Annotated in this window: 45 protein-coding genes (2 of these 45 running past the window's edge); 20 read left to right on the forward strand and 25 right to left on the reverse strand. The window is 48.7% G+C overall.

Features of this window, described 5'->3' with window-relative positions:
* Positions 1–829: the 5' portion of a MerR family transcriptional regulator gene (locus tag G3352_RS16580; RefSeq protein WP_205524903.1), read on the reverse strand. 236 nt of this gene lie to the left of the window's left edge; only the first 829 of its 1065 coding nucleotides appear in the window; the start codon lies at positions 827–829; its stop codon lies beyond the left edge, outside the window.
* Between the two features lie 239 nt (positions 830–1068).
* Here G3352_RS16580 and G3352_RS16585 point away from each other — a divergent pair, with 239 nt between their 5' ends.
* The 8 genes from G3352_RS16585 to G3352_RS16615 all read left to right on the forward strand — a co-directional run bounded on the left by G3352_RS16585 (position 1069) and on the right by G3352_RS16615 (position 10652).
* Positions 1069–2439: a phospholipase D family protein gene (locus tag G3352_RS16585; protein ID WP_240343115.1), complete on the forward strand. Its 1371-nt coding sequence runs from the start codon at positions 1069–1071 to the stop codon at positions 2437–2439.
* Between the two features lie 124 nt (positions 2440–2563).
* The gene (locus G3352_RS16590; RefSeq protein ID WP_163758101.1) at positions 2564–3187 is read left to right on the forward strand and encodes a TetR/AcrR family transcriptional regulator; all 624 of its coding nucleotides are present in this window, start codon (positions 2564–2566) and stop codon (positions 3185–3187) included.
* Positions 3184–3525, forward strand: a complete 342-nt coding sequence (locus G3352_RS16595; RefSeq protein WP_024632750.1) for a DMT family transporter — start codon at positions 3184–3186, stop codon at positions 3523–3525. Before G3352_RS16590 ends, G3352_RS16595 begins: the two co-directional genes overlap by 4 nt.
* Positions 3525–3839, forward strand: a complete 315-nt coding sequence (locus tag G3352_RS16600) for a DMT family transporter (protein ID WP_099857480.1) — start codon at positions 3525–3527, stop codon at positions 3837–3839. Before G3352_RS16595 ends, G3352_RS16600 begins: the two co-directional genes overlap by 1 nt.
* Positions 3840–3968: 129 nt before the next feature.
* A complete protein-coding gene (locus tag G3352_RS31435; RefSeq protein ID WP_275898433.1) occupies positions 3969–4103 on the forward strand; it encodes a hypothetical protein in 135 nt (44 codons plus the stop codon).
* A 299-nt stretch (positions 4104–4402) separates the two neighbouring features.
* Positions 4403–5332: a TetR/AcrR family transcriptional regulator gene (locus G3352_RS16605; RefSeq protein WP_163758102.1), complete on the forward strand. Its 930-nt coding sequence runs from the start codon at positions 4403–4405 to the stop codon at positions 5330–5332.
* A gap of 40 nt (positions 5333–5372) precedes the next feature.
* Positions 5373–8591, forward strand: coding sequence for an efflux RND transporter permease subunit (locus G3352_RS16610; RefSeq protein ID WP_163758104.1), 3219 nt, complete (start codon positions 5373–5375; stop codon positions 8589–8591).
* Between the two features lie 372 nt (positions 8592–8963).
* Complete coding sequence (locus G3352_RS16615; protein WP_345940769.1) at positions 8964–10652, forward strand: PucR family transcriptional regulator; 1689 nt, start codon at positions 8964–8966, stop codon at positions 10650–10652.
* Positions 10653–10656: 4 nt separating this feature from the next.
* Here G3352_RS16615 and G3352_RS16620 read toward each other — a convergent pair whose 3' ends face one another.
* From G3352_RS16620 to G3352_RS16670, 11 genes are all read right to left on the reverse strand, one after another.
* Positions 10657–10884, reverse strand: a complete 228-nt coding sequence (locus G3352_RS16620) for a hypothetical protein (protein WP_163758106.1) — start codon at positions 10882–10884, stop codon at positions 10657–10659.
* A 5-nt stretch (positions 10885–10889) separates the two neighbouring features.
* Positions 10890–12329 (reverse strand): dihydropyrimidinase, encoded by a 1440-nt coding sequence (gene hydA, locus G3352_RS16625; RefSeq protein ID WP_163758108.1) that lies wholly within the window; start codon positions 12327–12329, stop codon positions 10890–10892.
* Positions 12326–13621 (reverse strand): NAD-dependent dihydropyrimidine dehydrogenase subunit PreA, encoded by a 1296-nt coding sequence (gene preA / locus G3352_RS16630; RefSeq protein ID WP_163758110.1) that lies wholly within the window; start codon positions 13619–13621, stop codon positions 12326–12328. Before preA ends, hydA begins: the two co-directional genes overlap by 4 nt.
* Before the next feature lie 182 nt (positions 13622–13803).
* A complete protein-coding gene (locus G3352_RS16635; RefSeq protein WP_163758266.1) occupies positions 13804–15171 on the reverse strand; it encodes an NAD(P)-dependent oxidoreductase in 1368 nt (455 codons plus the stop codon).
* A 60-nt stretch (positions 15172–15231) separates the two neighbouring features.
* On the reverse strand, positions 15232–16113 hold the full coding sequence (locus G3352_RS16640) for a nitrilase-related carbon-nitrogen hydrolase (RefSeq protein WP_163758112.1): 882 nt from the start codon (positions 16111–16113) through the stop codon (positions 15232–15234).
* A 45-nt stretch (positions 16114–16158) separates the two neighbouring features.
* Positions 16159–17439 carry a hydantoinase/carbamoylase family amidase gene (locus tag G3352_RS16645; protein ID WP_163758114.1) on the reverse strand — a complete coding sequence of 427 codons (1281 nt, stop codon included), beginning with the start codon at positions 17437–17439 and terminating at the stop codon, positions 16159–16161.
* Positions 17440–17519: 80 nt separating this feature from the next.
* On the reverse strand, positions 17520–18893 hold the full coding sequence (locus G3352_RS16650; protein ID WP_163758115.1) for an aspartate aminotransferase family protein: 1374 nt from the start codon (positions 18891–18893) through the stop codon (positions 17520–17522).
* 88 nt (positions 18894–18981) lie between these two features.
* Positions 18982–20058, reverse strand: coding sequence for an ABC transporter substrate-binding protein (locus tag G3352_RS16655; RefSeq protein ID WP_163758118.1), 1077 nt, complete (start codon positions 20056–20058; stop codon positions 18982–18984).
* A gap of 102 nt (positions 20059–20160) precedes the next feature.
* On the reverse strand, positions 20161–21111 hold the full coding sequence (locus G3352_RS16660) for an ABC transporter permease (RefSeq protein ID WP_240343105.1): 951 nt from the start codon (positions 21109–21111) through the stop codon (positions 20161–20163).
* On the reverse strand, positions 21108–21932 hold the full coding sequence (locus G3352_RS16665) for an ABC transporter permease (RefSeq protein ID WP_345940770.1): 825 nt from the start codon (positions 21930–21932) through the stop codon (positions 21108–21110). The genes G3352_RS16660 and G3352_RS16665 overlap by 4 nt, the downstream gene beginning before the upstream one ends.
* A complete protein-coding gene (locus G3352_RS16670; RefSeq protein WP_240343106.1) occupies positions 21901–22716 on the reverse strand; it encodes an ABC transporter ATP-binding protein in 816 nt (271 codons plus the stop codon). Before G3352_RS16670 ends, G3352_RS16665 begins: the two co-directional genes overlap by 32 nt.
* A gap of 544 nt (positions 22717–23260) precedes the next feature.
* Here G3352_RS16670 and G3352_RS16675 point away from each other — a divergent pair.
* The 3 genes from G3352_RS16675 to G3352_RS31440 all read left to right on the forward strand — a co-directional run bounded on the left by G3352_RS16675 (position 23261) and on the right by G3352_RS31440 (position 27986).
* Positions 23261–25483 (forward strand): methyl-accepting chemotaxis protein, encoded by a 2223-nt coding sequence (locus G3352_RS16675; protein WP_163758122.1) that lies wholly within the window; start codon positions 23261–23263, stop codon positions 25481–25483.
* A gap of 119 nt (positions 25484–25602) precedes the next feature.
* The gene (gene moaA, locus G3352_RS16680) at positions 25603–26604 is read left to right on the forward strand and encodes a GTP 3',8-cyclase MoaA (RefSeq protein WP_072733651.1); all 1002 of its coding nucleotides are present in this window, start codon (positions 25603–25605) and stop codon (positions 26602–26604) included.
* A gap of 545 nt (positions 26605–27149) precedes the next feature.
* Positions 27150–27986 (forward strand): methyl-accepting chemotaxis protein, encoded by an 837-nt coding sequence (locus G3352_RS31440; protein ID WP_163758124.1) that lies wholly within the window; start codon positions 27150–27152, stop codon positions 27984–27986.
* Positions 27987–28073: 87 nt separating this feature from the next.
* On the opposite strand, the gene G3352_RS16690 is transcribed toward G3352_RS31440, so the two are convergent.
* Positions 28074–28682, reverse strand: coding sequence for a LysE/ArgO family amino acid transporter (locus G3352_RS16690; RefSeq protein WP_163758126.1), 609 nt, complete (start codon positions 28680–28682; stop codon positions 28074–28076).
* 157 nt (positions 28683–28839) lie between these two features.
* On the opposite strand from G3352_RS16690, the gene G3352_RS16695 reads away from it, so the two are divergent.
* Positions 28840–30333: an aminotransferase-like domain-containing protein gene (locus tag G3352_RS16695; RefSeq protein ID WP_163758128.1), complete on the forward strand. Its 1494-nt coding sequence runs from the start codon at positions 28840–28842 to the stop codon at positions 30331–30333.
* Positions 30334–30437: 104 nt separating this feature from the next.
* Here the strand turns inward: G3352_RS16695 and G3352_RS16700 are convergent, their stop codons facing one another.
* From G3352_RS16700 to G3352_RS16725, 6 genes are all read right to left on the reverse strand, one after another.
* Complete coding sequence (locus G3352_RS16700) at positions 30438–31265, reverse strand: carbohydrate ABC transporter permease (protein WP_076287550.1); 828 nt, start codon at positions 31263–31265, stop codon at positions 30438–30440.
* Complete coding sequence (locus G3352_RS16705) at positions 31262–32146, reverse strand: carbohydrate ABC transporter permease (RefSeq protein WP_163758130.1); 885 nt, start codon at positions 32144–32146, stop codon at positions 31262–31264. Before G3352_RS16705 ends, G3352_RS16700 begins: the two co-directional genes overlap by 4 nt.
* A 78-nt stretch (positions 32147–32224) precedes the next feature.
* On the reverse strand, positions 32225–33505 hold the full coding sequence (locus G3352_RS16710; protein WP_163758131.1) for an ABC transporter substrate-binding protein: 1281 nt from the start codon (positions 33503–33505) through the stop codon (positions 32225–32227).
* A gap of 144 nt (positions 33506–33649) precedes the next feature.
* Positions 33650–34750, reverse strand: coding sequence for a response regulator (locus tag G3352_RS16715; protein ID WP_163758133.1), 1101 nt, complete (start codon positions 34748–34750; stop codon positions 33650–33652).
* Positions 34747–36537 carry a histidine kinase gene (locus G3352_RS16720; protein WP_163758135.1) on the reverse strand — a complete coding sequence of 597 codons (1791 nt, stop codon included), beginning with the start codon at positions 36535–36537 and terminating at the stop codon, positions 34747–34749. The genes G3352_RS16715 and G3352_RS16720 overlap by 4 nt, the downstream gene beginning before the upstream one ends.
* A gap of 130 nt (positions 36538–36667) precedes the next feature.
* Positions 36668–38671 carry a beta-galactosidase gene (locus G3352_RS16725; protein ID WP_163758137.1) on the reverse strand — a complete coding sequence of 668 codons (2004 nt, stop codon included), beginning with the start codon at positions 38669–38671 and terminating at the stop codon, positions 36668–36670.
* Between the two features lie 273 nt (positions 38672–38944).
* Here G3352_RS16725 and G3352_RS16730 point away from each other — a divergent pair, with 273 nt between their 5' ends.
* Entirely contained in the window at positions 38945–39883 is a 939-nt protein-coding gene (locus G3352_RS16730; RefSeq protein WP_240343107.1) for an AraC family transcriptional regulator, read from the forward strand.
* A gap of 40 nt (positions 39884–39923) precedes the next feature.
* On the opposite strand, the gene mobA is transcribed toward G3352_RS16730, so the two are convergent.
* Positions 39924–40532, reverse strand: a complete 609-nt coding sequence (gene mobA, locus G3352_RS16735) for a molybdenum cofactor guanylyltransferase (protein ID WP_240343119.1) — start codon at positions 40530–40532, stop codon at positions 39924–39926.
* Positions 40533–40674: 142 nt separating this feature from the next.
* Here mobA and G3352_RS16740 point away from each other — a divergent pair, with 142 nt between their 5' ends.
* Complete coding sequence (locus tag G3352_RS16740; RefSeq protein WP_163758143.1) at positions 40675–41856, forward strand: MFS transporter; 1182 nt, start codon at positions 40675–40677, stop codon at positions 41854–41856.
* Between the two features lie 391 nt (positions 41857–42247).
* Here G3352_RS16740 and G3352_RS16745 read toward each other — a convergent pair whose 3' ends face one another.
* Entirely contained in the window at positions 42248–43987 is a 1740-nt protein-coding gene (locus G3352_RS16745; RefSeq protein ID WP_163758145.1) for a glutamine--tRNA ligase/YqeY domain fusion protein, read from the reverse strand.
* A gap of 260 nt (positions 43988–44247) precedes the next feature.
* Between G3352_RS16745 and G3352_RS16750 the strand changes: the two genes are divergently transcribed.
* Complete coding sequence (locus G3352_RS16750) at positions 44248–44505, forward strand: DUF2164 domain-containing protein (RefSeq protein ID WP_090808970.1); 258 nt, start codon at positions 44248–44250, stop codon at positions 44503–44505.
* A gap of 31 nt (positions 44506–44536) precedes the next feature.
* The gene (locus G3352_RS16755; protein WP_076287542.1) at positions 44537–45085 is read left to right on the forward strand and encodes a GNAT family N-acetyltransferase; all 549 of its coding nucleotides are present in this window, start codon (positions 44537–44539) and stop codon (positions 45083–45085) included.
* 185 nt (positions 45086–45270) lie between these two features.
* On the opposite strand, the gene G3352_RS16760 is transcribed toward G3352_RS16755, so the two are convergent.
* Positions 45271–46059, reverse strand: coding sequence for an SDR family oxidoreductase (locus tag G3352_RS16760; RefSeq protein ID WP_163758146.1), 789 nt, complete (start codon positions 46057–46059; stop codon positions 45271–45273).
* A gap of 24 nt (positions 46060–46083) precedes the next feature.
* The gene (locus G3352_RS16765) at positions 46084–46587 is read right to left on the reverse strand and encodes a GNAT family N-acetyltransferase (protein WP_163758148.1); all 504 of its coding nucleotides are present in this window, start codon (positions 46585–46587) and stop codon (positions 46084–46086) included.
* A 236-nt stretch (positions 46588–46823) separates the two neighbouring features.
* Here G3352_RS16765 and G3352_RS16770 point away from each other — a divergent pair, with 236 nt between their 5' ends.
* Positions 46824–48095, forward strand: coding sequence for a methyltransferase domain-containing protein (locus G3352_RS16770; RefSeq protein WP_163758150.1), 1272 nt, complete (start codon positions 46824–46826; stop codon positions 48093–48095).
* Positions 48096–48221: 126 nt separating this feature from the next.
* Here G3352_RS16770 and G3352_RS16775 read toward each other — a convergent pair whose 3' ends face one another.
* Together G3352_RS16775 and G3352_RS16780 are read right to left on the reverse strand one after the other, a co-directional pair.
* Complete coding sequence (locus tag G3352_RS16775) at positions 48222–51623, reverse strand: GH36-type glycosyl hydrolase domain-containing protein (protein ID WP_163758152.1); 3402 nt, start codon at positions 51621–51623, stop codon at positions 48222–48224.
* A gap of 256 nt (positions 51624–51879) precedes the next feature.
* Positions 51880–52896, reverse strand: coding sequence for a LacI family DNA-binding transcriptional regulator (locus G3352_RS16780; RefSeq protein ID WP_163758154.1), 1017 nt, complete (start codon positions 52894–52896; stop codon positions 51880–51882).
* Positions 52897–53352: 456 nt separating this feature from the next.
* Between G3352_RS16780 and G3352_RS16785 the strand changes: the two genes are divergently transcribed.
* The 3 genes from G3352_RS16785 to G3352_RS16795 form a co-directional block, all read left to right on the forward strand.
* A complete protein-coding gene (locus G3352_RS16785; protein ID WP_163758156.1) occupies positions 53353–55002 on the forward strand; it encodes an AraC family transcriptional regulator in 1650 nt (549 codons plus the stop codon).
* A 97-nt stretch (positions 55003–55099) separates the two neighbouring features.
* Complete coding sequence (locus G3352_RS16790; protein ID WP_163758158.1) at positions 55100–56107, forward strand: ABC transporter substrate-binding protein; 1008 nt, start codon at positions 55100–55102, stop codon at positions 56105–56107.
* Between the two features lie 77 nt (positions 56108–56184).
* On the forward strand, positions 56185–57671 hold the 5' portion of the coding sequence (locus G3352_RS16795; protein WP_163758160.1) for an ABC transporter ATP-binding protein. 226 nt of this gene lie beyond the right edge of the window; the window shows 1487 of its 1713 coding nt (coding positions 1–1487); it begins with the start codon at positions 56185–56187; its stop codon lies beyond the right edge, outside the window.

Here is a 57671-nt window from a genome sequence, read left to right on the forward strand (position 1 = left end):
TCTGCTCCCGGATAATTGGGTATGTTCCTTCTTCGGGTGTGTCGGCTCCGAGATAGAGCACTTCAGCACCATTTTTACGCATAAACAGGGAGAACAACAATAAGCCTACCTGATGATGCTCCCCTTCCGGGCATAAAGCCAGAACTTTGGGCAGATGCGGATAGATCGGGAACAGATGGAAAAACTGATAAAAGCGCTGTGAAATCAATTGAGTCATAAAATGCTCTTGAGCGACCGAAGCCCTGCCCTGCTCCCATGCATCTCCAACACGAACCAGAATGGGCACCAGCACATGATAAAACATTGAATCATATCCGTACATGGTGAAGCCAAAATCAATCAAACCATTGGCCCGTTCGCCCTGAAAGTTGTATAACGAGTCGTAGATCTGATCGGCTATACGTACATATGCCTCTTCCATCGTGGGTACTGGTGGCGTAAATGACGTAGGCACTGCAACAGCTTCCTGTGAACTGGTTTTGTTCACCTTCAGCATGCGTACCGCTTCCGAAATATTTGTCTGGTGCTGCTCCACCTGCTCTTTCAACCAGCGCAGATCTGCAACATTCTCTTCCGTGTACAAGCGATAACCCGATTCCGTCCGCTCAGGGGTGACCGCACTGTACCGATTCTCCCAAGCCCGGAGCGTTACCGTCGGAATACCCAGCATGGCAGCGACTTGTTTGATGGAATACACCTTATTACCTACTTTCTTTCCTGAAATAGCCGGACTTTCATAGGTTAAACGAATCCTTATCCCGTCCTTGTCAGGTATATGAAAATCCGAACATTCCACAAAAATAATACACTCATTATACACAACGGTCATATGCATGTCGATTGAATCGATCGAATTGGTTTGCCTTTCCTGACTACTTAAATAATCCGTCAGTCACTCTGCTTCAATGTTGTCATCCGGGTGGTAATAGAAGTCAGCAAGTTCAGAAAGGGGAGTTATTGTTGTTTTCTTATTATCGCCGCCAGACATCAGGCCGCAAGTCTTCACGCGGCAAATTTCCATACATACGAACAGGTCTCGTACTACTGGTCCTATGGCTCATCGCCGTCATGCTCTACCAGACCTATAAACCTTTACCAGCCGGCGTTTCCTATGAAAGTCCTGAATACCGTGTGGATCAGGTGCAATTTCTGCATGATCTGACTTACCCCTCTGCTGACGGACAGATGGAGCATGAACAACAGATCTTCCAGCGCATGCAACAGATCGTTGAAGACGCGGAACAGTTCGTCGTCGTTGATATGTTTTTATTCAATAACTACCAGCACAAAGGTCAGCAATTCCCACCCATAAGTACAGAGTTCACAGAAACACTGGTTGCCAAAAAGCTTCAGAAACCGGATATGGATATGTGGTTCATTACGGATGAAGTAAACACCAACTACAACTCTGCACCCAACCCGTTACTGGAGCAGATGAAACAGGCCGGAATTCACGTGGTCATTACAGATGAGGACCCTTTACGTGACTCCACTCCAGTCTATTCTGCGGTCTGGCGCACCTTCTTCCAGTGGTTTGGTCAATCCGGGAAGGGATGGATTCCGAACCTGATGGCAACCGACGGACCGGATGTCACTGTACGTTCCTACCTTAAGTTGCTCAATGTGAAAGCCAATCATCGCAAAGTGGTGGTCAGTGAGAAGACGGCTATTGTGTCCTCAGGCAATGTTCATGATGCCAGTGCCTACCATTCAAACATCGCTTTTGAAATAACTGGACCGATCATCGGAGATATCCTTGAGTCGGAACAGGCTGTGCTGAATTTCTCAGGCGGGGGAAAACTTCCTTCATATACAGCTCCTTCTACAGATCCGAATAAGGGAGATTTGCGAATTCGTTATCTAACCGAGGGCAAAGTGAATGAGGCCGTGCTCCATGAGATCAATCAATCGGCAAAAGGTGACACCTTGTGGATGGGCATGTTCTACATCGCTTCCCCCAAAGTACTGAACGCCCTGCTCGAAGCCTCAAAACGGGGAACCGAGATACGGCTCGTACTCGACCCGAACGAAAATGCCTTTGGTCAGGAGAAGATTGGTATTCCCAATCGTCCTGTAGCTGCTGAGTTACATGATAAATCGGATGGCAAAATTCAAATTCGCTGGTATAACACTACCAAGGAGCAGTATCATACCAAGATGATGTACATTGCCAAAGCCACCGGGGATCATATCGTCCTTGGAGGATCGACCAACTTCACCCCCAGAAACATGAATGATTATAATCTGGAAAATGACCTCTGGGTTGCTGCCCCACCAGACAACTCATTCACTCATGATGTCGCGAATTATTTTGACCGGATATGGAATAATGAAGATGCAGAGTTCACCCTGGAGTTAGATGAATTTCAGGAGAAGACTACATTTTTGAAAGAAATCGTATATAAGCTGCAGCTGATTTTGGGTTTAACGACCTTCTAATTGAAATGAAATCTCAAACATAAACCCGCCTGTACACTATCGTGCAGGCGTTTTTTGTGCCTTGACAGGGAATGTGAAATGTGAAAATATAGTTTACCTAACGACCGTTAGGAAGGTGATAATAATGACTGCACATTTGATTCGGGATGCAGCCCTGTTCCATTTTGCAAGAGATGGATATGAAGGAGCCTCCTTAAGAGCAATCGCTGACGAAGTCGGGATTAAAAAACCGTCCATATATGCACATTTTAGCGGCAAGGATGACCTGTTTTTGCAAACCCTTGCGCATGCATTCAAAGATGTTCAGCGTCGAACGCTGGAATACTTCCGTGATCACGCCGATCTGCCACTGGAACAAAGGTTGAAGGGTTTGCTGATATGGTTTGAGCAGGAGTACAACTGTAATGCCTCTGCCCGCTTTATGCTGCGTATGTGTTATTTCCCGCCGCTTTCGCTATATAGCGAAGTAATGGATCTCGTTTATCCGTTCCTGGACGGTATGGAGCGGTCACTGACACGAATGCTGCAAAGGGCGACGCGCAAGGGGGAACTACAGGCTGTTCCAGCAGAACAAGCTGCGATTACTTATATGACTTTTCTCGATGGCATCACAGTTGAGATTATTTATGGAAGTTCACGTCGATACCGAAGACGGATTGAAGCTTCCTGGCCAGTCTACTGGCATGGCATTCATCATCTGAAACAAGAGGCACAGCCCGTTGTGCTGAAAGGAGATTCATCATCATGAACCGCAACTGGTTATATGTATTTATCGGGGGACTCATTGAGATTGTATGGGTAAGTGGGCTGAAACACGCCTCCAATGTTTGGGAGTGGGCTTTGACAGCCCTAGCCATCATTCTCAGTTTTGGATTAATCATTGCTGCTTCCAAAAGATTGCCTGTGGGTACGGTATATGCTGTATTTACGGGGATTGGTACCGCAGGTACGGTACTGACTGAAATGCTGCTATTTGGTGAAGCATTCTCACTCGCCAAAGTTTTGCTAATCGGTCTTTTGCTATGTGGTGTGGTCGGACTGAAATTGGTCACGGATCAACAATCGGCAAAAGGAGGTGAAGCTTAATGGCTTGGATGGCAATTGTAGGTGCAGGCATATGTGAAATTTTTGGCGTCATCGGCATTAATGGTGCTTCTTCCCGGAAGGGCTGGCCTTATATCGTGCTCATGCTTGTATCGTTCGTATTCAGCTTCTCCCTGTTATCCTATGCGATGATGTCTATTCCCATGGGTACCGCGTATGCCGTGTGGACTGGAATTGGTACGGTGGGCAGCACGCTAACAGGGATGTTCCTGTTCGGTGAGCGGAAGGAAGCCAAGCGGCTGCTGTTTATTGCCATGATTTTGGTGGCGGCGATCGGATTGAAACTGATAACGTAAATACCTTCATTATATTTTTTACAATATTTAATTATTAATAAAGACGACTTCGTTCAGGAAGTCGTCTTTTTGGGATATGATATAAAAGGAAACCTCCTCACACTCTGTTACGTAAGAAAGGATGTCGTGATGATAAAGAAATTGTTCGCGCGCATGGGTTCTTTTACCGGTTACATCTTTCTGATCGCTGTGGGAGCCTTTTATTTGTTTGCTCTTGTAGCCATCATCCTTCTAGCCATTTACGCCTTTAAGGGCGGAGCCTGAAATAGATTATTTTGAACTCCTCCTACTCAGCTTGCTCACCCTAACTAACATGAGTACTCATGATTATCATACATATCGCAATGAGCATTCGTCGCTCATTATATAGCCTTGATGGCGTCTACATGATATATGAAAAATGCTCCAACCCCCTTATATCACGCCTCTTGTTTTTCCATTTTTCTCCCATTTGAATTCCGTTATCTTTATCGTTTATACTTGGTTTGACCCTAAAGTCAATTCAAGAACTCGTAAGTTCCACAGGTGAGGTGAATGTATCGTTAATGAACCCTATCCATGAAATGAATGAGAAGAAAAAGCTCATTATTACCACAGCACTCAAGCTGTTCTCAGCCAAAGGCAGTGCTGCAACCTCCATGCAGGAGATTGCAGAGATATGCGGGATGTCGAAAGGCAGCCTCTACCTCATGTTCAAATCCAAAGAGGAATTAGAGGCCAGTACGATGGAATACTGCATATTCACGCTCATGGACGAAATGTCCCAGATTGAACATGAAGCTGGGCTCACTTCGAGAGAACGTCTGCACAAACAGATTGAAACACTGCTTGTCCATGTATCCGAGCTGAAGGAATTTTTACGCGTGCAAATGCGCAGCATGATGATGGATGAAGAGCAGCATCGCAAGGAAAAGTGCAAACCGAAAAACAAGGATCTGGAGATCCGTACCCTGCACTGGTTTAAGGACAAACTGGAAGATCTGTACGGACCGGAGATTGAACCCTATACCATAGACCTTATTATGCTCACGCATGGTCTGTTCCTCTCCTACGTCAAAATCTGGTTTACGGAAATGCCCTCCCTTACCGTATCCAAGATGGCAAGCAACATGCTGCAAACGATCGATTATGCAGCTCGCGGATTGCTCGATCAACGCCCCGCCCCTCTGGTTCCTTTGGAACATTGGCCAGCATGGAGCAGCGATTCAGATACAGATTCGACAATGATGCGTCATCCCATTCATATCATCAAACAAATGAAGGATATCATCACTTCTGATATGCCTCCAGGGCAATTACGCAATGACGCGCTGGAGACCATCGCCATCCTGAGACAGGAAATGATGGAATTCACACCGCGACGTGCCATTATTCTGGGCATGATGCGCAATCTGGATCACATTCCTGTCATCCAGCCATTGCACACCGAGCTTCAGCACATTATGGATGCCATGTATAGCCGGTTCATCCAGGCTGACTCGTCACAACAATAAAGAAATACAGGGAGAAACAGAGAGGAGAAGAAACCATCGTATGAAAGGAATCATTAATTTTTCACTGAACAACAAGTTTGCAATCTGGATTCTGACCATCATCGTTTCCTTCGCCGGTTTGTACAGCGGACTGACGATGAAACAGGAGACCATTCCAAACATCAATGTGCCATTCTTGAGTGTTACGGCCATTGATCCAGGTGCGGCTCCAGAAGGTATTGTCGAGGATGTCACCAAACCACTCGAACAGACCTTAAGAAATGTAGAGGGAATTAAGACACTCACCTCCACTTCCATGGAGAATGCCTCTTCCATCACCCTCGAATTTGATTATGGTACCGATCTGGACAACGCTACCGCAGCGGTACGCGAAGCACTGAATGAGGTGCAGTTGCCTGATGGGGTACAGAAACCTACGATCTCGAAGTTCAGCATCAACTCCTTCCCGGTTGTCTCGCTCAGCTTGTCTGACAAGGACGGCGGCGATCTGGAACAATTGACTCGACTGGTTGAAACGGATATCCAGCCTGCACTCGAAGATATTGACGGTGTAGCTCAAGTCCAAGTTTCCGGCCAATATGTTAAGGAAGTTCAACTGAAGTTTGACCAGAAAAAAATGAATGAACTCGGTTTGACTGAAGATACAGTCAACGGCATCGTTCAAGGCTCTTCTGTCCGTGTACCACTCGGACTGTTCGAACTGGACAAAGCGCAGAAAGCTGTTGTTGTTGATGGCAATATCATCGATATGGATGATTTGAAAAATCTCGCCATTCCGGTTGTACCAAGCGGTGCAGGAGCAGGCAGTGGTTCGGCCACAGCACCACAAGGCGCCGGCGCACAAGCTGGCGGGGCAGCTCAAGGCTCTGCACAAGGTTCTGACCAGGCTGCAGGACAAGCCGCTGGCGGAAATGCCAGCGTGGGCAGTGCTTCAGGTGCCGCTAACGCACCTGGAATTCCAACGGTTAAATTAAGCGAGATCGCCAAAATTGAAGTCATTGGTCAGGCGGAATCCATTTCCCGGACAGACGGTAAGGAATCCATCGGGATCTCCATCGTTAAGTCCAATGATGCCAATACCGTTGATGTCGTGAAGGCAGTTAAAGACAAAGCGGAAGAGTTGCAGACGCAGTTCAAAAACGCAGAGTTGACTGTTTTGCTCGACCAAGGTAAACCTATCCAGGACTCCGTAAACACGATGTTGTTCAAAGCAATGTTTGGTGCTTTGTTCGCCATTTTGATCATTCTGTTGTTCCTGCGTGATATTCGTTCCACCATTATTTCCATTATCTCCATCCCGCTCTCCTTGCTCATTGCATTGACAGCACTGAATATGATGGACATTACGCTGAACATGATGACCCTGGGTGCCATGACGGTTGCGATTGGACGGGTTGTCGATGACTCCATCGTTGTTATCGAGAATATCTATCGTCGATTGACACTCAAGGGAGAGAAACTTAAAGGCCGTGAATTGATCCGGGAAGCTACTCGTGAAATGTTCATTCCGATCCTTTCTTCCACGATCGTAACCATTGCGGTATTCCTGCCGCTGGCACTGGTAAGTGGTATGGTCGGTGAGCTGTTCATGCCATTTGCCTTGACGATGGTCTTTGCTTTGCTGGCATCCCTGATTGTAGCTGTTACGATTGTACCAATGCTGGCACACACGCTGTTCCGCAAAGGTTTGAAGAACAAGCAGAATCATGAGGAAAAACCAGGCAAGATGGCGGAAGCTTACAAACGACTCTTAAACTGGACATTGTCACACAAACTTATCACCGTCGGCGTTGCTGTATTGCTGCTTGTCGCCAGTTTGTTCCTGTATCCGTTCATCGGTGCAAGTTTCTTGCCGGAACAACAGGATAAATATGTGACCATTACGTACAGCCCGGAAACTGGAGCTTTGCGTGAAGATGTAGAAAAAGAAGCACTTGTAGCCGAGAAATGGTTGCTGACGCAGCCAGGTCTGGAGAAAATGCAGTATTCCATCGGCGGCAGCAATCCACTGAGCAGCATGGGTGGAGGCAGCTCCAACTCTGCTCTCTTCTATATCGAATATAACGAAGATACGAAAGACTTTACAAAAGTGAAAGAACAGCTTGTGGAAGGTCTGAAAAAAGAAGTTACTGTAGGAACCTGGAATGAGCTTGATATGTCCGGGGGTCTGGGAGGCAGCAGCTTGAGCCTTTCCATCTATGGTGACAACGTAGATCAGATCAAACCTGTCTCAGATGAAATTCTAAAACTGGTTGAAGCAGATACCGAATCTTTTGAAAAAGCCGACACTACGCTCTCCGATACCTACGGGCAATACACGCTCGTCGCGGATCAGGAGAAACTGAGCTCGCTGGGTCTGACAGCTGGCCAACTGGCTATGACGCTCAGCCCTGCACGTGAACGCCCTGTGCTCACAGAAGTGGATATCGACAACAAAACGTATAAAGTCTATGTAGAGACTGACAAAAAGACATTTACTAGCATTGCTGATATTGAAAACGAAAAAGTTACTTCACCACTAGGCATTGAAGTACCAATCAAAGATGTCGCGAAAGTGGAAGAAGGCACTTCACCGAACTCCATCATGCGTATTGATGGCAAAGTCGTTGTGCAGGTGTCAGCCAACATTTTGGCTTCCGATGTACAAAAAGCATCATCTAACTTGCAGGCGAACATCGACAAACTGGATCTGCCAGATGGTGTTGAAGTGAAGTTTGGTGGTACAACCGAACAGATTAATGACACGTTTACCCAACTTGGTCTGGCCATGCTGGCAGCCATTGCGATTGTGTACTTTGTGCTTGTTGTTACGTTCGGCGGTGGATTGGCGCCATTTGCCATCCTGTTCTCCCTGCCATTTACCATCATTGGTATTATGGTCGGCCTGTTCGTAGCTGGCGGTACGCTTGACGTATCTGCCATGATGGGTGGACTGATGCTTATCGGGATCGTGGTCACCAATGCCATCGTCCTGATCGACCGTGTTATTCACAAGGAAAAAGAGGGAATGCCTACACGTGAAGCCTTGCTGGAAGCCGGAGCAACGCGTCTGCGTCCAATCCTGATGACAGCTCTGGCTACCATTGGTGCCTTGCTGCCACTGGTGACAGGACTTGAAGAAAGCGCAGGGATCATCTCGAAAGGTCTCGGAATTACCGTAATCGGCGGTCTGATCAGCTCCACGCTGCTGACTCTGGTTATCGTGCCAATCGTGTATGAGTTCCTGATGAAGTTCAAAAAGAAAAGAATTGAAGATTAATCACACCTTCTGTTGATCGAATTAAATCATTATTCAGAATTAAGATAAGCTTCTAACATAGAACACCCCTTAGTCCACATTAGAATGGTTTGTACATTCTGATCTCCGGCTAAGGGGTGTTTTACATTTAACTATAATTTCTTAGCATCGGTCATAGAAACATCTAGATGTTAGATAGAACTACATAGGAATAATCCATTTTGTTTTATTTCATAAAAGGAAGAGATCATTTTGTAAAATAAAACAAATGAACGTGAGATTTCAGCTCATCTGCTGTTAACAGACTTATAATCAAAACAAACGCTATTCAGAAGCTCGACTTACAAAGCGGTATGTAGAACTGCATGTATTTGTGGGAAGGACGGTGGTTGTGTGGGGGAAACGACGCTGCATATTCAGATGAGAGACATGCTAAAACGTCCGGTGTTCCGCAAGGCTGAGGTGCTCGCCAGTGAACGGGCCTTGGAGCGATATGTTCGTTGGGTACATATCATGGAGGTTACCGAAGTAGGCAACTTGCTGAATGGCGGGGAATTGGTGCTAACGACTGGCATTGGCTGGCAGGATGATGAAAAGCAGGGACTGTCTTTCATGCGCCAGTTAATTGCTCGTGGAGCCGCGGGACTCTGTATCGAATTGGGGGCCTACACCAAGTCCCAGCTTGGACCCATGAAGGAACTAGCAGCAGAAGCCGATTTCCCACTGATCTGGTTCCACGAACAAGTACGTTATATCGATATTACACAGGACCTGCATTTCGCCCTGATTCGCAGCCACCAGCGTATGCTTGCCGAGCTCGATAGCCTCACCACCTCGTTCAACCAACTTCTTTTGAATGGAGACGGTGTACAACCACTGCTCCGACTATTGTCTCGAACAACAGGTTACCCTGTAGCGCTATATCCACTGGATGGGGAAGCAAGTGCCGTTCCCTACTGCCCTCCAGCCCAATTGGAGATTCGTCGGCAGGAGTGGTTGTCACGTCGTGGTCATTCGGACGACGAAGATCATTTGGGAGATCATTCCGTGCAGAGGAATCATTCGGTGCATTCACTGGATGCACTCACTCTGCCTGTTCAGGCGCTTGATTATGAATTTGCCGATCTGGTGCTAATGCTTGACAAGCTGACGGATCACGAACCGGAATCCTCTAACAGACCCTCTGATGAATTCATCATCCAGGCATTGGAACGTTGCGCAGCCGCTATTGCTCAGGACTGGATGCGCACCAAATACATGGAGGAAAAGCGACGCTACAAGGAAGATATGTGGGTCATTGACTGGCTTAACGGACATCATTCTGCGAAAGAAATTCATGAATATGTATCTGCCGCCAACGCCCAGCTTGCTTCTGGAATAGGTACCGTCATTTTGTTCGATAGCAATCCCAACTACACAGACAGTCTCAAGCTACAGAAACTGCTAATTCAACGCAATATCGTTGCCCGTTCCGTGTTCTCACGGGAAGGATTTTCCCTGTACAGCACCGTGCTAAACCACCAGATCATTCTGATTATTCTTGACCCTTTACCTGGATCTCAGCGGAAAAGCAGTCTTTGGCGCTGCATTGAACAGTTACAGCAGCATGAACAGGAACAGACCCATCGCCTCTTCTCGGGTCTGTTCGGCATCGGTCACAGCTGTGCTGATCTATCACGTCTGAAAGACAGCCTTGAGGCAGCCAAAGATACCCTGCGCATTCAGAAGGACATCGGTGTGATGCAGCAACCCTTTTATAGTAATCTTCACTGTTATCGCATTATTGCCAGCATGAAGCAGAGCGGCAGTCTGGATGATTTCATTGAGGAATATCTCGGACCAGTCATTTGTTACGATGCCGAAAAAGGCGGTCAGTTGTTACGTACGCTTAAACAATATTTTATTCTATGCTGCTCCAAGCAGGAGACGGCCACGGCTTTGTTTATCGTCCGACAGACGTTATATCACAGATTGCACAAAATTGAGACACTCCTGGGTGATGACTACACCCTCCCCGAGAAACGTGTCGCCATCGAACTAGCTATCTATGCATACGAATACGTTCATGGACCACTCGCGTGACCTTCTACGCTCCTTTTTGCTCCTGAAGCTGCCTAATCAGGATATGACTGAACCACTTCCGTCCAGACGCCGTACCCACATATTGCTCCTGTTTTTCTCCGGGAAGGTCGGGGTGCCCCCACACGACATGAGCACCCTCCAGATGTTCCCGAACGGCATAAATGCGATAACCCTGCGCCACCATTCGTTCAATCGCTATCTTTTCCGTTTCAAATACATCATGGTCAGACATCAGCTTCACCCTCCATTCACTGCCGTCACAGGCTGTCTTACAGGTAATGGTGCACCGGCATTATATTTGTCACGCTTCACATAGCGACCCTCGCCTGCCACTCCGGCAAACTGCCGGTCCCGAATCACATATTCCCCGCGGCATAACACCGTCACCGGACATCCCTGGATATGCATGCCTTCAAAGGCGCTATAGTCCACATTCATATGGTGGGTAGCTGCCGAAATTACCCTTGAGATAGATGGGTCAAAAATGACAATATCCGCATCTGTCCCCACAGCAAGGGTTCCTTTCTGCGGAAATAACCCAAATAACTTGCTTGCCCGTGTAGAGCATAAATCTACCCATTGATTAAGCGAAATCCGTCCCTTCACTACCCCTTCGGAATATAAAATGCTGAGCCGATCCTCAATGACAGGCCCGCCATTAGGGATTTTGCTGAAGTCATCCCGTCCCAGATCCTTCTGTCCCTTGAAGTTAAACGAACAATGATCCGAGCCAATTGTCTGCAACTGACCGCTCTTAAGTGCATTCCACAGCACTTCCTGATGAGGGGCTTCACGCAGCGGTGGGGACCAGACATACTTCGCACCTTCAAAATCCGGTTGATCCATCTTGGATTGATCCAGAATTAAGTACTGCGGACAGGTCTCGCCCCAGATTCGATAACCCATGTCTCGCATACGCGCAATCTGCTCCACAGCTTCAGCACAGGTGACATGCACCACATAAAGCTGTGAATCGGCAAGTGCTGCCAATCGGGCCGCACGCCCTGTAGCCTCTCCCTCCAGCATGGAAGGTCGAGTAAGTGCATGGTGGATCGGCTCGGTTCTTCCATCCGCCAGCGCCTGCCGGACCAGCAGATCAATAACATCGCCGTTCTCGGCATGTACCATGACGAGTGCACCGTACTCTTTGGCCTTTTGCAGCGTCTGAAAGAGAATGCCATCATCGGCCTGGAACTGATTTTTATAAGCCATGAACACCTTGAAGGAAGACACACCCTCTTCTTCAATGATCTGTGGCAGTTCCTCCAGCACCTGATCATTCATCTCGCCAATCATCAAATGAAACCCGTAATCAATGGCGGCCTTACCCTCGGCTTTGGTATGCCATTCCTGTAGGGATTCCAGCAAGGGTCGGCCTTTTTGCGTCAAACAGAAATCAATGACTGTCGTTGTGCCGCCGAAGGCAGCAGCTGCGGTTCCTGTTGCAAAATCATCCGCCGTCACCGTTCCGCCGAACGGCATATCCAGATGAGTATGCGGATCTATCCCGCCAGGGATGACATAACAGCCAGACGCATCCACAACTTCCGTTCGTTCATCCGGCACAAGTCCCATGCCAATCTGCACGATCTTTCCATTTTCAATGTAGATATCCGCTTCAAATGTATCCGACGCTGTGACCAACATTCCGTTACAAATCAATTTACGATGACTCATGATATCGCCTCCTTGGTGGATTGATCTCTGGCCGATTGCAGCAGGGCAATCGCAGATTGACGGTCATTCCAGGTTAATGGTTCCTGTTCATGTTCGATCTCTACCATCTCAATTGCTCCGTCCACCGGACAGACAATCGAGCACAGATTACATCCGACGCAATCTTCCTCAACGACCTCCAGATAGGAGCCAGAGGGATCAGACAGCATATCAATACATTGATGCGAGGTGTCTTCACAGGCGATATGGCATTTGTTGCAATTGATGCAGACATCGCGGTTGATGCGGGCTACCACTTTGTAATTCAAATCGAGATTGCCCCAATCGGAATAACGCGGAACCGTTTGGCCAATCAATTCAGATACACTTCGCAGACCTTTCTCATCCAAATAATCGTTCAAGCCATCGATCATGTCCTCCACGATACGGAAGCCATGATGCATGGCTGCGGTACATACCTGGACCCCCGTCGCGCCCATAAGTAAAAATTCTGCGGTATCCCGCCAATCGGATATGCCTCCTATACCGGAGATGGGCACACCAACTTTCGGATTGCGCGCACACTCAGCAACCATGTTCAGCGCAATCGGCTTCACAGCCGGACCGCAGTAGCCGCCATGCGCCCCTTTGCCACCTACATGCGGCACGGTATTCCATGAATCGAGATCCACACCCGCCAGGGAGTTGATCGTATTAATCAGGGAAATCGCATCCGCACCGCCACGTACGGCCGCCCGAGCAGTCGCCGTAATATCTGTGATATTGGGCGTTAGCTTCACAATGACAGGTGTGGTCGCCACTTCCTTCACCCACATCGTCTGTAATTCGACCAGATCCGGTTGCTGACCAGACGCTGCTCCCATACCACGCTCGGCCATGCCGTGCGGACAACCAAAGTTCAGCTCCAGCCCGTCTACGCCGACAGCTTCAACTTTCTTCACAATCTCATGCCACTTCTCGCGTTTCGGTTCTACCATGAGAGAAGCAACCACTGCCCGATCCGGGAAACGCCTCTTGGTCTCGGCAATTTCACGCAGATTCACCTCTAGCGGACGGTCGGATATTAACTCAATATTGTTAAAACCCGCGACGCGCTGTCCGCCAAAATGGACGGCTGCAAATCGCGAAGAGGTATTAATGATTGGCTCGCCCAACGTCTTCCAGACTGCACCACCCCAGCCTGCTTCAAAGGCGCGCTGAACCTGATATCCGGTATTCGTCGGCGGCGCCGAGGCCAGCCAGAATGGATTGGGCGATCGAATACCTGCCAGATTAATGGATAAGTCAGCCATAACGATCCCTCCTTGGTGTGGTTTGAACTCACAATGGTGTTTGTTTGAACTTCACACGTTACACAAGAACCTCACGTATTACGAGGAATTCTGCTTCATCAGGTTTAATTTGAGTGGTTGGTGTTGCCAAGCTGTTGGCATAATCTGTTGCATACATTCTAACGAACCGTACACCTCTAATCTCATGCCGTCTCTTCCACTTGTCCGGGCAACGCCTTCATTACCGATGCAGCCGCCAGCTTGCCCTGCTGTGCTGCGGAGACCACCATCGCTTCGCCCTGCCCCTGTCCGAAGATAACATCTCCTGCCGCGTAGATCTGTGGATGGGACGTACGGTACGTCTGTGGTTCCACTTCAACAACGCCCCAGTGATGACGCAGGCCAAATGCCTCAATTAATGGCAGCAAACGGTTCTGTCCAATGGCTCGAACAACGGTGTCACATTCAAGCATGAACTCAGATCCCTCTATCGGCACAGGCAGTGCCCGACCACCTCCAGGTGGAGTAACCAGCTTCATTTTCACACATTCTATAGCCTGAACCCGCCCATTCTCGTCTCCAATAATGCGCTTCGGCATAGTGAACCAACGAAATTCCACACCTTCCTGCTTCGCAAATGTATATTCAAAGGCATATGCTGTCATCTGGCTCTCCCCGCGTCGATAAAGCATCTGCACACGCTCGGCCCCCAGGCGTACCGAACAGGTCGCTGCATCCACTGCCGTATTGCCCGCACCAATAATGGCAACCTTCAGACCGTTCAGCGCCGGAGGCACACCCTGCTTCGTGGATTCCACCAACTCTATGGCATCATAGACACCTTCCAGCGTCTCTCCTTCAATGCCAAGCATCGGAACAGCCCCCATCCCGCAAGCCAGAATAACGGCTTCGTGCTGCTCCAATAACTCGTCAGCGGACACATCCACCCCAATACGCACACCATAGCGAATCTGCACACCTAGTGCTTGCACCTGTTCGACTTCCCATAAAGCTACGGATTCCGGTAGGCGAAAGGACACGATACCATACGTGTTCAGCCCTCCGCCTTTCGCTTTGGCTTCATAGATTGTCACCTCATACCCTGCACGCCCCAACTCTCTGGCCGCAGACAATCCCGCTGGCCCTGCGCCTACAACTGCAACACTTCTTCCGTTGGCAGGCGCTGCCTTGAATAACGGTTCATTCTTCGTCCGTGCCCAGTCTGTTGCATATCGCTGCAAATCACCGATCCGAATCGGCTTGGATGACTCGTTCAGTACACAAGCGCCTTCACACAGTTCCTCTGTCGGGCAGACCCGTGCACAGCTAGCACCTACCGGGTTGGCTTCCATAATGGTCCGAGCCGAGCCTTTGAGGTGACCTGTCGAGATTTTTTTGATAAACGAAGGAATATTAATGTCGGTTGGACACGCCTTGATACACGGTGCATCATAACAGTACAGACAGCGGTTCGATTCCTCCATCGCTTCCTTGCCCGTCATTGCAGGCTTCATTTCGGTAAAACGACTCTCCCATCCGTAATCGGACAACGTTGCTCCTGCGCTGTTCATCATGTCTTACACCTCCAAGGTTGATCTCTGTTATCCCCAAATTTTTATTCCAGGCCACTGCTACAGGTTAACGAGATGTTCGTAGGTCTCAGGCCGTCGATCGCGGTAAAATTGCCACACATTGCGTACTTCCCGAATCAACTCCGTATCCATCTCGCCAATGATAACCTCATCCTGATCCCTGCTGCCCATGGCAACCATCCTGCCTCGCGGGTCCACCAGATACGACTGACCATAAAATTCACCCATATTCCATGGCGATTCCACTCCCACTCGGTTAATGGCAGCCACATAATAGCCATTAGCTACCGCATGGGCAGGCTGCTCCAGCTTCCACAAATATTCCGATGTTCCGGCTACCGTTGCGGAAGGGTTGAATACAATCTCAGCACCAGCCAGCCCAAGAAGTCGTGCTCCTTCCGGAAAATGACGATCATAACAGATGTACACGCCCACTCTGGCGTAGGCTGTATCAAATACCGGATAGCCCAGATTACCGGGTCTGAAATAATATTTTTCCCAGAATCCATTCGTGCCTTCGCCTGCTTCCACATGCGGAATATGATGTTTGCGGTATTTCCCCAGGTAGGAGCCGTCCGCATCTATAACAGCAGCCGTATTGTAGTACGTAGCAATTCCTTCTACCTCATATACAGGCAAAATGATTACCACCCCAAGCTCCTTGGCGAGCTCCTGAAAACGCCTGGTCGTCGGTCCTTCCGGCACCTGCTCGGCAGATGCATACCACTTGGAGCTCTGCTCCGTGCAGAAGTAAGGTCCGTAGAACACTTCCTGCAAGCCAATAATCTGTGCTCCACGAGCAGCCGCTTCACGCACCAGTGCAATGTGTTTCTGAATGGCGGCCTCCTTATGCACTTCAACTGGGGCCGAGCCTTCAACCTCGTGCGAAGCCTGAATCAATCCGATACTGATTTTGCCCATAATGTCACATCGCCTCCTTGGGAAATGGTTTGATATGGACAGCTTTTACACGTCCGTCCCGTTACTCGCAATTTCCGGGCTGCACATCTGCCTGATCGTGCGGTACAACACTTCTGTACCGAGAGCAATGTCCTCGGGCGAAGAATACTCACTTGGATGATGGCTGACCCCATCTTTGCTGCGAACAAAGATCATGCCATAGTCACACACGTAAGAAAGGGCCAGCGCATCATGGAACGGTCCACTCATCAGCTCTGGTAAAGGCAGGCCGATCTCTTCGGCAGACGAGCGAATGGCATTCTTGATTCGTTCTGCACAATATCGCGGTTCACTGTTGGTATCTTCGGTCAAGGAGTAGGTCAGGCCATATTTCGAGCTGACGTCATCCAAAAGGCTCATTAACCTTCCTTCAAGCCGATTTCTACGCTCCATCTCCATATCTCGCAAATCAACCGTAAAGCTGACCTGCTCAGGAATAATGTTGCGTGAGTCCGGGAAGACACGGAGGCTCCCCACGGTCCCTACTGTCGGAGCTTCCGGTTCTTCTCTGACCATATCGTCAAAAGCCGCAATGACCTTGGCGCTGCCCACCAGCGCATCATGACGCATCCCCATTGGTACGGAACCGGCATGCCCTGCCATGCCTTTCATTGTCACCGTGAGCCACAAAGGGCCAGAGATGCCAGTCACCAGACCTACCGGAGCGGCCAGCGATTCGAGAACAGGTCCTTGCTCAATATGCAGCTCCAGATAACTGCCAATCGAACCAGCCGGATAGATCGCTTCGGCGAATTGTTCGGGTGCACAGCCAAAGGCCTCCAATGCCTCTCGTCGGGTCACCCCATTTTTGTCCTTTCGCTCCAATTCTCCCTCTTCCAACTGTCCGGTTATGCCACTTGAACCAAATAATCCTTTGTTAAAACGCGAGCCCTCTTCATCACAAAAAGCAATGACCTCAATGGGCATCCGAGGGCGAATGCCTTGTTCCATCAGACACTGTACAGCTTCCAGCGCGCCAAGGACGCCGATGGCTCCATCATACCGACCGCCATACGGCTGGGAATCGATATGTGAACCAATCATAAGGATCGGCAGGGACGAATCTGTACCTTCAAAGCGACCAATTAAATTGCCAAACGGATCAAGCCGAGTCACAAGCCCAGCCTCTTCCATCCAAAGGCGAACCTGGATAATGCCCTCCATGTCTTCTGGGGTTAAGGCTAGTCGACAGACACCCGTCTCCATAATTCGGCCAATACGGGACAACTGTTCAATTCGATCATCCAGACGCAGCTGATTGATGATTTTCCCGGTAGTGGTCTGCACCCTCCATCGCCTCCTTATGCATATTCGCAAGTACGATATAAATAAAGATCCCACCTAGATTTCCGCTTCGCCCTCCATCACTACCCTGCATCCAAACTGCGTAGTGCAGCCAGCAAACTACCAGCGATCAGGTCCAATTCTTCCTCAGTGGTGACAAACGGCGGTGAGATGGTCAAAATATTCGCAAATCCCGGCACGGTATCGCCGTTCTTGCCAATCAGGACGCCGTCCTGTTTGCAGCTTGCCAGTACTTTCATGACCTTATCCGCATGAGCAGGCGAACCATCGGCTTCAATCAGCTCCACCCCGCAGGCAAAGCCAAATGTGCGGATATCTCCAACCACCGATAACTCCAGCAGCGGCTCCAGCTTATCCCGAAGCAGGTATCCAAGTTCATCAGCACGGCTGACCAGATTCTCTCGTTCCAGAATTTCGAGATTCGCCAGTGCCACCCGGCAGGATACAGGATTGCCCCCGAACGTATTCACATGACGAAAGTGTGAATCGGGTCCAGGTTCTCTGAACGTGTCATACAGATCCGCTCGAACGGCTGTCGCCGATAGTGGAGCGTACGCACTTGTCATACCCTTTGCCATCGTGACGATATCGGGCTGCACTCCGTAATTCTGATGACCGAATTTTTGCCCGGAGCGGCCAAATCCGCAGATGACCTCATCCACAATTAACAGCACGCCATAACGTTCACAAATCTCCTGCACGGTACGCATGTACTCCGGAGGCGGGACAATCATGCCGCCCCCTGTAATGACCGGTTCCATAATGACCGCAGCTACCGTCTCCGGCCCTTCCCAGCGAATAACCTCTTCATAGATAGTGGCGCATTCCAGTCCGCATCCATCCTTAATTCGTCCAAACGGACAGCGGTAGCAATAGGGAGGTGGTACATGAGAAAAGCCTACGCCCAGCGGCTCGTATTTGATTTTGCGGGCGGCTTGCCCGGTAGCGCCCAGCGCACCCATGGAGTTACCGTGGTAGGCGCGGTGACGGGAGATGAATTTGTGACGGGTCGGCTCACCATTCTGGTGATGAAACTGACGGGCTATTTTGAACGCCACCTCATTGGCATCTGAACCCGAGTTGGAGAAGAAGATGCGATACTCCCCCTCCAGCCAGTCGTTCAGCTTCTCTGCCAGCAGAATCGCCGGCTCATGGCTCTGGGTCATGGGCACGTACGCGAGAGCTTTCATCTGCTCATAGGCACTTTGGGCAATTTCCTCGCGTCCATGCCCAACGTTCACACACCACAGTCCCGACATCGCATCCAGATACCGTGTGCCATCCTGATCCGTGATCCAGCTGCCCTCCCCGCTAACGGCAATCATCGGATGATCGTTATGAGGCGAGATGTGATGCCACACATATTTGCGATCCTTTTCCAGCCACTCTTCCTTCGTACCACCAAGCGGTTGGGGTTGCTGATCCACTGAGCTCATTCGTCTTCCTCCTCTCCAAGCTGAACCTATGGACTTTACACTTGACCACTCCGATTGCAGTAATTATTTCCGAACGCTCCACGCTTATTTATTTCGTCACACCCTTCACCGCTTCTTCATAGATGCTTTTCTCCAGTACTTCGTCCAGATTGGCTGCTTTCTTGATCAGGCCATACTTCAGGGCAATATCCGCAGTCCGGGTAAACGATTCATCCACAAAACTGCCCACTTGTTTCTCCGTAAATCCTTCCGGGCGAATCAGCTTCGCAATCTCTTCGAGCATGGTTACCTGATGTTCGCGGGTCGTGCTGCCGTCCGTCACATTTTTCATGACGATATCCACCGTTTCACTCTGATTGTCGATGGCGTAGTTCCAGCCTTTCAGAACGGCACGGGTCACTTTCACCGCGAGCTCTTTATTACTGTCCACCCAATCCTTCTTCGCGATCAGCGTATCCTCCAGCATACCTACCCCGGCATCCTCAATGTTGAATACATCCAGGTCGGACTCCTTCGTCCCACTTTCAAGTACCACGTGATATTCGTTATAAATCGTTGCCGTGGCGACATCAACCTGATCGTTGAAGAACTGATCCATCGTGAAGCCCTGCTTCACCAGTTCAATATCCTTCTTTGGATCAAGGCCGTTCTTCTCCATAAAAGCGAGAACCTGAAACTGCTGGCTACCAAACCATGTGCTCACTTTCTTGCCTTTCATCTGGGCGGGATCGGTAATACCTGCGGACTTCTTCGCAATCAATCGATAACTGCTCTTCTGCGAAATCTGGGCGAGGGAGACGAGCGGAAGGCCGTTATCCCGGCTGACCAGCAAACTGTCCACTCCGGTGATGCCCACATCGGCTGCGCCGTTGACCACCTGCTGTTCGATCACGATATCCGGGCCACCCGGAATGATCTCGGCATCAATACCTTCATCTGCAAAGAAACCTTTTTCCTTAGCGGCGTATATCCCCGCGAACTGAGCCTGCGGCACCCATTTGAGCTGAATCTTCACTTTGGTTAAGGGCTGATCTGACCCTTCCGCTCCCTCCGAGCTGGCAGCAGCAGGGGTGACGGACGGCTCTGATTTCGCGGAGCACGCTCCCAGTATCGCAACGACCAACAGTACCAATACCAGAAAACCCGGTTTTAACGTTTTGTACATATACAGAACAACCCCCTGTTTATATAAGGATCTTCAATCAGGTACTGTGAAATCTGCTTCACGAGTCAATCGATCTGTGGAAGGTTAGCACCTGGATGAGCTTTACGGGTCTGTATGTGCACGATTCCACGGGGTCAGCCGTTTTTCGGCCAGAACGACGGCTTCATACAACACAATACCGAGCACGGCGGCGATAACAATACAGGACCAGGCAAGTGGCATGTTTGCCAGTCGGATCTGATCCGAGAGTAAGTAACCCAGCCCCTGGGAGGCGATGAAAAATTCACCCACAATGACGCCAATAATGCTGGTCGACATATTAATTTTCAGACCTGCGAAGAGGGAAGGCAGCGCATGTGGCCAGCGCAGCTTCACGAAAACCTGCATCCTACTGGCGGCAAGACCACCCATCAGATCACTGTATTGCGGCTGAATCGAGGTCAAACCCTTGAATAAACTCACAGCCATGGCAGCCATCGTAATTACAGCCACGACGGCAATTCGGGACCAGATACCATCCCCAAACCAGTTGTTCATAATTGGGGCCAGCGCAACAATCGGAACGGCGTTCAGTGCTGACATCACGGCAACCGCCGCCCTGCCGCTCGTCGGGAAGAAGGATGCACCCGCAGCGGCCAAGGCTCCCAGCAAGGAGCCGAGCAGAAAGCCACCCAGCATCTCGGTTCCGCTATACATCGCGTATCGGAAAAGCATCTCTGCATTTTCCTTGATGGACGCTGCAATCGCTGACGGAACAGGCAATTGGTAACTTTCAAGCGAGAATAACTGATGGAACAATCGAAGCTGCCACAGGGTTAGAAATAAGGCTCCGGCAAGCCACGGCAATAGGCGCAATCCAATTGATCTTTTGCGAACACTACTAACCAGCCGCCTCTGTCCGGCTTGTCCCTGATGTCCATCGATATCCGTACTTGAAGGAGATGGTACCCTAACCGAATCCGCGATAGACTCCCCAATAGATGCCGTGCCTGCGACAGCTGCCGTCGCACCCTCCTCACCTTTGCGGCTTACCATCACACTTTCATTCATCATGCAGCATGCCCTCCCTTGGCCCTGAATTCAGGCTGCCATGGGGTTAGCCAGCGCTCAGCAAGGCTGATGGCAAGATACGAGATGAGTCCAATGCCAATGCTGAGCATGATGGTTGCCCAGAACATGCCGATTTGGGCACTGCCGTAATACAAGGAACTGACCATCAGTACCCCAAGTCCATCCGGGGCTCCCATTAGCTCCACCACAATGGAAGAGGTGACTGCAAGTGGAGCAGCTATTTTCATACCGGAAAACAGACCAGGCAGTGCAGAAGGCAGCAGACATTTGACATAACGCGCAGGCAGGGAAGCTCCACAGGAACGCATAAGCTCCAGATGCTCCGGTGCTGCACTTTTTAATCCTTTGAGTGTGTGGATGATAATCGGGAAGAACGTAACGTAAGCCGCCATTATAATTCGGGCCCACTCGGCGTTATGGATAATCCCATAGACAATGGGCGCAAGACCGATTACGGGCACCATCTGGGAAGAGATGACATACGGAGATAAGGTACGCTCCACCCAAACCGCCACACTCATGAGCAGAGCCAGCAGCAGGCCCAACACAGTTCCACCGGCAAAACCGATTGCTGCATTCCCAAACGTTACGGCCCCCTGTTCAGCCAATGTGCCTGAGTAACGAAACAGGGCTGCAAGAACCTCATGGAGATATGGAAGACGGGATGCTGCCTGCTGGGGTGACATGAACAAGTGGAGAATCCAGGCAATACCTTCCCACAGCAGCAATACGGACAAAATCCAGATCATTACCCAGGAGCGAAAACCCAGCTTACTGGTGTGCAGGAACATGGATTGGATCACGCTCCTCATAGAAACAATTGCGGATGGTGGTCATCATGCGGTAAAAGGCTTCGGTTTCCCTCAGCTCTCGATCCCGCTCGGCTGGCAGGTTGACGGAATGAATGGAGTGCACCTGACCGGGGTGTGCGGAGAGGACGATGATGCGGTCAGATAGAAATACGGCTTCGGGGATACTGTGTGTAACAAAAAGGAATGTCTTGCCTGTAGATCGCTTAATATCAAGCAGTTCCAGTTGCAGCTTCTCCTTCGTAAATTCATCCAATGCGGAGAAAGGTTCATCCATAAGCAGCAATGGCGGATCAAGCGCGAGTGCACGTGCAATGGAAACACGCTGCTGCATGCCCCCACTGAGCTGCCATGGATAATGGTCAGCGAAGCGGGTCAGCCCGACCATTTCAAGCAGTTCACCACTTATGCGGCGGCACTCCTTCCGGCTTGTGCCGAGCAGCTCCAGGGGAAGCTCCACATTGTGGCGTACCGTGCGCCAATCGAACAGAGCTGGAGTCTGGAAGACAATACCGAACTGGCGCTGCAACCGCGCCCGCTCTGGTTCTTCCCCGGCAACCCGGATGCTGCCTGTCGTTGGCTGGAGCAAATCGGCTACGAGTCGCAGCAGTGTGGACTTGCCACACCCCGAGGGGCCAAGCAGAGAGACAAATTCATTGGAATGAATTTGAAATGAAACGTCGGACAGAGCGGTAACTTGTTGTGCTCCACTGCCAAATACAACGGACACGTGATCCAGCTCAATATGACAGGTGTCGGGGACGATGATAGAGGACATGGGCATTCTCCTTTTCGCGGGAAGCTCGCAATCTTTTCACACCAAGGCTGAATGGAAGGTTTATATACACGAACGTAACAGGTTTTGCTTGTTAGGTAATACTATATATCTTTGGGCGGGGATTACATTATACAGACTGTTTTGAGTATGGGCCTGTTCATGTTACACAGTGTAAAATGATACCGATTCTCAGTCCTAAACATGTCAATGTCCGTGTATGTTATCTAACATATGCTTCACTCACACAGAACTCTTGTAATATCCAAGTAAAGGCGCATAATCATTTGTATTTATTGAATAAATATTCGGAAAATATGACATATACCCTCGTATTCTTGTTGATTTTCTTGTATAAACATTGATAACAGCATTTTGCAAAATGCTCATATAGAAGGACGTGAAATCTCGCCCCGATACGGTGTCTGGTTCTGGAATCATGAAGGCGGTGTCATTGATTCCCGTCCACCACCCATAGTGGCTGGATAATCGCGTTTCCGAACAGTCTCGCAAAAGATTTTTAAAATCAGAAATCGGGGTGGTCCGTATGTTTGATTGGCTGGGATGGAGAAAAGGGTGGCCGCTGTGGCGGTCGTATCGGTTGAATGCAAATATGAAGCAAGACGTAGAGGAAATCTTTGAGGGCATCGCCGAGACCCGGCGGCAGCTCTTGATGGATTGGGCTGAGGAGCAGTGGAATCATCTGGATCGATTGCTTCAGCAGGTACGAGCTGTTCATCCGCAAGGTATGTTGCAAGGCACGGAAGATGTACATGGATTGGAGGTATGGTTCGCAGCAAGTTATGTACGCGCTACAGATAGTACTGAGCTTTTTATGCTTAACGAGCAAAACCAGGTTGTATTTTCTACATATAAGAAACATATTGGACAAGTCTACGAAGATGGAAATGCTTTGATCGGGCCAGGACTGAGGTATACCCAAGCGGATATCAACGGACAAAAGTGCCTGTTTGGACCTTATTCTGATCCGCTCACACTAGAAATTGGACCACGTTCTTCCACGTTTCACGATGATGTAACCTTGATGTTTATCGTACCGATCATGGAAAACGGTCGTTACATCGGTTCCCTGTGCAATCGCGTGCCTAATGATGTATTGGGCGATCTGATCCAGCGTGAATCAGGCCACATCTACCCCGATTCCGGGGATAATTATCTTTTTATGGCTGAATCAAGACTTCGACCCACGCTTCAACCCGGGACTGCCCTGTCCCGTAGCCGCTTCGAGGATCATACATTCACCCATGGGGAGAATCTGAAGGACGGCGTAACCACTGAATGGGGCGTTGTATCTGTTAAAGAGCATACCGAATTGGAACTGATGTTTACCGATCCTTCCACCAACGAACTTCATCCTGGTGTAGCGAATACCATTCGCAATGGCTCCAATCTGTTTGTGGCTTTTCCGGGTTATTCGGACTATCGTCATATTTCAGTTATTGGTAAAGGCATCACATTCCAGCTGCCCCACTCTCCGGATCTGTGGGGCATGATGTGTGAAGGCGATCTGGAGGAAGTGTATCGGATACGCAGCATAGGCTGGCGTCAATTCAAGCAGCACAGCTTGTACATCCTGTTGTCAGGGATTGTAGGAGCAGCACTTGTATATGCGCTGACTGGAAGTGCATGGAGCGCAGCAGCCATCGCTGCCTTTAATGTCATCTATGGATTCCTGACTGCAAGCCAGCTGCAACGAAAACATGTTCAACGGGTCCATGAGGATTTGCGCCGCATTAGCCGATTTATTCGGATTAACGCCGAAGGCAAAGGGGATCTGACCCAGCGTCTGGACACGTCGGCTTTTGCCCAGGATGAATCAGGTGAACTGGCGAAATGGATCAACAATATGATCGACTCTCTGGAAGGAATTATGCTCAAAGTACAGCTTGCCACCGTTGATGTGATGAACAACCAGCACCAGATGCGGGCGTCAACGGAAACTACACAGGGAACAACCGAACGTGTAAATCTTAAACTTGGCTCCATGATTCAGGGGATACGCAAGCAGCTTGAGGACCTAGATCAGGCCAAAGTAGCCGCCGACGAAATGCGCCTCACCCTACAGCAGCTTGAAGTGTCTGCCACAGAGCAGATTGACGTTGCCCGTCAGGAAGTGGAGCGTATCGGAGACAAAATGACTCAGATCTCGGGAGCCGTGTCCGACACCAACCATACGATTTTATCCTTTATGGCGACCATGCAGGACATCTACCGCGCACTTGCTGTCATTGATGAAATTTCGGCACAGACCAACCTGCTCGCACTGAATGCTTCCATAGAAGCAGCCCATGTCGGCGAACACGGACGTGGATTTGCCGTCGTTGCTGGAGAAATCCGCAAGCTTGCCGAATTATCCCGTTCCTCCACTGAAGATATTCATCAGATTCTGGATAATATCTCTGTAGCGGCAGGAGCAGCCTCGCAATCTATCAAGGAAGGCGATCAGGTGCTGGCTGAAGGCACCACGCTTGTTCAGGCTGCTTCACAGTTACTCCAAAGTGCGACGGCTGAAGAACCCCAAAGAACACAGGTTGTGGATCAGGTCGTGGTATTGATGGAGAATATCGCCGCCATCAGCCACAAAAATCGTTCCACGTCTTCGGAGGTGGAGACCGAGATGGTCGAGCTTATTAACGACATGCTGCACGTTCAGCATTCATCGCACAATGTAGAAGCCATCACGGTCTTCTTGCAACAGCTTGTCGGACAATTCCAACTGACCCATCCCGATAAAAACGCGATTATCTGACGTCATCATTGACGCGGATTGGAGAAATAGCTAAAATTTGATGCAACTGTTCGTTTAGACATTGTCGGTTCATTTCATATAGAAGCTTTCCAATCTGAATCAATGAAAGGGTGATCTGCATGGAAATGCTCCAGGATTCTTTTGGCAGAATACATGACTACATCCGTATTTCTGTTACGGACCGCTGTAATTTGCGTTGTGTGTACTGTATGCCCGAAGAAGGCATGGAATTTGCCCCACATGACCAAATTATGAGCTACGAGGAAATCGCCCAGGTGCTTAAAGTGCTGGCTCCAATGGGAATGCGAAAAGTCCGTCTGACCGGAGGCGAGCCTCTGGTACGGAAAGATCTGCATCAACTCGTAAGTATGATCTCGGCCATTGACGGGATTGAAGATATTGCGTTGACTACCAATGCATTGCTGCTGGATAAACAGGCTCAGGCCCTGAAGGACGCCGGACTGAACCGGATTAACATCAGTCTGGATTCCCTGCAAGCGAGCCGTTTCTCCATGATTACTCGCGGCGGGGATGTAAATAAGGTACTGAAAGGTATTGAAGCCGCCACGGCAGTTGGACTTGCTCCGATCAAGCTGAATGTCGTGTTAATGAAGGGCATCAATGATGATGAGATTAAGGATTTCATTGCCATGACCATAGATCAGCCACTGCATGTGCGCTTCATTGAATATATGCCGATTGGGCAGGCTTCAGATTCATGGCGCAAATCGTATTTGCCGCTGGAAGCAGTCACCGATGTATGCGCAGAAGCTGGCTGGACGGTGGAAAATACGGCAGGTCCGGCAGGAAATGGTCCATCACGAAACATGAAGATTGCCGGTTCACAAGGGACATTCGGATTGATCCATCCGGTCAGTGATCACTTCTGTGATAACTGCAACCGTCTCCGCCTGACAGCAGACGGACATATCAAAGCTTGTCTGTACTGGTCGGATGAATACAACGTTCGCCGCTTCGTAGATGCCCCCGATGCTATGGCAGCTCTTTTCCTCAAAGCGCTTGGCACCAAACCGAAGAATCATGAAATGGCGCTTGCCCTGGAGCAGAAAATGCAAAGTCATACACCGACGGTACGACGCATGTCCCAGATCGGCGGATAGGCAAAGCGTGATCTGGCGGGTAACACATCCATATTTATGTGCATCAGAGCAGGCAGATATAAAGAATATAATAATTTCGATTTACTTCATGATTGTAACAATCATTGTTGTACCAAAAGCTGCTGAGGACGTTCTGTCTTCAGCAGCTTTTTGGATTATGTATTTATCTTTTTTCTGTATTTGTTCAACTAAACATTACACTATAACGGAGAGGACAGAAATAACCTGAAGAAGCGAAGCGTTCGCCTAAAAGCTTTCTGAAAGAAAGCTACATCGGAAGCATACGCTTTATCCCCGGATTTTCCCCTTTGGAAAAGGGAATCCAAAAAATCTGGGGATAACAGCGATCGGAAGGTTGTTCTGTCATTGGAGTACCTGTGTGTGTAATAATCATTAGTTGAACTTATATAGCATTCCTGATTCCAAGATTAAAATAAAATTAATCTGCCATATGCCCTCTTTAGGCCTTCAAGAATCCCGCAATTTTGACGATGAATATACAATACATCAAGATCATACGCACACATATATAGGAGTTGATCCAATTGAATATTGTTGAAGCACTTGTTGCAGCAAGCCCGTATTTTAAAATCATGCTCAAGGAAAATGATTTGATGATTGCTGTTACCGATATGGAGCAGTTCCGGTATTACGTACGGAGCGAAGATCTTGATCTGGGTATCAAGGCTGGAGATCCGATCTCACTTGAAGATCCTACACTACGCCGGGCACTTATCGATGGTGAGACTTCAGCCAATCGTATTGAAGCGCATCATTACGGGACTCCCATTAACTCTGCGGCTACCCCACTTCGCGATGAAGCAGGCCAGATCGTAGGTGCATTGGCCATTGGATTTTCACTCAAAAACGAGGAAAAACTGGAGCACTTCACCGAATTGATCGGAGAAATCAGCGGTAAGTTAACCGATATGGTTCAGACCGTAGCTGCCCAATCCCAACAACTGACCGCTTCATCTTCACAGATTTTGGACAACACACGGATGGCGGTGCAAAATTCCAGTGAAGTCACCAAGGTAGCTTCATTCATTCGTGAAATTTCGGAGCAAACGAATCTGCTAGGCCTGAATGCTGCCATTGAAGCAGCTCGAGCAGGAGAAGCAGGCGCTGGCTTTGGCGTTGTTGCTACCGAAGTACGCAAATTATCCACCGGAACCAAAGAAGCTACAGTGAATATTGAACGTTCCTTGAAGGAAGTACAGCATTCGATTCGTCAGATGGAACAGGAGATTACATCCATCGCCCAATCCAGCAACCAGCAGGCCGAACTCGTCACCGAGTTCAGCGAGGTGATTGATCAACTGAACAATGCATCCCAGGATCTCAAGTCATTCATTGAATCCATGCTATTGAAGGCAGATTAAGATAGAATACTCATTTGGCGCATTAAGTATAAGGCCAGCATATAAACAATCCCCGCACGTTTAACGTGAGGGGATTCTTTTCTATTTTTACGAGAGGATCAGCTTCCACAGCATCATGCCCGCCATTCCGACCATGACTACAGCGGATAATCGATTGAAGAAAACACTGACCCGGCCTGTACGATCTCTTCTACCTACTAGCCTGCCTGCACCTGCCAGTCCCAGAAACCATACCCATGATACCACTGCCGCCGTTATTGCAAAATAAAAGCGTGTCATCCCTTCGTATTGAAGTGAGCTGGTGCCGATTACGGCTACCGTGTCCAGCAGGGCATGCGGATTAAGCAAGGAAACGGAAGCAGCAAAGGCGATCTGTCTTCCCGCAGACAGCACTGCTGCTGAACTATTCGCAGGCCCGGAAGACTTCCAAATGCTCCATGCCATATAGAGCAAAAACACACTCCCTCCTGCATACAATACATTGGCCAGCAGCGGCCATTGCAGCAAAATGAGGGACACCCCTCCGACGGCTGCTCCAATCAACAACGTATCACTGAGTCCTGCGGTTACTATCGCTGGCAGCGCCCGTGCATAACTTCGCTGACTCATGCCCTGATTAAAAATAAATACATTTTGTACACCAAGTGGCAAAATCAGGCCAAACGCTAGCACCACCGCGTGAATAATTACCCCCATCGTTCATCCCCCTTAGACATGCCTCCATAATAGTAGAGATAATGTCAGGCGTAACCAACCACTTGGATGGCATTGGACCCAACCAAATGATATAGTGTTCAAAATAAGAGAGAACGTAAATCCCATCACTCATTCTAAAAAGGAGGCAAACCTGCCCATGAATCGTTCTGATTATCGACAGGGGGGCAGCTGGAAGCCGGACCCCACCCATTCCCTACCTCTGTACCGACAGATTGAAGTCTATATCAGCGAGAAAATTACTGCCGGGGAATGGACAGCAGGATATCGGCTTCCTTCACAACGGACATTGGCTCAAACCATGGGTGTGAACCGCAGCACGCTGGTCACTGCACTGGAAAATCTGGCCGCCGCAGGCATGATTGAAGGCAGACATGGTGGCGGAACATATGTCTGTGGCTCTGGCTGGCATGCGCTGGCTCACGGAGCCTTACCCTTACCCAACTGGGAGGAAGCCATCGAAGAAGGCTGGTATTACCCCAATCTGCCAGAGGTACAGCAGATTAACCAGGCTGAGTTCCAGCCAGGCATCATCAGGCTTGGTACAGGTGAGCTTGCACCTGAGCTGATGCCCCAGGAGGCTTTTAACGACATCCTCCTTGCTCTATCCAGTCGTTCTCGTACACTAAACTACCTCGAACCTCAGGGTAGTCTGGAGCTCCGACAGGCTTTGTCTGTTTACTTGCAAGCAAGCGGCATCCAAGCCTCCCCTGACTCCATTCTGATCGTATCCGGCTCTCTCCAGGCACTTCACCTTATTTCAGTTGGACTTCTGCCCCGCGGATCGGCAGTCCTGCTGGAGAAACCATCTTATCTGTACTCCATTCATGCTTTCCAATCGGCCGGATTAAAAATGAGTGGCATTCCGATGGATGCCGAAGGATTACACATTCCGCGTCTGGAAGATGCCGTACAGAATAATGCAAACAGGGACAGCATCTCGCTGCTCTATACGATTCCGAGCTTCCACAATCCTACCGGCTCCGTCATGAGTGACAGCCGCCGGGAAGAACTGCTCGCCACAGCGCGGAACACCGGCATCTCCATATTGGAGGATGCCGCCTACAGCGACCTGTGGCTGGACGAGCCCCCGCCGCCATCGCTGAAGGCGCGTGATAAAGAAGGACGGGTGCTGCACATGGGCACCTTGTCCAAGGCGGTAAGCCCCGGTCTGCGCCTCGGCTGGCTGGCTGGGCCGGAGCCGGTCATCCGTCGCCTCGCAGACATCAAGATGCAGACGGATTATGGCACCAGCTCCCTCGCTCAGGAGGCTGCTGCACTCTGGTTTGCCGATGGATACCACGAGCAACATATGGATCGCCTGCGGCCAGAACTTCGCAAACGCAGAGACTTTATGCTTGAACTTCTGCAACGCGATTTCAGTGAACTCGCCGAGTGGAGCATACCTGCCGGAGGCTTTTATATCTGGCTCCGATTTACCACCAGTCCTCTATCCATTCGCGAACTGTTCCATGCCTGTCTGGAGAATCATGTGCTGATTCATCCGGGTTATCTCTATGACCGCCTAGATGCAGAGCACATTCGTCTGTCCTATGCCTATGCTTCACCGGATGAGATGGAGCGCGGTCTTCACTTGCTGGCACAGGCAGTCAAACAGCTGATGTCATCATGAAATAAAAGACCGCCTTGATCGGAAGGAATGACATCCCTCTGATCAAGGCGGTTCTTTGAGTTTTTGTATTAATGAGACAGATACGTCAAGGTCGCAGGTTTTCCTTACCCTTTTACCGCACCTTCTGCAATACCCTCCATGATGAACTTTTGGAAGAACGCATAGATGAGAACCACCGGAATCGCGGTAAGTACCAGGGAGGACAGAATCAACGGCCATTCCTTGTTGTACTCGCCAAACAGCATGTTCGTGGACAGAATCAGCGTATAACGATTCACATCCGTCAGCATGAGCAGCGGCAACAGGAAGTCATTCCATATCCACAGGAAGTCCAAGATGGCGATAGTGACCGTAATTGGCAGCAACAGTGGGAAGATGATCTGGAAGAACGTCTGGAACTCATTACATCCATCCATCTGTGCCGATTCTTCCAATTCACGCGGGATAGACTTAACAAACCCGTGATACAGGAAGATCGCCATGTTCACACCAAGTCCGATATAGATCAGGGCCAATCCGTATGTGCTTCCTTGGACGTGAAGCCCTTTCGCAACCCGTGTCAGCGGAATCATGATCGAGTGAAAAGGAACGAGCATGGATGCCACGAACAGGAAGAAAATCAGGTTGCTCAATCTGCCTGAAGTACGCGAAAGCTTGTAGCCGGCCAATGAAGCGCAGAATACAATACCGCCAATCCCTAGGAAGGATACAATCGCCGAGTTCAAGGAGCTGCCCAGTAGATTGATTTTGTGAAATGCATCCGAGTAGTTTTCCCAATGAAATGTCGTTGGGAGAGCTATAAAGGACTGGAACATTTCGCCTTGTGTTTTGAATGAGTTCACAATCGCCATGTAGATTGGCAGCATTGCGACGAGGGAGCCCAGCACCAGCAGCAGTCGAATCAGGTAGCTGTTAATTCGTTGCATCCTCATGCTTCCACCTCTTTCTTCTTCATCACCGTAATCTGAATGAGTGTGAAGATGAGCACGATGACGAATAACACAACCGACTTGGCACTGGCATATCCGTATCTAAAATTGTTGGAGAATGCCTCTTCATAGATATTCATCGTAATGACCTGAGTGGCTCTGCCTGGACCGCCACCTGTCAGACCGTACACAACTTCAAATACTTTGAAGGCACCGTTCAGTGTCAGGAAGAAACAGATTGTCACGGCATGAGTAATCATCGGCAAAACGACATTACGCAGTACCTGGAACGCGTTGGCTCCATCAATAACAGCCGCTTCCTTCAGACTCTTCGGCACACCCTGGAGTGCAGCTAGATAGATGATCATCATATACCCCACACCATTCCAGAGCGATACGATCAGGATGGAGTAGAATGAAAATTTCGGATCACCCAGCCACTGTTGGTCCAAAAAGGAGACCGCCAACTTCTCGGCCAGCTGCGGCAGCACCTGGGAGAAGATGAATGTCCACATAAAGGCGCTGATGATTGTACTGATCATGTTCGGCATGAAAAACAGGGTCCGGAATAACCCCTTGCTGCGCGTCCGTGTCTCAATGAACACGGCGAGCAGCAAGGCAATTCCATTTTGCAGAATCAGCATAAACACCACATATTTTAACGTGAACCATAGGGAATTCAGAAAGTCGGGATCTTCCTTGAACAGCTCCACGAAGTTCCCCAGACCGATAAAACTGTAATCCTGGTTCAGACCATTCCAGTCCGTCAAGCTGTAGAACAAGCCACTAAATGTGGGATACAGCAGGAAAATGGCATAGATGACAAAGGCAGGCGCAGTGAACGCTAGCAGCGACAGATACTTCTTGAATACATTCGTAGCCATTGGTTCTCCCCCTTTTCACTATAAGCAGACTCGCGGAAACGGGGGAACGAAGACCGTTATGCCAGCCGTTTCATCTGCTTACTTGTTGACTTTGTTGTAGGATTTCCACGCCTTGTCGAGCGCATCAATCACCTGCTGCTGATCCAGTTGTCCGGAGTAGTAACCTTGCAGTGCTTTGCCTGATTCATCCTTAACCGCTTGAGGAATGGATGGATCCTGATACGCTTTGCCTTCATTAACATATTTCAGGGCATCGTCTACCCAAGGGAAACTTTTGAAGTCATGAATTTTGGCAACCGGATTGAATTTCAGTGCTTCGTAGAATGCACTTGAATCCTTATCATCGAGAACATAGTTTACGAAGTCGAGTGCCACTTCCTTGTTTTTGCTGGAGGAAGATACGGCCAATGAGGTCGATGTGCTCAGGTTGATTTTGGTATCATCCGGGTTGTCATTAATCGGCAGTGGAGCTACGCCGAAGTTGATATCCGGATTGGACTTCAGGATGGTTTCTGCGAACCAAGGTCCTTGAATCCACATTGCTGCTTTGCCTGTTGCAAAGGCTGCTGAACCATCATCGCCGCCCACTTCGAGCGCTTTCTCCGTACCATTGGCATTGACGAGATCGAAGATGTCGAACAAGGATTTCATATCCGAGAAGGAACCTTGATCCTGATTCATCTTATCCAAGAAGTCTTTATGTTCTGACTGAGTCAGTGCACCTACAGTAAGTGGCAGGAACAGTTGTGGAATCCAGGCCTCTTTGTAGGACAGTTCAAACGGTGTGATGTTTGCTGCTTTCAGCTTTTCCACGACTGCTTTCATTTCCGTCAAAGTTGTAGGAATCTCTAGCCCCTGCTCTTTGAAAATATCCTTATTGTACAGGTATCCCCAAGATAACGTTTCCAAAGGAACGGCCACGACTTTGCCCGACGCATCCGTTACGGAAGGCTTAACGGAATCCAGTAATTTATCGACAAAAGGCTGACCCGACAGGTCTTCCAGATAACCCGCTTTGCTGAACGGTGGAATTTCATTGACCGCATGAAGTGCGAACACGTCTGGTGCATCATTGGAGGCAAGTCGTGTTTTCAGAATCTGCGGCGCATTATCTGCTGGCGGCATCTCCAGTTGTACGTTGACCTCAATATTCTTTTCGGCTTTCTCCTTGGCTTTGAACTGTTCTATATATTTATCGTAATGTTCTTTCAGCCGCGGCTGTGCAATGAATACTTTGAGGGTCACCGTACTGCCCGATGCAGTCCCCTCCGCCTTACCATCCGTACCCGCATTGGCACCGCAGCCTGCGAGCAGAACACTCACAAGTACCGCACTTGCTACGCTTTTCCATACTTTCATCTCTTATGACCTCCCGGTGTAACTGGTTTGTCTTTCATAGGATCATTATATATCACGAAATGAAAGCGCTTCATTGGACATTATTAGACTCGTTTATTGGATTATTTTAAACCTTAATCCAATAGTAAACTCTCTGTGAATGAATTATTTAGGGCTGTTACCTGATATTCGAGGTTGTCCCTTTCGCATCTCTCCAGGCGAAACTCCGAAGTGTTTCTTGAACACCCGGTAAAAGTACGATACATCCTCATAACCCGTCATCTCGGCAATATGTTTGAATGGAATCTGATCATCGAGCACCCATTCCTTGGCTCTTGCCATCCGTAACTGGACAATATAGTCGGTCACATTCACGTTATATTCTTTTTTGAACACCTTGCTGAGATATTCTTTGCTAACAAAAAAGATCTGGGCAAGCTGCTCCAGCGTAATCATCTCCATGCAATGCTGCTCGATGTATTGCTTCACCTCATCCAGGTTCAGCTTGTTCTTGAATTTGCGCTGCGCAATCAGCTGCTCCAACGAAGAATAGTAAGGCGCTGATATCCAGTCCACTGCCGATGTGACGGACGCCAGAGCAGTTGGCGGCGGGAGTACAGCTGCTACAGGTTGCTCACATAAGCCGTTGGAAACACACAGCTCGCCCAGCAGCGTCTGCAATTCATATGCGATCCGCCCCAGCTGTTGCGGTCTTCGGATATCACTGGTATCAAGTCGGTGCTCCAGCTGCCCGAACAGCTCATGCAATCCCTGAACGTTCAAGTCGTTAAAACGTAGGCGTGCCTGCTGCTGAAACAGCGAGAACTCGCCAGAAAAAGCCGAAGGATAAGGTTCCCATGACTCCGGCCCTGACTCTGTCTTTTCCAATTCACGTTTACACTTGGCCAGAACGTTATTCAATTCATCCGGATTTACCGGCTTGAGCAGATAATCAGCGGCACGGTGACGAATCGCATGTTTCGCATAATTGAAATCATCATATCCACTAACCACAATCACTTTGATATGCGGATATTGTGCACTTAGCGTCTGGAGCAGTTCCACGCCGTCTTTACCCGGCATACGCATGTCTGTAATGATAATATTGGGCTGATGCTGCTCAACCAACCGGATCGCCTCTCCGCCATCCTCTGCCTCACCTGCTACCACCATGCCAAGCTCATCCCACGTGCCCAAATTGCGCAAAATATCTCTGTTCCATGGCTCGTCGTCCACTAATAGCACTCTATAATGATCCTTGTTCACGTGATCTCGCCTCCTGTATGGCAAGGAATTCGAACAGTGACACTGGTTCCCTGTCCTTCCCCACTCTCCATGTTCATACCGTATGCAGGCCCAAAGTGCATCACGATGCGTGATGCGGCATTGACCAAGCCAATGCTGGTGCTCGAGCTCCATACTCTGTCTCCTTGCTGGGACAGCTTGGACAGTCTCGATTGCATCTCGGCCAACCTCTCTTGATCCATGCCCACCCCATTATCGGAAATGCGGATGGTTACCTCATGATCTAGTCGAACAACTTGAATGTGCAATTTCCACTCTCCCTGCTTTTTCTCCAGACCATGGACAAATGCATTCTCCACAATCGGTTGCAGGGACAACTTCGGAATGTAGCAGTCACTGAGCCCGCCTTCAATCTCAAGTTTATATTCAAGTCTGCTGCCAAAACGCTGTTTCTGGATGAGCATATAATGCTCCAGTTGGTCCAATTCGGACTGCAATGGCACGAGACCATCCGGCGCTCTGACAATATAACGGAACATCTCACTTAATGCACGAATAACTTTGTAACTGTCTGCCGGCTTCTGTGAGTACACCATACCTCCGATCATCTGCAGCGTATTTTGCAGAAAATGCGGATGAATCTGAGACTGAAGCGCTTTGAGCTCGGCCGTCTGTTTCTCCAGATTCATGAGATAGTTATCCCGGATATGTTCCCTAATGCGGCTTGCCATACCATGCAGATTTTTCTCCAGCAGGCCAATCTCATCCACCCGACCACTGCGGACCACTTCCTTGTCCTTGATCAACTGGATTCCCTTCATGGAATTCGCCAGTCTGACAATCGGTTTAGATGTTCGCCAAGCCACAAATGCTGCCAACAACACCGAAACCACGGTAGCCAGCCCACCTACAACAAGACCATATTTCATCGTGTCCAGTGCACTCTCATTGATAACATGAGAAGGAACAATTTTGATCAGACGCATCCCTGACGGATCAATGGCATGATAGAATACATATTCCTTGGCTGTTCGAATGAAGCCGGAACTGTCCTTCGTAGCTGCAAGCTTTTCCAGTGCCTCTGCTGAAGGCTGTATCTCCTTGTTTGGCTGATAAACCGGACTTCCTGTACTATCCGCGATGTACACCGCATAATCCCCCCGGCTGTCCAGCAATTCCAGCGTCTGATTGAATTCGGCCCACTTGACTTCTAGACTGATTGCGCCGATCTGCGCCTGATCCTCAAAACGGTTCATGCTGCGGGTCATATGAAACTTTTCCGGATCATTCGAATCATTAATAATCGTAAAGTCCTTATGCTGCTCAAAAAGTTCATGGTATGCCGCAGGAATGTCCGGGACCGATCGAATTCGGCTTTCCATTGAGTTGAAGGTGAAAAGCGTGTCCAGTTCCTTCAGGTATAACTCCACGCCAAATACATAGTTACCAGCCGAATAATATACACTGTTCAGCATGTTGAACATAGCCTTCTGCTCATCGAATCGACTGGCAGCGGGAGCATCCTGATTCAATGCTAGATACTGATGCAGCTCATCACTAATCTGAATGGAATAGATGAGATTGTTCATCCGCGCGAATTGTTCACCCAAATAGATGGAGGCCCAATTCATATTCGCACGGTTGGTCTCCATGATCTCTTCTTCCATGGAAGAACGGGTATTTTCGGCTGCTACAACCGTCATGGCAATTACGGGCAGAATGGCCAGAAACGTCATGGTGAGGATTAATTTGTTGCGAATGCTGCGTTTGAACGGATCAGTAAGCTTCCGATATAATTCGGTAAACACGAGGCATCCACTCCTGAGCTATGAGCTAAAATAAGATAAACGCCCCAGCATGAAGCCGAGGGCGCTTTGGTCTTGGTATTCTTTTTATAATCATTGAAAACAGACTTGTCAATTCATTTATGATTTCCCATTATTGCTCAATAATGCAGAATCCCCATGGTTCAAGCACCATATTCTGCCCTCCGGACACCGCCGTTCCTGCCAAAAGTTCCGTTCCGTCCCCATAAGCATTTACGAAAGAAGTAGCCTGATCGGAGTAGTTAAAGAAATACCGAATCGTATTCCCTTGCTCATTCACGCCGCTCTTCACGATAATTGGAAAAGCTAATTCCTGATCGGTTCCCCACAGTCCGGCTTCCTTCATGACACGCTCCAACACGTTGCGAATCACCGCGGAGCTGGTATAACATCCAACGTACGTTGCTTTGCCCTTGCCATAGGCATTCTGGGTAATTGCCGCATATTCACCCCAGTGAGGATGATCATACCAGGCCAGCACTTCTGCAGTTGTTGGTGTAATCAGTTCCATCCAGGTGTGAATCTGATTCTGTTCCTCTCCAACCTCGAACGGATCATCTCGAAGCGACACATTTTTCGGCTCAACGAACAGGTTGTAACTGATGCCACAAGCCTCACTGATCAGTCCAGGCTGGCGGGTAGAGCGGACCTTAATATGCTCATTGGCGAATCCGCTCTTGAAGGAGTAAACGACATGCCCACCATCCTGTACAAATTGGTTCAGCCTCTCAAGCAATGCATCAGAAGCTGCGTACAAAGCAGGCACAACGATCACATCATAGCCTTCATAACTCTCCACAGACGGATCAATCAGATCACAGCCCATATTCATTTTGTATAATTCGTCATACATCCAGCGGATAACGTCGTTGTATTTTTTGTCACTCGTAAAATTAAATCCGAACCACTTGATCGACGTCAACGCCTCATTGCTGAACAGCACGGCTACCCGATTCGTTTTCTTCAAATTCACCAGTTGCGGGCTAAGTCTGGCAAAATCCCGGCCGATCGTTTTGGCCTCGTTGTAGACCGGATTCGGTTCAAAATCATGGCTCAGCAATCCTTTCCAATACGTCTCGAACGAATTATGCAAGGAATGCCAGTGCCAGTAAGCAACCATGTTTGCTCCCGAGGCCAGGTGGCTAAACGCCTGAAGGCGAAGCTGTCCAGGGTAGGGAACCCAATGCCAGAAAGCCTGCGCCTCGGTCTCGAGTACAAGATAGTTCGATTGTTTAGTGGAACGTGCCACGTCACCGCCGAATGAAATCTCAATGCCGGTCAGATCATCCTGCGACGGATGGTAGATGTCCACACTGGTGATATCAAAAGGTTCGGATGCGGCAAAATGGTCCACATCCCCCTGAATGCCGTACGAGTATCCACGCCAGTCGAAGTCAAAGTTCTGGGTGACAAACTGACCTGCCTGTTTGTACTCATTTACAATTCCGACCTGCCACGCTAGAAAGTTGGTTACCAGTTGGCGTTGAAATTTGGCAAATTCAGCTCCCAGACTACCGTTGATTGTACCGACAACTGACGGGAAGTCCTCCCAGCTATTGATGCGGTTACTCCAATAGTCGAGACCAAATTCCTTGTTCAAATCATCTAATGAGCTGAATTTGTTACGCATATATTTGACGAATTGCAATTGTACGTTATTACCGGCAGTGTTGTAATGCTTCGTTTCGTTATCCGTCTGATAGCCAATCACAGCAGGGTGTTTGCTGACACGGGAGATCAGCTTGCGAATGATGCGTTCTGCATAGAACAGATACGTCGGATGTGTGATATCCATGATCTGCCGCGCTCCATATTTCCCAGGTCCCTGCACCGTTGTTGCTAGAACATCCGGGTGCTCCTTCACCATCCACGTCGGAACAGCATACGTAGGGGTACCCACAATAACCTGAATGCCCGCCGCATGCATGGCATCCAGTACTCGATCTACTGAGGAGAAGTCGAATACACCATTCTGTGGTTCATGCGTACTCCATGTTGATTCCGCAATCCGCACCACGTTGATGCCTGCATCTTTCATCATCTGAATATCTTTGTCCAATCGCTCATAAGGCATATATTCATCATAGTAGGCTACCCCGTACAATAACTTGTCCATGTTAAAATCCCCTTTTCATCCGGAAGTATGAAGCTCTTGGCATTTATACAAAATGAAATGATTCAATTGAAAAATGATAACGTTTACATTATTATCTATTGAAGTACATTAGACACTTAGTAATCTGTCGAACGCTCTCCTATTCTCCGATTTTCAATGTTGGCGTTAAACTGATTATAATGAAGTATACTATGGGTGCCGATTGTACAAGGCGAGTTGTTTTTACCCTTTTCCGAGGTGAATGTCATGGATATCCGATCGCAGCTACGAGAAATGCCACATCATACATTGGCTCACTGGCTGCCTATAATCGACTGTAACATTAAATTCTATGGAGCGCACAGCCAACAAGTTCCATACGGTTGGGCGATGCCGGAGGAATGCCATCCGGGCTTTGAAATTATGCTGATTATAAAGGGGACTCAGGAGAGTGTGATTCACGGGTATACCTATACGGTTGAGGAAGGTTCGATTCTGCTGATTCCACCCGGATTCAAACATACAAATCAATGTGTATCATCAGATGGCATGACGTATTTCAGTGCTCATTTCAATGTGGATGATCCTGTTTTCACCTTGAAGCTGATGTCACATCACAGCCGAATCTATGAGGCAGGCACCACAGATAACATACAAATGCGCCCTGTCCTAGAGAACTGGATGAACATGATCAGAACATCGGAGGCATACACTTCCACAGACAAATTTATCATGCAGGCACGCATGTTTGAATTGTTTGCCCTGCTGTCCCAGGCGGCTGACCGTGAACCACTGCCTACCCGATCTGATGCATCGCCTAATGCTCCAGCTCCCGCAGCCATGCATTATGCAGGGGCCATCGCAGAAGCAATCAAACAGGCGTTCCATACGCAGCTCCGAATCAAAGAGGGTAATGTATCCACCGTCAAAGTGGAGCAGATCATATCCTCATTTGGCATCAGTCCGGGATATGGGCTGCAAATCTTCCGCAAGGTGTACGGACAATCTCCACGGGCCTATCTGTCCAGCCTGAAGCTGCAGGAAGCCAAAGTGCTGATCGAACAGCCGAAGCTCTCTTTGGGGGAAATTGCATGGAAGCTGGGCTACACCCACTTGTCGCACTTCAGTCGGCAATTCAAACGATGGACTGGCCAGAGTCCACTTCAATATCGCAACGCCGTTCAGGATCTATCCAACGAATCGGGTCAAGGGCACCAGGAGTTGGGAGACTGAATCGGACTGAGAAAGAATGAGATGATGATGAAGTGATGGGTCAAGGGCCGTATGATCGGTTACGAATATGCTCGTACTCTTCCGGAGTATTCATATTACTAAGTTGAATAGCCACATCATGGACGCCAGCGCTTTCCAACTCATCGACGTCGACATATCGACAGCCGATCTCTTCAAGCCATTGGGTTACTTTCAGTCTATTATCTATTAGGCGCTGTTCAAGTTCGGGAAGAACACGTCTATGATATGCACCTGCAAGCGGATGAACACGCCCTGCCAATCGTGGAACGATCGCGTGATGCTCTTGACCTGATTCGACGAGCCACTTCATACCTTTGAAAAAGGATGAATCTAGCAGTGGCATATCACAGGCGCAGATGAGGTTCCAGTCTGTCTCCGAGGCTGCCAGCGCGGCATGCAGCCCTGCAAGCGGCCCTTTTCCCGGATAATAATCTTGGACGCAGTCGTAGGGCAATGCGTTGTATGCAGCTGTGTTGGTTCCTGCGGAAACGATAATACCATTCACAGCTGGTGCCATCGCTTGGATGACGTGCTCCAGCACGCTGGAACCATTCCATTCCAACAACGCTTTATTGGAACCCATACGGCGGGATAAACCTCCAGCCAATATAATACCTGTCCATTCCATCGTGCTCACGGTAATCCTCCTCGTTCAATAAACTTATTCTATACATTGAATACCCTTTCAACAAATGATACATTGAAGAATATGATTCTGAAAGGAATGGCTCTAATTGGACAGATCTGCACCCGGAAGAGGCAATCCCTCTTTGGTTTCGCTGAAACTATATAACTTTTTCATTTATGGAGCCATTTCAATTTTCGCCGGTTTTCTTCAGTTGTATTTGCAGGAAATCGGGATGACCAAATTGGAGATTGGCAGTCTGATGGCGATTGGTCCGTTTGTATCCTTGTTCGCTAATCCGTTCTGGGGCTTCTGGAGCGATAAATCACGCAATATTCGCATTATTCTGATGATGATGATGGGTGGCACCTTTGTGCTTGCTCAGGCCGTATTCTATGCGCCTACGTATGCCTGGATCTATGCAGCCATGATCTTTTTTTATTTTTTTCAAAGTCCGTTGTTTGCCCAAACCAACAGCCTGATTCTCGGTTATATCGATGGCACGACTCAGAAATTCGGTACGTTTCGTCTTTGGGGATCACTCGGCTGGGCTCTAACCGCTGTGGCTGCTGGACCGCTGATTGACCGCCTGGGGGCGGGCAGTGTATCCCTTGTCTTTGCCTTCATGATTGTCATTGCCTTTGTCTTTGCCCTGTTTCTACCCAGACAGCCAATCGCTTCAGATACACCTGTTGTGAGCTTTCGACGTTTCGGCAAGGTGATGTTCAATCCGTACTTTATGATCTTTATCGGGCTTGGGGTACTCGTTTCCGTACCCAACGCCATGAACAGTACATTTATGTCATTATACATCGTGGAAATGGGTGGCGATAAACAGATGGTTGGCTGGGCCATCTTCACATCATCCATCCTTGAAGTGGGTGTATTCTTGCTCCTGGACCGTTTTCTCAAACGCAAAATGAGCATGCTTCTCTCATCGCTCATACTGATCAGTCTGTTGTTCGCCATCCGCTGGCAGCTCATGGCCCTCGCTAACAACCCGTTAGAGATTGTGTTCATTCAGCTCATGCACTCCATTACGTTCGGCGGGTATTTCTATGTAGGGACCCAGCTGACGATGCTGTTCATTCCAAGGCCGTACCGTTCCTCTGGTCAGGCCGTGTATACGATGGCCTGGGGCGGCCTCTCTGGTGTCATTGCCGGCCTGTTCGGCGGCTGGCTGTTCCAGAGCTTCGGCGCTGAAGTGATGTATAACATCGGGGTATTCTTCTCCCTGATCGGCGCTGTTGGCTTTGCAATCATGTGGTTCTCGAACCGCCGCAATGGCTATCAGCCAACAGTGCTGACGGAAATGGGTGAAAGATAATCTTTTGTTGTAGGCTATTCGCACGTTCAAAGTCACACTGGAGCACTCCGATGACAGAACAACCTTCCGATCGCTGTTATCCCCAGATTTTTTGAATTCCCTTTCTATAAGGGTAAAATCCGGAGATAAAGGCGAACGCTCCGCTTCTTCAGGTTATTTCTGTCCTCTCCGTTATCGTGTAACATCATCGTTTAAAAAACCGAAACCAAAGATTAAGAATAGTAGTAGTAAAGAGAAAGGCGTCTCCATTGGCTTATTGCCCTGGAGACGCCTTTTACGTTTATAGATTGAAGTTTATAGATTTAGGTTTACAGCTTAGGCGTATAACCCTAACTTGTTTTCTCACCCTAAACCTCTAACTTCACCTATTGTTCTACCTTTGTACTTAACCTTATGCTTTTGGCAGTTGGAACGAGCTTTTCAGGGATACAACCCGGTTAAATACCGGACGGCCTGGCTCGGAATGTTTCGGATCAACGCTGAAGTAACCGTGACGGAAGAACTGGAATTTATCCTGTGCTTTCGCTTCCTTCATCTCTTGCTCCACAAACCCTTGAACGACTTCAAGAGAGTTTGGATTCAATTGATCCAGGAACGTTTTCTCCGGTTGCTCTTCCACAACCTCCACCTCAGCGCCTGCCACGGCAGCTTCTGGCTCGATATCGGCTTCCGGTGCTTCTGCGGCGATCAGAGGTTCATACAGACGGAATTCAGCAGGCACCGCTTGAGTCGCTTCTACCCAGTGGATTGTACCTTTAACTTTACGGCCTGTGAATCCACTGCCGCTCTTCGTTTCCACATCATAGGTACAATGGATTTCAGTCACATTGCCTTCTGCGTCCTTAATTACATCGTTACATTTGATGAAGTACGCATGTTTCAGACGAACTTCATTACCAGGGAACAAACGGAAATATTTGTTCGGCGGATTCTCCATGAAATCGTCTTGTTCAATATAAATCTCACGAGAGAACGGAATTTGGCGATTACCCATCTCAGGGTTCTCCACATTGTTCTCTGCTTCGAGCCATTCCACTTGCCCTTCAGGGTAGTTGGTAATGACCACTTTGAGCGGGTGCAAGACAGCCATTGTGCGCGGAGCTTTCAGTTTCAAGTCTTCACGTACAAAGTGCTCCAGCGTTTGCAGGTCGATAACGCCTTGGCTTTTGGAAATGCCTGTTTCGAATACGAAATCACGAATGGCTTCCGGTGTATATCCCCGGCGGCGCAGACCCGAAATCGTTGGCATGCGCGGATCATCCCATCCATCCACATGGCCTTCATCCACGAGCAGTTTCAGCTTCCGTTTACTTGTCACCATTTGCGACAGGTTCAGGCGGCCAAACTCATATTGATGTGGTTGGTTCTCCATCTCACATTCGGCAATAACCCAATCATAGAATGGACGTTGATCCTCAAACTCCAGGGAGCAGAGGGAGTGAGTTACTCCTTCAATGGCATCTTCAAGTGGATGTGCGAATGCGTACATCGGATAGATGCACCATTTGTCACCCGTATTATGATGATGTGCATGAGCAATACGGTAAATGACCGGATCACGCAGATTGATGTTCGGTGAAGCCATATCAATCTTGGCGCGCAGCACTTTCTCACCGTTCTGGAATTCGCCTGCACGCATCCGTGTGAACAGGTCCAGATTCTCTTCTACAGTGCGGTCACGGTACGGGCTGTTCTTGCCCGGCTCGGTGAGCGTTCCACGCATAGCACGGATTTCGTCAGCGCTTTGGTCGTCGATGTAAGCTTTGCCTTTTTTGATCAACAAGACCGCGCGGCTATACATTTCATCAAAATAATCGGAAGCAAAACGTTTCTCGCTCCACTCATATCCGAGCCATTTCACGTCTTCCTGAATCGATTGGACATACTCTACATCTTCCTTGACCGGATTCGTGTCATCGAAGCGCAGATTTGTTTTGCCGCCAAATTCGCCACCCAGTGCAAAGTTAATCCAGATCGCTTTGGCATGGCCGATATGCAGATAACCGTTCGGTTCCGGAGGAAAACGAGTAATGACTTCCTGGACTTTCCCTGACCGGAGATCTTCGGTAATAATATTTTTGATAAAGTTAGGTGGGGTTGTACGATTGTCCACAGGTATCAAACCTTTCATGAATTGATTGGAGCTTTCAGGAATTGCAGCAATTCCGGCTAAAATTCCTTTATAACGAAGTCATTTCCTGAAAAAATCTATTTTCTTGGAAAGTTTCGTACGCGTTTCATTTAAATATACCTTTAACGAGGGAGGAGTTCAATAAATAACGCCCCAAAATCAGGATCAGTTACACACAAGATAGGCCCAAAACCATTTTGACGGGTTCGCACGAATCATGTAGCATGATAGAAAAACAGAATTTAAGGGAGGGTTTCCCATTGAACGCGCTAAAACTGTCCAAAGAACAACAGGATGAAGCCATACGTACCATCCAGTCGTATTTCGAAGAGGAACGCGGCGAAGAACTGGGCGATCTGGCAGCTTGGGGTGTGCTGGATCTTTTCATGACCCAGTTGGCTCCCTTCATATATAATCAGGCACTGGGTGATGCCCGTACTACGGTGAATCAACGCATGGCCTCGATGGAAGAAGACCTGTTTGCATTGGAGCGCAAGCTACCGAAGAATTCCCGATAATACATTATTTCAAAGAAAGAAGGTTGCACTCATGTTTACCTATTCATTGGATGAATATACCGAACTCCGCCCACTTGCCATGGAGCACACCAAACCGTTGTTCGAACTCACGGACCGCTCGCGGGACCAGTTGAGGCATTGGTTACCGTGGGTGGACAACGTGACCGAGATTGAGCATACTTCGAATTTTATCAGCAATGCATTGAAACAGGGAGCTGACAACGGCGGTTTCACCGCAGGTGTCTGGCTGAAAGGCGATCTTGCAGGCATCATCGGCTTCCACGAAATCAACTGGACCAATCGCTCGGTAAGCATCGGATACTGGCTTGGCAAAGGTTTTGAAGGTCAAGGTTTGATGACCAGCGCATGCCGCGTTCTGGTCGACTACGCTCTCGTCACCCTGGATCTGAACCGTGTCGAGATTCGCTCAGCAACTAACAACAAGCGGAGCCGGGCCATCCCTGAACGGCTTGGATTCGTCCTTGAAGGCGTTATTCGCCAGGCTGAGAAGTTGCCTAAGGGCTATGTTAACCATGCAGTGTATGGCATGCTGCAGCATGAATGGGAACTTTTACGCTAAATTAGACTTACATAATTTGAATGGTTGGAGGACTATTTACTACTACGAAATATGTTCCTCACAATGGCATACATCAACTCTTAAAGCCCCTCCTACTCCACAACATGTGGAGAATAAGGAGGGGCTTATCTTATTTGCGCATTTATGCATCCATATAAATTCGAATCTCTAGACCCGACTTCTTCTTAGAGCGCACGTACCATGCCACCGTCCACCACAAGGGATGTACCTGTAATGTACGTATTCGCTCCTGATAGGAGGAACACAACCGCTTTGGCAAACTCCTCGGGTTGACCATAACGTCCCAGTGGAATTTCCTTACGGAATTGTTCGGCAACCTCTTCCTCACTTATTCCGTTCTGCTCTGCACGTGCTGCGTCCAGTTCATGTATCCGATCCGTTCCAATTCTACCCGGCGCAACTGTATTGATCAGAATGCCATATGGCGCAAGTTCCTGTGACAAAGTCTTGGCCAATCCGAACACACCCGTACGGAACGTATTGGACAGAATCAGACCGGGAATCGGCTGCTTCACAGAGGTGGAGGCAATGTTCACGATATGTCCGCCGTTCTCCTTCATGTAAGGAAGCGCACCGCGAATCAGTCTGACATAACTAAGTACATTTAATTCAAATGCACGTTCCCAATCTTCATCCGTCAATGACTCGAATGTTCCTGAAGGCGGGCCGCCTGAATTGTTCACCAAAATATCAATCTGCCCAAACTGTTCGCCTGTCTTGCGAATCAGGGCATCAATATCTTCCCTGCTTGTCACATCGGTTGCAAAATATTCGATACGTCCGCCACCACCAAGCGCTAGCAGCTCCTGCTTCACCGCTGCAAGCTTCTCTTCGCTCCGGCTAGCGAGCATGACATCAGCGCCTTCTGCCGCCAATTGAGCGGCTACCGCTTTGCCCAGTCCTCGACTGGATGCAAGCACCAGCGCCTTTTTACCACGAAGTCCCATGTCCATTGTTGTTCCTCCTTCTACTCTGTTCTATCCGTTGGGCTGGATGAAATAACTCATAAGAATATCGTCCACATATTTGCCTGTAATATAAAATTCCGACACCAGTCTGCCTTCCGTTACAAATCCGCACTGTGTATAAAAAGCAATCGCCCCTGGATTGCTGGATAACACCCGCAACCTAAGTTTGATGATGCCTTGTTCAAAGGCATGCTGCTTCATGGCATCCATCAGAGCTGTAGCAATACCACAGCGTCGATCATGGGGATGAACGGCGATATTAATCTCGTATACATGGCGGTTAACAGGCATTCCTGTCGGCAGATAAAAGCCTACATAACCACATACCCGCTCTCCCTGAACGGCAATCAGCTGACTGCCTGGAGGACAATGCTGCAAATATTGTTGTCTGGATCGCCACTGAAACGGGGCCGGAGAGGTATGCTTGTCCCATACCAGTGCATCCAGTTCCATCAGTTGGGCAGCATCCTTGATCTCGGATGGTCGAATGGTATACGTATGGCTGATAAGCATAAAAGTTCAACCTTTCGTGCAATAGTCGATAACACTGCGCAAAGCAGCGTTAGAAAAAACGGCTTGTTCCTTACTCATTTCGACATTTTGCAGCTGAATACGTGCAAAATGCTCCTTTGCTTTATATTGTAGCATAGCCTCAGACTTGACTAAAATTTCACACAGTGGAAAGAAATGAACACTTAACCTTGCCGTAACGTCATCGTTTATACTGAATTGATAAGGAGGTGCACGTGATGAACATCAAAGAAGCCGCGGACAGACTCGGCATATCGGCAAGAGCCATTCGCTTTTACGAGGAAAAAGGACTGATCTCCCCCGTCAAACAGACAAGTAACGGATACCGTACATACACCGAGAATGACATCTGGCGTCTGCAAACCATTGCAGCTCTGCGCGAAATCGGGATGTCGCTTCAGGATATCACCCAAGCGCTCGGAGAGATTGACCAGGGTAATCAGCAGCGATTGGAAGAATATCTGGAGCTGCAGCAGGCGGTCATGTATGCCCAGTGGGTCGAGCTAAAGCGCATGCTGGATACAACCCAGCGTATGATTGATCTCAACCGCCAGGACGGGCCACTGGATGTCAGCCATCTGCATGATCTTGCAGACAGTTCGCGCCGCCTCAGGGAAGCTCGGCAGAACTGGCATGACCGCTGGAATTACGATATGCAAGCAGCCATCCACGATCAGCGCGTACAGGCGGCGAATGACCGTCTGCCAAGACAAACTACCTCAAACATCAGAATTGATTCGGGACCTGGAGCCATGCGAGCAACAGATAAGTCGGATCGAGAAGGCGAGCCAGATCATAACGTTGATGAAGTTCGCAGCCAGAAGTATAGCCGGACAGCACACAGTCCAAACAGCGATAAAACGTATCCAGAAGATGCAGGGTCAAGATCAGAAGATTCGAGAGTAGGTGCAGCACCTTTCAATATATATGACAACTATGATGAGGGGCTGGAGCAGACAGCAAGCTGGATATCTCCTGTGCCCGGTGAAAAAGGACTCGATATCGGTACAGGTACGGGAAATTTGGCTGGCAGACTGTTAGAGCGTGGCGCAGCGATGACTGCCATCGATCAATCCCGGGAGATGCTGCGTACATGCCGCACCAAATATCCCGAGATGCAAGTGAAGCTTGGTAACTTTCTGGCATTGCCTTTCGCCGACCAGTCCTTCGATTTTGTCGTATCCAGCTTCGCCTTCCATCATCTGAGCCCAGACCAGCAGCAGTTGGCGTTACAGGAAATGCAGCGGGTGTTAACTACACGTGGACGAATCTGCCTGACAGACCTCATGTTTGTTGATGCAGCTCACCGCAAGACGTATATTCAACAGGCTGAGGCAGCAGGTCATGAGGACCAGTTACAAACGATAAGGGAACGTCATTTCCCGCTGCTGGACGGCCTGTGCGGCTCGCTGGAGGACGCAGGCTATGTGACGAAGCATATACGCCATAATGCGCTTCTGCACACGTTGCTGGCCGTTCCTTTGCGTTAGAATGATCATCCCACCGTAACAAGTTCCCCTGACCTACCAATAAATCTTCTCAAATAAAAAAAGGTCACCCTGCCTGTTAAGGAGGATGACCTTCCACTCTAGTGAAACATCGAGCTTGTATTGAATTTACATATAAATTTCAACAATCGTGCGCTCCGAAGCATTACGCGCTTGTTTGAACTCATCCAGCGAGATACGAGCCCCACCTTGACGGTAGCGGTTCGCCGTTTGCTCAGTGCGGATGTCCTTGCCATTTACCGTTACACGGTTAACCGAACCTTCGTTCAAATGGTAGATAAATGTTACTGGCTCTCCTGCATATTCGAATTCGAATTGCATACCATTCAGCTCAGCCGGCAATACCGGGTCAATAACCAGATCTCCGCCTTCCTGACGAATGCCAAGTGCGTTGGAGATCAGTTGGTTCATGTAGATTCCAGGGCCGCTGGAGTAGATTCTCCATCCACCTTTCACCTGTACTGTTCCTTTGCGTAGTTGGTCAAAATGCTCCTGCGCCTCATAGCGCGTATTGAACTTGCCGTCGGAACTACTGAAATACGCGTTCGCCTGACGAATCTCCGCATTAGGTACAACTTCGCCGATGCCAACCGGGTTAATCATGGCAAGACCATTCCACACCTGATCCGTCTTACCAAGCTTCGCCATCGCTTCAACGTAACGGATATGAGCGTGTACATACTGCAAACCGATCTCGCGACCGAAGTTGGACGCTTGCTCTGCCCGTTTGAAGTGGCTGCTCACTCCGCCTGCATATTGAGCTGGACGATTCATCAGACGTACCCCATCCGGGCACAGGAACTGCTCACGAATCAGCGCATAATGTGACTCAGCCTGTTCTGCATTCAGCAATTCACCGATCATGCTGCGCGTCATCGGCAGAAGGCGATATTGAATGCCTGTCTCCGTATCTGTTGGGTGAAGCATCAGCTTCGCCTGATCCGCTTCTTCCATGTATACGAAACCTGGAATCACATCTGTACCCAGCATGTAACGATTAAAGTCTTCACGGATGCCTTGAGCCAGAACGTCCAGCTCCTGTGCAAATCCCGCATCCTTATGTTGCAGCGCCTGTGCAAGCACATTTACAGACTGATAAGTCAAAGCAACGGTCCAGCTGCTCACCATATATTGTTTGAGCTGTGCATTGGCTGGCTGGAGTGTATCATCCCAGTCCCCATCACCGTAAGAAGACAGGAATGTGTCGTGCAGGAAGTGTGAGCGGATATATTCGATCTCTTTTTTCGCGTGATCCAATACAGTCGCTGTTTCTTCCGTGAACCCGAAGCTGTGCTTAACAGTATAAGGTACTTTCTCATCCAGAATCGCATAGTCACGAGTCGCTGTCAGGTAGTCCGCCAGCACTTTCAGTGGCCATACGATGATATCACCGTGGCTCTCTTCCTGCTGAATTGCAAAATACTTGTCGAACATGAACCATTGCGGCCAGTTGCCATCATCTTCATATTGGTGGGTATATACCATTTTGATAATATCGCGAACCTGCTCATATTTTTGCGTTGCCATGAAGTATTCAACCGGACCTTGGCATACATCCCGAGTACCCCATGCCGCGCCGCCGTACTGCTCCAATCCGTGAGGCACGGAGTAGTGAACCAGCATATTATGTGTGTACCACCAAGCCAGCGCGTTCACTTTGAAGAGATCCTCTGCACTTTGGCCTTCACCACGAGACAAACGGAAACCGTTCATTACACCTGCGAAGAATTCGCGGTACGCCTGAACTTCCTCTTCAAAAGTAAGGCTGGAGCCTGCTACGACAGAACCGTCTGCTTCGTTAGCTTGACCTTCCAATACGCCTTGTACTTTCAGCGTCCATTCTGCACTTTCTTCCAGACTAAGTGTAACCAGCGATGCAGATCCACTGCGGATGCCACTCGCCAGCAACGTTTCATCTCCAACATTTACGGCTGCGCCATCCACCGACATGCGGTATTGCAGGTCAGGATACGTTCCGGCACTAATCGCTTGTGGATCAGCCTTGAAGATCAGCGTGTTGCCATCTTGCGTCATATGCAGCGGATACTCGTATTCATTTACATTCATCGTAATTTGGTTGGTTACCAGGTAACGATATGCTTTGCCACTTGTCGAGCGTACGTTCATGCTCACTTCAGTGGTGTGTGCTCCAGTGTAGTTAGTCACGATGATGGTATCCGATTCGGTTTTGTAGATCCAACGTACATAGTTGAAGCCAATCTCGAACAGGGAAGGCATCGTCAGCAGACGGTATTGTCCGTCCATTTCCACATAAATGCGTTGTCCAGCCGTCTTCGGCACGTTCAATGCGTTGCGGGCATTACTGATCATTTTATTAAAATTGGTGTTACCAATAACGAGTTGTGAATTGAAAATACCGTACATATACGATGTCGTCGTAATAACCTGCGCACCAAGCTGTACATTGCCACCACTCATCAGGATATGGCCGTGCGGACGCTCTACGAGCAATTCTTTCGCTTTCAGGACAATATGTTCATAACTGCCCGTGAAGAAGGATAACAGTGAATCACCGCTACGCTCTTCCTGATGGCGATCAGGGAACAGATCATTAATCTCATCTTGTGTCAAATCAAGCGCAGCAAGTGGTTCACCCAAGAAGGATGACAGTTTCACCTGTTCCAACGTCTCGCCTTGCTCCACAGTCAATGCTTGTACTTCGTTCCATGCTGCAGTCACTTCATCCCCGAATTCCAGTGCGGAGATTCCGGCAGGATGATCTGCTTTGGCCAGTCCGTAGAAGACCACTTGGGCTTCCCCATCCAAGCTTACGCGCTCCGATTGCAATGCTGTGTAAGCAAATTCATACTGGTACGTCTCATTTGCCAATGTATTATGGCTCAGGCTCTCAGGCTGGTTTGTTTCCTTGTAGGACAGACCGAAGAATTGAAATCCATCTGTCGAGTAACCAACTGCCTTAGTCAGAGAACCTTGTTGCATGTAAGGGAAAGCACCGCCCTGAGGCTGGTTTTGACGCGAACACACCACATATCCCTTCGCTTCATCTTCGAATACCGTATGGTCAATGTACTGCGAAAGATAGGCTTCATTGCTGCGTACTGCACCTGGATCAGCAAGACCTACATCTTGTCCATATACCACGTCAACGTTATGTTGTTGTCCTGTGAGCTTCACATCCCAGAACCAGACACCTTGCGTTGTGGCTGTAAACACAACCTGATAGCCAATGCCTTGTTCTTTGCCTTCAAGCTGTACTGTACCTTCCCAGATCAGTTGATTGCCTGATTGCGCTTTGCTTGTAATCACTTTGCTGTTCGAACGCACACCCAGCAGTGGGAACGAGCTGATTTTCTCTCCCTCGTGTACACGCAGATACAGGTTATTCAAAGATCCATCGATCTGGTTGCTGAGCAATTGATTCAACATGGTCGTACCGGATTTAGCTTGGTACAGGTCCCCACTGTTCAAAAAGGTAAAGGATAAATCCCCGGCAGTCAGCCGGATTGGTTCATTAATCATCGTTGTCATACTATTCACTCCTTCATTTAGTATAAAATCGAAACGTTTCGATAAATCTGAAAAAGAATAGGGGTCCTCTGCGAAATGACCTTTGTCTGGCCAATTCGGACGGTGATCCCCATCATTCAACTCTTAATTCAAAGAGGGCCAATCACTTTTACAACCACGAGAATTAGAAAAAAACAACTCCACAAATCTAGACAGACCGGATATGATATGACTTCTGTAAGCAGTATCTAAACCATATCCCATCCGACGAGTCTTTCTAGGCGGGCTGAATTCCTGACTCTACCTGTACCGATCGTACAGACTCGCGCTCCACCAGATCAATGGTTAACGTATACGATGTATTCACAGCTTCGCCGTTCAGCATCTGGAAGAGCAAATGTCCTGCCAATGAACCTGCTTCATGCTTGGGCTGCCGCACCGTTGTAAGCGGCGGATGAACATATTCGGACAGTTGAATATCATCAAACCCGATTACCGAAATGTCATTAGGTACCGAAATGCCGCTCTCTTCAAATGCTTTCAGTCCACCAATCGCCATTTCGTCATTCCCGTAAAATACAGCAGATGGAAGCTCGCCCTGCATAACCATCATCTTGGTTGCACTATATCCGCCCTCACGTACAAAATTACCGCTTAGACGCCATTTGGACTTCTCTTCAAGGCCCGCCTCCTGCATTGCTCGCAAATATCCTTGATAACGCAGAGCATTATCGTAAGAATTGGATGGCCCGCTGATATAGGCGATGGTCTTATGCCCCTTCTGAATGAGGTGACGTGTAGCCAGGTAACCGCCTTGCTCCCCGTCCACCAGCACGTTGACCAGATGGCTACTCGAAATCTGCCGATCCATCACAATGATAGGGAAACGTTCACCTGCTGATTCCACCAGGATATCATCATGGATGTTATGAGCTAGGATAATAGCGCCATCCACTCTTTTTTCCCGCAAGAAACGAACCGCTGTGGAGTCGCGTCCTCCCATAGAGCTGCATGCAATCAGATCATATCCGTTAGCCAGCGCTACATCCTGTACGCTGCGAATCAATTCGGAGTAATAAGGACCCGACAGATCTGTAAGAATCAACGCAATCGTGTTCGTCCGGCTCCGTTTCAGGTCCATGGCAAAGCCGTTTTTGCGATAATTCAGTTCCCGTGCTGCCGCCAGCACTTTTGCCTTGGTCTTGGCACTTACCTTGCTGTCCCCATTCAGTGCATAGGAAGCGGTCGAGAGCGCCACGCCTGCCAGCTTTGCCACATCCTTAATCGTTGCCATTCCACGTTCGCTCCTTCTAACTTTCTTGTTACCTATCATTTTATACTCTAAATGGTTGCTACAACCACTCAATCCTATGCATTATCCATTAGAAATGGCATCAATTCTCATTTATCGAAACGTTTCGAAGTGTTTTCAAAAAAATTTCTTTTCACTTCTTTTAAGCATCACTGCTGAATTATATACCTTGAAATGGTACATATTCCCTGGTCGATTGACAACATTTCAATATTGGACAAGAGGAAGAATTCATTATAAATCACAATGAACACGCCTGTAAACCATAGATTGAAACGTTTCGACATTTTCATTATAGTCGGTGTTGATAGCGATTTCAACCTCTTTATCCATTTTCCACAGAAATATGTGAAGGGAATGATTCGAAGGGTCCTCATTACACCTTTGTGGTATTATACTGCTTATTAGTCCAATCCTCTATAAGGAGTCCATTATGTTATGAGCAATCTGGATCTAAGCTTTCATAAATCATCCCTGAACAACCCCGGCCGCTTGCAGCAAATCACAAACGTGCCTCCGGCAATGTTCAAGCTGTGTCATCTGGTGCAGCTCCATGATCGGGAAGCCTTCTCCCGCATCGATGAACTGTGGAGCAGCAAGCATGTTCTTTATGTCATCACCTCTGGTCAGGCAAGATTGATCAGTTCGAATGGTCAGTTGATGGTAAATACCGGCTCAGCTGTCGTACGCCAAGCTGGAACCCTGCTTCAGCATGAAAGCAAGCGTGGTTCCCTTTCCCCGGTTCAGGGTATTGCAATAGCCTTTGATTTTGCAGATAACGAACAAAGGCTCTGGCCATTCGGACATCCTGTTCCCGTTACAAGTCGTCTTATTGCCGAGCTGATCTCCGAATTGGTTCAGTCCAGCTCAAAACGTGATGAGTCGGGACCATTCAAACCTCATATGCTGTTTTATCAGCTGCTGGATACGTTGCGAGATCACGCTGTGCGTTTGGCTCATGAAGATCATTCCTGGCTGGACATCGTCCTCGCGCGTATCCATGAAAGAGTTACTCATTCTTTTACACGTGAGCAATTAGCGAGAGAGGTTAATGTGAGTCCAGAGCATTTTTCACGAGAATTCAAGAAATACACCGGATTTACATTCGTGGAGTATGTTACCCGGTTAAGAATCCGAATTGCCCAGGAACACCTGCTGTTTGCCAATCCCACATTGCAAGAACTTGCGCAGTTGACGGGATACAGGGATACCTTTTATTTAAGTCGAAAATTCAAACAAACGGTAGGTTGTGCACCGACTCTCTATCGGAAAACGCCAAAAAAAATTGCAAGTCTTACATACAACTATACCGCTTCCTTGCTCGCACTGGGCCACATCCCGCATCTGGGTGCCGTTGCAGAATGGATGAAAAGTAGACTTATTGAAAATGGACAAGACCAATTTGATCAGTGTTATGAGCATGATCTTATTAATCATCCGGATCTAATCGCAGACGCTCATCCCGATGTCATCCTTGGTTATGCACCTCATTCCGGCATGGATGAATTACGGCAGATTGCACCAACTATTTTGATGCCTTTTGAAGAACTTGACTGGCAGGAGCAACTCATTCATTTGGGGCTCATCACAGGTCTGGAAGCCAAAGCTCGTGCGCTGTTAGACCAATATGATACGCTTCAGCAAGAGGCCAATCGTACACTCGATCAAATGATGGGTGTACGTGGATCAGCAGTATGCATATTCATGATTGGTGAGAGTGGAGCGTACATCTATGGTCACGGATGGGGTAGAGCTTCTCATATTTTGTATCACTCGCTTGGCTTCGCCCCTCCTGCCAGAATGGAAAAGGATCGTCAGCTGCTCACAGGTTATATCCATGTTCCGCTAAATGAAATTCATTTGTACGCGGCAGACCATATTTTTATTGACTATGCCAGGGAGCCATCGGAGCACGATGCTGTGGACAAACTGTTCGCTCAGGAGTCCTGGAGCAACTTGAGTGCGGTCCGAGAAGGGCGACTGTACGAGATTGAAGCGAATATGTTTTATGGATTCGACCCCATCTCGATTATGGAGCAATTACAGCACATCATGCACAAACTGACATCACATCTGTCCATGCATTAGTCATCATAGATGTCCATGTACAAATGTTACGTCATCCTCTATGTTAGTAATGAGAATAATAATCATTATTGATTATATACACAGGGGGAACAATTATATGTTTGCTACAAAAAAACGCTTTTCCGGCTTGCTGCTCATGCTCGCCATCATCATGATCCTGGCTGCCTGTAACAGTGGCACGGGTTCCGGCACAACGGAACCAACAGCGGCGGGTTCAGAATCGACTACAAGTTCGACCGAAACAAATACCGATTCTTCGGGTGCTACGCGGATCTACAAGTCATTAAGTGGAGATGTGGAAATTCCGGCTGAACCGAAACGGATTGTTACGGACATGTACGTAAGTGATCTGCTCGCACTCGGTATAAAGCCCGTTGGATCTATTAAATACTATCTGGAAAATCCATTCTACGCCGATCAGGTCGAGGGTATAGAAAATATTGGTGACCGGGGTGCCGTATCCCTGGAGAAGGTCGTCGCGTTGGACCCGGATCTGATCATTACCTACTCTGATAAAGCTGAAGAAATTGAGAGTTATCAAAAAATCGCACCTACCGTGGTCATTCCCTACGGCACGTTTACCAATGTAGAGGATGAAATTCGGGGCTTTGGAGAACTCATGAACAAATCCGAAGAAGCCGAAGCCTGGCTGAAAACGTACGACGAACGTATTGAAGCCGCTCGCGCCAAAGTAAAAGCAGTCATTAAACCGGAGGAAACCTTCTCGATCCTCGAAGTATCAGACAAGAGCTATTATGGCTATGGAGACAACTTTGGTCGCGGTGGACAAGCCGTTTATCGCGCTTTGCAACTTGCACCACTCGAAATTACGAAAAAAGAACTGATGGGCGATACCCAATGGAAAGAGATTTCACGTGAAGTCGTTGGTGATTATGCAGGAGACCATATCTTCCTGACGGTAGGGGAGAACAATAAAAATTACCAAGGCGATTCCATCTGGCAATCGCTCCCGGCTGTGAAAAACAATCAGGTGTACGAATTACAGGAAGATCGCTACTGGTACTTCGATCCGATTGCAATTCAGAGTCAGGCTGAAGAATTCGCTGATATGATCGTAGAACGTGCACAGCAAAATCGTAAATAACATATGAAAGATGCAAGTGTCTGGTCAGGCTATGGAACCTGTCCGGGCATTTGCGTTATATGGAGGAGGACTTACATATGCTTCGCCGTTTTATGGCCTATTATCGTCCTTATCGGGGACTCTTTATATTAGACTTCTCCTGTGCCATTCTAGCTGCACTGCTGGAGCTTGCGTTTCCCTTGGCTGTAAACAAAGTTGTCGATCAGCTGCTTCCCGCAGGCAACTGGTCCATGATTTTATCAGCCTGTGCCGGATTGCTGGGCATCTATCTGCTCAGTTCCTTTTTCCATTATGCAGTCACCTACTGGGGGCATAAGCTGGGTATTAACATCGAATCCGATATGCGGCGGGAACTGTTCCAGCGTGTGCAGAAGCAATCCTTCCGCTTTTTCGATAACAACAAGACTGGGCACCTCGTCTCTCGCATGACCAATGATCTGATGGATATTGGTGAGATTGCCCATCATGGACCCGAGGATCTGTTCATTGCCCTGATGACGCTGGCCGGAGCCTTCGGCATAATGCTTGGTATCAACTGGAAACTGGCTGTCATGACCTTCATCATCGTACCGCTAATGATCTTCCTGTCCCTCTACTTCAGCCGCAAAATGTCCAAAGCGTTCAAGCGTATGTTTGCGGATATTGCAGACTATAACGCACGCGTAGAGAACAATGTGAGCGGAATTCGTGTAGTACAGGCTTTTGCCAATGAAAAGCATGAAGTGAAACGTTTTGTTGAAAATAATGAACGCTTCCGTCTTACCAAACTGATCACCTACCGGATTATGGCGTGGAATTCCTCGCTCAGCTTCATTCTGATGAAATTCGTCTCGCTGTTTGTACTGGTGTGCGGTACGTGGTTTGTCATTCAAGGCAGCATGACCTACGGAGAATTTATCGCCTTTGTCATGTTATCCAATGTGTTTCTTGGACCGATTCAACAGATTAATTCCGTCATCGAAACCTATCCCAAAGGCATTGCCGGATTCAAAAGATATCTGGAGCTGCTGGAAGCCGAGCCCGATGTGGATGATACACCACAAGCCAAATCCATCCCGCATGTGAAAGGTGACATCGCCTTCCATGACGTTTCATTTGCTTATGGGGAACACAAACCAACCTTGGATCAGGTCAATCTGGAGATTCAGGCAGGACAAACGGTAGCGCTGGTTGGACCTTCGGGTGCAGGCAAATCTACGCTGTGCAGTCTTATTCCACGCTTTTACGATGTGGATGCGGGACATATCTCTATTGATGGGATTCCGGTAAAAGATATGACACTGGAGTCACTTCGCTCCCATATCGGGATTGTGCAGCAGGATATTTTCCTGTTTGATGGGTCAATCCGTGAAAATATTGCCTACGGCAAACTGGATGCACCTGATGAAGAAATCTGGCAAGCCATCCGCAGGGCCCAACTGGAAGAGCTGGTACAATCTCAACCGGAAGGTCTCGATACTCTAATTGGTGAGCGGGGCGTCAAATTATCTGGCGGACAAAAGCAACGTCTATCCATTGCTCGCATGATTCTAAAAAATCCGCCGATCCTCATTCTGGATGAAGC

The sequence above is a fragment of the Paenibacillus sp. ALJ109b genome (genome assembly GCF_010747435.1).
Lineage (GTDB): Bacteria > Bacillota > Bacilli > Paenibacillales > Paenibacillaceae > Paenibacillus > Paenibacillus taichungensis.

Coding starts and splice junctions, on each gene's coding strand:
- moaA (WP_072733651.1), top strand. CDS start 25,603: ATGGAAATGCTCCAGGATTCTTTTGGCAGAATACATGACTACATCCGT.
- G3352_RS16745 (WP_163758145.1), bottom strand. CDS start 43,987: ATGAAAGGTTTGATACCTGTGGACAATCGTACAACCCCACCTAACTTT.
- G3352_RS16705 (WP_163758130.1), bottom strand. CDS start 32,146: ATGGCTACGAATGTATTCAAGAAGTATCTGTCGCTGCTAGCGTTCACT.
- G3352_RS16605 (WP_163758102.1), top strand. CDS start 4,403: ATGAATGAGAAGAAAAAGCTCATTATTACCACAGCACTCAAGCTGTTC.
- G3352_RS16770 (WP_163758150.1), top strand. CDS start 46,824: ATGAACATCAAAGAAGCCGCGGACAGACTCGGCATATCGGCAAGAGCC.
- G3352_RS16650 (WP_163758115.1), bottom strand. CDS start 18,893: ATGAGCTCAGTGGATCAGCAACCCCAACCGCTTGGTGGTACGAAGGAA.
- G3352_RS16640 (WP_163758112.1), bottom strand. CDS start 16,113: ATGGGCAAAATCAGTATCGGATTGATTCAGGCTTCGCACGAGGTTGAA.
- G3352_RS16700 (WP_076287550.1), bottom strand. CDS start 31,265: ATGAGGATGCAACGAATTAACAGCTACCTGATTCGACTGCTGCTGGTG.
- mobA (WP_240343119.1), bottom strand. CDS start 40,532: ATGGAATGGACAGGTATTATATTGGCTGGAGGTTTATCCCGCCGTATG.
- hydA (WP_163758108.1), bottom strand. CDS start 12,329: ATGAGTCATCGTAAATTGATTTGTAACGGAATGTTGGTCACAGCGTCG.
- G3352_RS16610 (WP_163758104.1), top strand. CDS start 5,373: ATGAAAGGAATCATTAATTTTTCACTGAACAACAAGTTTGCAATCTGG.
- G3352_RS16660 (WP_240343105.1), bottom strand. CDS start 21,111: ATGATGAATGAAAGTGTGATGGTAAGCCGCAAAGGTGAGGAGGGTGCG.
- G3352_RS16780 (WP_163758154.1), bottom strand. CDS start 52,896: ATGGCAACGATTAAGGATGTGGCAAAGCTGGCAGGCGTGGCGCTCTCG.
- G3352_RS16635 (WP_163758266.1), bottom strand. CDS start 15,171: ATGAACAGCGCAGGAGCAACGTTGTCCGATTACGGATGGGAGAGTCGT.
- G3352_RS16600 (WP_099857480.1), top strand. CDS start 3,525: ATGGCTTGGATGGCAATTGTAGGTGCAGGCATATGTGAAATTTTTGGC.
- G3352_RS16775 (WP_163758152.1), bottom strand. CDS start 51,623: ATGACAACGATGATTAATGAACCAATCCGGCTGACTGCCGGGGATTTA.
- G3352_RS16760 (WP_163758146.1), bottom strand. CDS start 46,059: ATGGACATGGGACTTCGTGGTAAAAAGGCGCTGGTGCTTGCATCCAGT.
- G3352_RS31435 (WP_275898433.1), top strand. CDS start 3,969: ATGATAAAGAAATTGTTCGCGCGCATGGGTTCTTTTACCGGTTACATC.
- G3352_RS16725 (WP_163758137.1), bottom strand. CDS start 38,671: ATGGACAAGTTATTGTACGGGGTAGCCTACTATGATGAATATATGCCT.
- G3352_RS16765 (WP_163758148.1), bottom strand. CDS start 46,587: ATGCTTATCAGCCATACGTATACCATTCGACCATCCGAGATCAAGGAT.
- G3352_RS16790 (WP_163758158.1), top strand. CDS start 55,100: ATGTTTGCTACAAAAAAACGCTTTTCCGGCTTGCTGCTCATGCTCGCC.
- G3352_RS16595 (WP_024632750.1), top strand. CDS start 3,184: ATGAACCGCAACTGGTTATATGTATTTATCGGGGGACTCATTGAGATT.
- G3352_RS16710 (WP_163758131.1), bottom strand. CDS start 33,505: ATGAAAGTATGGAAAAGCGTAGCAAGTGCGGTACTTGTGAGTGTTCTG.
- G3352_RS16675 (WP_163758122.1), top strand. CDS start 23,261: ATGTTTGATTGGCTGGGATGGAGAAAAGGGTGGCCGCTGTGGCGGTCG.
- G3352_RS16670 (WP_240343106.1), bottom strand. CDS start 22,716: ATGTCCTCTATCATCGTCCCCGACACCTGTCATATTGAGCTGGATCAC.
- preA (WP_163758110.1), bottom strand. CDS start 13,621: ATGGCTGACTTATCCATTAATCTGGCAGGTATTCGATCGCCCAATCCA.
- G3352_RS16785 (WP_163758156.1), top strand. CDS start 53,353: ATGAGCAATCTGGATCTAAGCTTTCATAAATCATCCCTGAACAACCCC.
- G3352_RS16755 (WP_076287542.1), top strand. CDS start 44,537: ATGTTTACCTATTCATTGGATGAATATACCGAACTCCGCCCACTTGCC.
- G3352_RS16655 (WP_163758118.1), bottom strand. CDS start 20,058: ATGTACAAAACGTTAAAACCGGGTTTTCTGGTATTGGTACTGTTGGTC.
- G3352_RS16590 (WP_163758101.1), top strand. CDS start 2,564: ATGACTGCACATTTGATTCGGGATGCAGCCCTGTTCCATTTTGCAAGA.
- G3352_RS16585 (WP_240343115.1), top strand. CDS start 1,069: ATGCTCTACCAGACCTATAAACCTTTACCAGCCGGCGTTTCCTATGAA.
- G3352_RS16695 (WP_163758128.1), top strand. CDS start 28,840: ATGAATCGTTCTGATTATCGACAGGGGGGCAGCTGGAAGCCGGACCCC.
- G3352_RS16690 (WP_163758126.1), bottom strand. CDS start 28,682: ATGGGGGTAATTATTCACGCGGTGGTGCTAGCGTTTGGCCTGATTTTG.
- G3352_RS16620 (WP_163758106.1), bottom strand. CDS start 10,884: ATGTCTGACCATGATGTATTTGAAACGGAAAAGATAGCGATTGAACGA.
- G3352_RS16730 (WP_240343107.1), top strand. CDS start 38,945: ATGCCACATCATACATTGGCTCACTGGCTGCCTATAATCGACTGTAAC.